Here is a 54,832-nt window from a genome sequence, read left to right as displayed (position 1 = left end):
GTGGTGATCCGGGCGATCAGCAGCACCGCGCCGAAGATCGGATAGAGGACCGCGTACGAGACCGGATCCGAACCCACCGGGGCGAACGCGGGCGCCGGCACCTCGATGCCCAGCAGCGCACCCACCCACGCGTGAACCACCGATGACCCCGCGCCGGTGAACGTGAACAACACCACCGTGACGAGGAAAGCCACCCACCGGCGCAACGCCTGATCGAGCGTGTCGTAGACGTAGCCGCGGAAGACCAGCTCCTCCGGGAACGCCTCGAGCGCGACGGCGATCAGCGCGTTGACGACGACGAACTCGACGAGTCTCGCCGCGTCGAGCGGTCCCCACGCCAGCCACCCCGCCCACGTGCCGGCACCGAGCAGCGCGGCCGCCGAACCGCCCGTGACCAGCACCCCGAGCCCGAACGACCGCAGGCCCGCCGCGGGGCCGGTGAGGCCGAGCCCGGACATCGGCCGGTGGTCCACCCCGCGGCGGAGTAGCACGATCAGCGACACGGCGAGCACGAGGCAGATCACCGCGGCCAGTGCCTGCCGGGGGACGCCGTCCAGGCCGGTGCGGCTGTGCACCGCTTGCGCGATCGCGCCCGCGGTGCCGAGCGCCCCGGCCATCACGCACGTCCCCGCCAGCGCCATCACCAACGCTCGTGCCACGACCCGGGCCCGAGTCGCTCGCTCTGGTGCCCCGTTCGCCCCCGTCCGCGTGCCCACCGTGTCCCCCTCCGCCATCGGTTTTATTTCGGTCGACTGTACAGAAACAAGCCCTCGGGTAGAAATGTCGGATGAGGAGGAGTCGTGCCGAAGATCGTTGACCACGAGCAGCGCCGCTGGGAGCTGGTGCGAGCGGTGTGGCGGGTCATCCGCGAGCGAGGCGTGCAGGGCGCGTCGATCCGCTCGATCGCCCATGCGGCCGGGTGGTCCCCGAGCTTGGTCCAGTACTACTTCTCCACCCAGGCCGAGCTGTTGCTGTTCGCCCTGCGTGCGATCTCCGAGGAGACCGAACGCCGCCTGACCGAGCTGGAGTCGCCCCCCGACCCCCGCGACCGGGCGCTGACCCAGCTCGAACGACTGCTCCCGATGGACCCGGACTCCTACGTGGCGACCGAGATCTGGGTGGCGTTCCTGTCCCTGGTGCTGGTCGACACCGAAGCCAGAGCCTTGCACGAGGAAGCTCACCACCGGTTGGCCTGCCTGTGCCGCGAACTGCTCGACGGGATGTCCGCGACCGGGCAGCTCGCCCCGGACGTCGATCTCGACCTCGAAGCCGGCCTGCTCCACGCGCTGTTCGACGGCCTCGCCGTGCACGCGGTCACCGTTCCGGACCAGATGCCCGCCACCCGAATCCGGCACCTGCTCGAACGCCACCTCGACCGCCTCCGCGGATGAGCACCCGGACGGCGGCAACGGGGTGATGGTTGATCGGAGCAGGCAATCGGCACGAGGTGACGGCTGTGCGCACATGAATCAGCCCCTACCGCGTTCCCGCTGGTAGGGGCTGGCTTCGAGGGGGTGCCCTCGGCAGGATTCGAACCTGCGACACCTGCCTCCGGAGGGCAGTGCTCTATCCCCTGAGCTACGAGGGCCCATCGCTGGGCGACGTGACACAGCCTAGCGCACCGGTGTTTTCGCCCCGTGAGTGGCTACCCCTTTGTGGGGAGCGGCAGGGGTGCCGCTCGGTTAGGCTGCTCGAAGAAGGGTAGCCTTACCTGCTTTTGCACACATGCGCATATCACTATATATTCCGGCTGCGGGACAGAGGAGGACACCAGCGCATGGGACACGGCCACGGACACGGGCACCAACCACCCGGTAGCGCGTCCGCTCGCTATCTGCCCCGGCTCGCCGCGGCGCTCGGGATCGGGGTCGCCTTCCTGGTGCTCGAGGCGGTCGTCGGGGTGGTCACCGGGTCGCTGGCGTTGATCTCCGACGCCGGGCACATGCTCACCGACGTCCTCGGGCTCGCGATGGCCCTCACGGCGATCGTCCTGGCGCGGCGGTCCGGGCCGACCTACCGGCGGACCTTCGGGCTCTACCGGGCCGAGGTGCTCGCCGCGCTGGCCAACGCCGTCCTGCTCTTCGGGGTGGCCGGTTACGTGATCTACGAGGCGGTCGAGCGGCTCGCGAACCCGCCCGAGGTGCCCGGCCTGCCCGTGCTGCTCGTGGCGGTCGGTGGTCTCGCCGCGAACGTCGTGGCCTTCGCGCTGCTCCGCGACGGCTCCAAGGAGAGCCTCAACCTGCGTGGCGCGTACCTGGAAGTCCTCGCGGACATGATCGGCTCGATCGGCGTCCTCGTCAGCGGCGTGATCACCCTGACGACCGGCTGGCGCTACGCGGACGCCCTCATCGGTGTCGCGATCGGACTGTTCGTGCTGCCGCGCACGTTCACCCTCGCCCGGCGCGCGCTGCGCATCCTGTTCCAGCACGCCCCTGCCGACGTGGACGTCGAACGGATCTCCGCGGATCTGACGGCGCTGGCCGGCGTGTGCGACGTGCACGACCTGCACGTGTGGACGCTCACCTCGGGCATGGAGGTCGCCTCGGCGCACCTCACGCTGGAGCACGAAGCCGAACCGGCCGAGGTGCTCGCCGCCGCGCAGACGCTCCTCAAGGACGACTACTCGATCGAGCACGCCACCCTGCAGTGCGAACCGCGCGAGTCGGCGTCCCGCTGCCAGGAACTCAGCTGGTGATCACGCGAACGCGGAACTCGCGCACCTGACCGTGGGGCTCGCGGGCCTGAGCGTGGGGCTCGCGGGCCTGAGCGTGGGGCTCGCGGGCCTGAGCGTGGGGCTCGCGGGCCTGAGCGTGGGGCTCGCGGGCCTGAGCGTGGGGCTCGCGGGCCTGAGCGTGGGGCTCGCGGGCCTGAGCGTGGGGCTCGCGAGCCTGAACGTGGAACTCGCGTACCCGAGCGTGGGACTCGCCCGCTGGAACGTGGGACTCGCGAACCTGAGCGGGGGACTCGCGGCTGGTTACGGGAACGGCAGCGGCTGCGCGCCCCGCGCGGTGAGCATGTCCCGCATCACCGTCATCTCCGCGCCCTGCGACGTCAGGATGCTCTGCGTCAGCGCCTTCACCGCCGGCACGGTCGTGTGATCGTGCGCGTACTGCGCCATCTCCGTACCACCCTGGTGGTGCCGCAGCATCAACTGCAGGAAATAGACGTCCAGCTCGGTCCCGGACAGCGACCGCAGCTTCGCCAGCTCGTCGTTGGTCGCCATGCCGGGCATCGGCGCCCCGGCCGCCGCGGCTGACGACGGCGGCGCCATCGCCGCGTGGCCGTGCCCCGCGTCGGACGTCATCCACGTCATGTACTCGCCGGTGGCCTGCTCCGGCTGACCCCACAGCATCAGCCAGCCCTTCATCCGGCCGACCTGCTCCCGCTGCGTGGACTCGATGTCGAAAGCCAGCTGCTCCAGCTGCGGATCGCTGGTGTGGCCCCGCTCCCAGCTCGCCATCGTCACGGCCTGCAGGTGGTGCACCGACATGTCCTGCGCGAACCCGACCTCGACCGAGCCCGCGCCGGGCGTGGCGGCGGACTCCGGACGCAGCGCGGTCTGCGTCAGGAACATCCCGAGCACCACGCCGACCAGCAGCACCACGATCACCGACGCGCCGATGACGACCGGCCGGGATCCCGGCCGGTCCGCCACCGGAGCTTCGTCGTCCGCCATCAGGATCAGGACGTCGGGGCGGAGCTGGGCATCCCGGTGTCCTGCTGCGTGCCGGCCGAGCCCTGGTAGTCCATCGGCTTCGCGTCCGGGCCGGGCGGCGTCGGGTCGAACGGCGGCGGGTTGTCCGGGTCGAAGGCGCCCGCGCCCAGCGCGTCGCACGAGGCGCCGACCTCCGGGTAGGTGTTCTGGTTGGTCCGCAGCGCGGTGATGAACTGGTCGATCCGCTCGTCGGTGGCCGAGTCGAGCTTCAGCTGGTGACCCCACGACTGCAGCGAGACCGGCTTGTCCAGGCCGGGGTAGGGCGACATCATCGTGTACGGCTTGCCCTCGACCTTGGACTTGAGCGTGTTCAGCGCGTCACCGGTCACCTGGTCGGGGTTGTAGGCGATCCACACCGCACCGTGTTCGAGCGAGTGCACCATGTTCTCGGTGCGCACCGCGACCGGGTACACGACGCCGTTGCACGCCGCCCAGTAGCCGTCGTGCGGGCCGCCGTAGGGCGGGGTGTGGTCGTAGGCCACCCGCTCGGTCGGCAGGACGTGCACGCTGGCCTGGTACTGGCCGGTGACGATGCCCGGGATGCTCAGCGACGGGTCCGGCTTGTCCGCCGTGGGCGCCCAGCTGGCCAGCGCGCGCTTGGGCGCCGACTGGACCAGGTAGTACCCGACCACCACGGCGGCGAGCGCGACCACCGCGACCACCGAGACGATCGTGCCCCAGGGCACACCCTTCTTGGACACCACCGAGCCGCGGGCCGCCTTCACGCTGCCCTTCTTCGGTGCGCCCTTCTTCTTCGTGCCGCTGGCCATGGCTCCCGCGTCTCCCGTCAAGTGGATATACCCGGGTAGAGTTTAGGGACCCCGTGTTCGGTCCCTGTCAACGGCCGAGGTCGTGGCCCTTACACTCGGCTGGTGACTCCCGAGGCCCTAGCTGACCTGGTCCGTACGTCCGCCGCGCAGGTGCTTTCCGCCCGAGGCGCCGACACCGCCGTGCTCCCCGCCGCGGTGACGGTCGAGCGCCCGCGCAACCCGGAACACGGAGACTACGCCACCAACGTCGCGTTGCAGGTGGCGAAGAAGGCCGGCCTGGCCCCGCGCGACTTCGCCCAGGACCTGGCCGACGCGCTCGCGGCCGCCGACGGCATCGCCTCCGCGGAGATCGCCGGCCCCGGTTTCGTGAACCTCCGGCTGGCCGCCGACGCCCAGGGTGAGCAGATCCGCCAGGTGCTCACCCTCGGCGACGCCTACGGCCGCGGTGACGCGCTGGCCGGACGCAAGATCAACCTGGAGTTCGTCTCGGCCAACCCGACCGGCCCGGTCCACCTGGGCGGCACCCGCTGGGCGGCGGTGGGCGACGCGCTCGGCCGCGTCCTGGAGTCGCAGGGCGCCGAGGTTACCCGCGAGTACTACTTCAACGACGCCGGCGCGCAGATCGACCGGTTCGTCCGGTCCCTGATCGCGGCCGCGAAGGGCGAGCCCGCGCCGGAGGACGGCTACGCCGGCGCCTACATCACCGACATCGCCGCCGAGGTGCTGCGCCAGGAGCCCAGCGCGCTGTCGCTGCCCGAGACCGAGCGCCACGAGACCTTCCGGCGCGTGGGCGTCGAGCTGATGTTCGGCGAGATCAAGAAGAGCCTGCACGAGTTCGGCACGGACTTCGACGTCTACTTCCACGAGGACTCGCTCCACCAGTCCGGCGCGGTGGAGAAGGCGGTCGAGGGCCTGAAGGAGAACGGCCGCCTCTACCACGCCGACGGCGCCTGGTGGCTGCGCTCCACCGAGTTCGGTGACGACAAGGACCGCGTGGTCATCAAGAGCGACGGCGCCCCCGCCTACATCGCCGGTGACATCGCCTACCTGCAGGACAAGATCGGCCGCGGCTTCGACCTGTGCATCTACATGCTCGGCGCGGACCACCACGGCTACATCGCCCGGCTCAAGGCCGCCGCGTCCGCGATGGGCCACGACCCGGCCGTCGTCGAGGTGCTGATCGGCCAGCTGGTGAACCTGGTCAGCGAGGGCAAGCCGGTCCGGATGAGCAAGCGCGCCGGCACGGTGATCACCATGGAGGACCTGGTCGAGGCCGTGGGCGTGGACGCCGCCCGCTACGAGCTGACCCGCTACTCGGTCGACTCCAGCATCGACATCGACCTCGACCTGCTGCGCAAGAGCAGCGACGAGAACCCGGTGTACTACGTGCAGTACGCGCACGCCCGGCTCGCCTCGCTCCAGCGCCACGCCGCCGACCTCGGACTGAAGTTCGACAACGACGCAGACTTCGGGCTGCTCACCCTCGACCGCGAGGGTGACCTCATCCGCACGATCGGGGAGTTCCCGACGGTCGTGCAGCGCGCCGCCGAGCTGCGTGAACCGCACCGCGTGGCGCGCTACCTGGAAAGCCTCGCCGGCGCGTTCCACAAGTTCTACGCCGTCGCGCAGGTCCTGCCCAAGGGCGACGAGGAGGCCACCCCGCTCACCTACGCCCGGCTCGCTCTGTGCGAGGCGGCGCGCCAGGTGTTCGCCAACGGCCTCGCCCTGCTCGGTGTCTCCGCTCCGGAACGGATGTAACCCCTCATGGCTCACCCCGCCGGCCCGCGGCACGCGGAGGTCTACCCGCACGCCGACAACTCCGGTTTCCCCCCGTCCAGTTCCGCCGAGCTCGACCGGCTCTACCCGAAGGTCTGGCCGCGCAACGCCTACCGCGCCCCGGACGGCGTCGTGCGCATCGCCGGCGTCGACGTGCGCGAGCTGGCCGAGACCTACGGCACGCCGCTGTTCGTCGTCGACGAGGCCGATTTCAAGTCGCGCTGCGCCGAGTACGCCGAGGCGTTCGACGACCCGTCGCTGGTGCACTACGCGGCCAAGGCGTTCCTGTGCACCGAGGTGGCCCGCTGGGTCGCCGCGCAGGGCCTGAGCCTGGACGTGGCCAGCGGCGGCGAGCTGGCCGTCGCGCTGCGCGCCGGGTTCCCGGCCGAGCGGATCACCTTCCACGGCAACAACAAGTCGGTCGCCGAGCTGGAGACCGCGGTCGGTGCCGGCGTCGGCACGGTCGTGCTGGACTCCTACTACGAGATCGCGCGGCTGGCCGACGTCGCCGCGCGGCTCGACGTCGAGCAGAAGGTGCTGATCCGCGTCACGGTCGGTGTCGAGGCGCACACGCACGAGTTCATCGCGACCGCCCACGAGGACCAGAAGTTCGGCTTCTCGCTGGCCGCGGGCGACGCCGCGGAGGCGGTGCGCCGGGTGCTCAACGCGCCGTCGCTGCGCCTGGTCGGGCTGCACAGCCACATCGGGTCGCAGATCTTCGACGCGGACGGCTTCGAGGTCGCCGCGCGCCGGGTCATCGGGCTGATGGCCGAGCTGGTCAAGGAGCACGGCGAGCAGCTGCTGGAGCAGCTGTCGCTGGTGGACCTCGGCGGTGGTTTCGGCATCGCCTACACCGACAAGGACAACCCGCCGCCGCCGGCGCAGATGATCACGCAGATCCGCGAGATCGTCCGCAAGGAGTGCGAGTTCGCCGGGCTGCCGGTGCCGCGCATCGCGGGCGAGCCGGGCCGCGCCATCGCCGGTCCGGGCACCGTCACGCTGTACGAGGTGGGCACCATCAAGGACGTGTCGCTGGGGGACAACGAGTCCCGGCGCTACGTCAGCGTGGACGGCGGCATGAGCGACAACATCCGCACGCCGCTCTACGACGCGGTGTACGACGTCCGGCTGGTGTCGCGCGCGAGTGACGACGGGGCCACCGACCAGGTCGGCGCGGCGCTGAGCCGCGTCGTGGGCAAGCACTGCGAGTCCGGCGACATCGTCGTGCGGGACTGCTGGCTGCCCGACACCCTCGCCCCGGGCGACCAGCTCGCCGTCGCCGCGACGGGCGCCTACTGCTACTCCATGGCCAGCAACTACAACCGGCAGCCGCGCCCGGCGGTCGTCGCGGTCCGCAACGGCAGCGCGCGGCTGCTGCTGCGCCGCGAGACGATCGACGACATGCTGCAGCTGGAGGTGTCGTGACTGAAATGTCCACTGTAGACGGCAAGACGGTGCGCGTGGCGCTGCTCGGCTGCGGCACGGTCGGCACCGAGGTCGCGCGCCTGCTCACCGAGCACGCCGACGAGCTGGCCGCCCGCGCCGGGGCTCCGGTCGAGCTGGCCGGCATCGCGGTGCGCCGCCCGGACAAGCACCCCGAGCTGCCGCAGCACCTGCTGACCAACGACGCCGCCGCGCTGGTGGAGTCCGATGTGGACGTCGTGGTCGAGCTGATCGGCGGCATCGACCCGGTGCGCGAATGGCTGCTCACCGCGCTGCGCAAGGGGAAGTCGGTCGTCACCGCGAACAAGGCGCTGCTGGCCGAGTACTCCGCGGAGCTGTTCGAGGCGGCCGACGCCAGCGGCGCCGACCTCTACTTCGAGGCCGCGGTGGCCGGGGCGATCCCGCTGCTGCGCCCGCTGCGCGAGTCGCTGGCCGGTGACCGCATCACCAAGGTGATGGGCATCGTCAACGGCACCACCAACTTCATCCTGTCCGCGATGGACTCCACGGGCGCCGGTTACGCCGAGACCCTGGACGAGGCCAGCCGCCTCGGCTACGCGGAGGCGGACCCGACCGCGGACGTGGACGGCTACGACGCCGCGTCCAAGGCGGCCATCCTCGCCTCGCTGGCCTTCCACACCCGCGTCACCGCGTCCGACGTGCACCGCGAGGGCATCTCGAACGTGTCGGCCTCCGACATCGCGGCGGCGAAGGCACTGGGCCGCACGGTGAAGCTGCTCTCGATCTGCGAACGCGTCGAGGGCGAGGACGGCACCGAGTCGGTGTCGGTGCGCGTGCACCCGGTGATGATCCCGCGCACCCACCCGCTGGCGAACGTGGGCGGCGCGTTCAACGCGGTGTTCGTCGAGGCCGACGCGGCGGGCAGCCTGATGTTCTACGGCCAGGGTGCCGGTGGCGCGCCGACGGCCAGCGCGGTGCTCGGCGACCTGGTCGCGGTGGCCCGCAACCGGGTGGTCGGCGGCCGCGGCCCGCGCGAGTCGGCGCACGCCCAGCTGCCGGTGCGGCCGATGGGCCAGACCCCGACGCGCTACCACGTCAGCCTCGACGTCGCCGACAAGCCGGGTGTCCTCGCCCAGGTCGCGCAGGTGTTCGCGGCGCACGAGGTGAGCATCGCCGCGGTCCGGCAGCGTGACCGGCACGACACGGCCAGCCTGGTCATCGTGACGCACCTCGCACCGGACGCGGCGCTGGAGGCGACCGTCGAGGCCATCGGGAAAATGGACGTCGTCAACGAGGTCGTGAGCGTGATGCGGGTGGAAGGCGAGGATTCATGACTGCGAAGGCCGGCTGGCCCGGGATCATCGAGGCGTACGCCGACCGGGTACCGGTGCCGGCCGGGGCGGAGGTCATCACCCTCGGCGAGGGCAACACGCCGCTGATGCCCGCCCCGCACCTGTCCGAGCTGACCGGCTCGACGGTCTACCTCAAGGTCGAGGGCGCCAACCCCACCGGGTCGTTCAAGGACCGCGGCATGACGGTGGCGATCACCCACGCCAAGGCCAGCGGCCTGCAGGCGGTCATCTGCGCCTCCACCGGCAACACCTCGGCCTCGGCCGCGGCCTACGCCGCGCGCGCCGGCCTGACCTGCGCGGTCCTCATCCCGCAGGGCAAGATCGCGATGGGCAAGCTCGCGCAGGCCATCCTGCACGGCGCCCGCATCCTGCAGATCGACGGCAACTTCGACGACTGCCTGGAGCTGGCCCGCAAGACCGCGATCGACCACCCGGTCACGCTGGTCAACTCGGTCAACCCGGTGCGGCTGATCGGTCAGAAGACCGCCGCCTGGGAGATCTGCGACGTGCTCGGCGAGGCGCCGGACATCCACTGCCTGCCGGTGGGCAACGCGGGCAACATCACCGCCTACTGGGCCGGGTACTCCGAGTACGCCGCCGACGGTGTGGTGAAGAACACCCCGCGCATGTTCGGGTTCCAGGCGGCCGGCGCCGCGCCGCTGGTCAAGGGTGAGCCGGTGCCCGAGCCGGAGACCATCGCGACCGCGATCCGCGTCGGCAGCCCGGCCTCGTGGGAGGGCGCGGTCAAGGCGAAGAACGCCTCCGGCGGCCTGTTCGAGGCGGTGACCGACGAGCAGATCCTCGCCGCGTACCGGCTGCTGGCCAGCAAGGAGGGCGTGTTCGTCGAGCCGGCGTCGGCGACCAGCTTCGCGGGCCTGCTCGCCACCGCCGCCGACGGCCGTCTGCCGAAGGGGTCGACCGTGGTGTGCACCGTCACCGGCCACGGCCTCAAGGACCCGGGCACCGCGCTGGAGGGCAACGTCGAGGTCGAGCCGCTGGCGGTGGACCCGCGGGCGGTGGCCGCCGCGCTGGAGCTGACGTGACCGCGTTGAAGGTGACCGTCCCGGCGTCGAGCGCGAACCTCGGCCCGGGCTTCGACGCGCTCGGGCTGGCGCTCGCGCTGCACGACGTCGTCGAGGTGCAGGTCACCGACGCCGGTCTCAAGGTCGAGGTGTTCGACGCCGGGGCCGGCGGGGTCGAGGACGTGCCGACCGACGAGACGCACCTGGTGGTGCGGGCGCTGCGGCGCGCGTGCGAGCACCTCGGCGTCACGCCGCCGGGGCTGCATCTGCGGTGCTTCAACAAGATCCCGCACGCGCGCGGGCTCGGGTCGTCGGCCGCGGCGGTGGTCTCCGGGATCGCCGCCGGGTACGCCCTGGCGGGCCGGTCCCTGGACGGCGACGCGGTCCAGCTGGCCGCCGAGTTCGAGGGGCACGCGGACAACGCCGCCGCCAGCCTGCTGGGTGGTTTCGTCCTGGCGTGGTGTGAGAAGGGCCGCTTCCACGCCGAACGGCTGACGCCGCACCCGTCGATCCGCCCGGTCGTGGCCGTGCCGTCGGTGAAGTCGTCGACCGAGGCGACGCGCGGGCTGCTGCCGGCGCAGGTGCCGCATCCCGACGCCGCGTTCTCCGCCGGCCGCGCGGCGCTGGCGGTGCACGCCCTGACCAGCGACCCGTCGCTGCTGCTGCCGGCCACCGAGGACCGCCTGCACCAGGACTACCGCGCCCCCGCCTACCCGGCGACCGGGCGCCTGGTGCGCGAGCTGCGGGCCGCCGGGGTCGCGGCGACGGTGTCCGGCGCCGGCCCGACCGTGCTGGCGCTCACGGTCGACGGAATAATTCCGGCCGCCGTGGACGTTGCAGGGTTCGAAGTCATCGAGCTGCCGGTCGACCAGACCGGGGTTCAGGTCACGGGCCGGTAGATTCCGTGCGGAGATTCGCGGCACGCCGGGGGGTGGTTGTTGCACCTCGTGCCCGGTCGGTCTACCCTCGGGGGCGTTCGATCACCGCGCGCAATCCGCACCCGGTGTCGGTCCCGGGGGTTCCATCCCGGATCGTATTCTCTCGTTGAGTCGATAATTCCGCATAGCTGGTGCAGGGATTGACCTAGGCGGGTTTCCGGTAGCTACGGTGACACGAATTCGGCGCGTTCCACCAGGAACACGCGAGAACCCCGTGTGGCGGCCCGGCCGCTGTGACCCGCGTGTCCCGGCCGGGGAAGCCACACCGGGCAGGAGCAGACCGTTCCGCGATCGGACGCGGGCGGTAGTCCGCTGATCCACCTGGAGGCGTGGATCGGTCAGGAAGGACATGTGTGAGCAACACCGATCTTTTGAGCGGCGACGTGGCGGCCGCCGCGACGAACGCTGAGCCAGGGGAGAGCAACGGCACCGCCGCGCCGAAGCGCCGCAGTGGCGGCCTGTCCGGCATGGTGATCGCCGACCTGCGGGAACTCGCCACCCAGCTGGGCATCGGCGACACGAAGGGGATGCGCAAGGGCGACCTGATCGCCGCGATCCGCGAGCGCCAGGGCAAGGCCCCGCGCAAGCGCGCCGCCGACGAGACCCTGCCCCTCGACGGCATCGCCGCGAAGGTGGAGGCTCCTGCCCAGGCCGAGTCTGCCCAGACCGAGTCTGCGCAGACCAAGCCCGCCGAGAAGGCGCCCCGGCAGGCCGAGGCGCCGGCCGAGAAGCCCGCTCCGGTGGTGGAGAAGGCCGACAAGCCCGCTCCGGCCGACAAGCCCGGGAACGGCGCCGAGGCGCCCCAGCAGGCCGAGGACGGCCCGCGGCGCGAGGGCGGCGCCCGCCGTCGCCGTGGCGCGAACCGCGCCGCAGGCAGCCCGGACAACCGCGGCGGCAACGACAACCGCGGCGGCAACGACAACCGCGGCGGCGGCGACCAGCGCGAGCAGCGCGGCGGCAACGACCCGCAGCGCGGTGGCGACCAGTCCCAGCAGGGCGGTGGCGACCAGCGCAGGCAGAACAACCGGGACTCCGGCTCCGGTGGCGGCCAGTCCAAGCAGAACGCGGGCGGCGGCCAGAACTCCGGTGGCGGCCAGAACAACGCGGACGACGACGAGGGCGGCCGTCGCGGCCGCCGGTTCCGGGACCGCCGCCGCCGTGGTGGCAACCGGGGTGAGGGCGGCGCGGACACCGAGATCCGCGAGGACGACGTGCTGCTGCCGGTCGCCGGCATCCTCGACGTCCTGGACAACTACGCGTTCGTGCGCACCTCGGGCTACCTGCCCGGGCCGAACGACGTGTACGTGTCGCTGTCGCTGGTCCGCAAGCACGGCCTGCGCCGCGGTGACGCCATCACCGGTGTGGTCAAGCAGCCGCGCGAGGGCGAGCAGCAGCGCCAGAAGTTCAACCCGCTGGTGCGCGTCGACAGCGTCAACGGCCTGGACCCGGAGGAGGCCAAGCGCCGCCCCGAGTTCACCAAGCTGACCCCGCTCTACCCCAACGAGCGGCTGCGCCTGGAGACCGAACCGCACAAGCTGACCACCCGCGTGATCGACCTGGTCATGCCGGTCGGCAAGGGGCAGCGCGCCCTGATCGTGTCGCCGCCGAAGGCGGGCAAGACCACGATCATGCAGGACATCGCGAACGCGATCACCACGAACAACCCCGAGTGCCACCTGATGGTCGTTCTCGTCGACGAGCGTCCGGAAGAGGTCACCGACATGCAGCGGTCGGTGAAGGGCGAGGTCATCGCCTCGACCTTCGACCGCCCGCCGTCGGACCACACCTCGGTGGCCGAGCTGTCCATCGAGCGCGCCAAGCGCCTGGTGGAGATGGGCATGGACGTGGTGGTCCTGCTCGACTCGATCACCCGTCTGGGCCGCGCCTACAACCTGGCGGCCCCGGCGTCCGGCCGAATCCTTTCCGGTGGTGTCGACTCGACCGCGTTGTTCCCGCCGAAGCGCTTCCTCGGCGCGGCGCGCAACATCGAGAACGGCGGCTCGCTGACGATCTTCGCCACGGCGATGGTCGAGACCGGGTCCACCGGTGACACGGTGATCTTCGAGGAGTTCAAGGGCACCGGCAACGCCGAGCTCAAGCTCGACCGCAAGATCGCCGAGCGGCGCGTCTTCCCGGCGGTGGACGTCAACCCGTCCGGCACCCGCAAGGAGGAGCTGCTGCTCTCGCCGGACGAGCTGGCGGTCACGCACAAGCTGCACCGGGTCCTGCACGCGCTGGACTCGCAGCAGGCCATCGACCTGCTGCTGTCCCGCCTGCGCAAGACCAAGACCAACATCGAGTTCCTGATGCAGGTCAGCAAGACGGCTCTGGCGTCCGACGACGACTGATCGTTCGTAGCCGGCGAAACGGCCACCCTCCCCGCCGGGAAGGGTGGCCGTTTTCGCGTCGTCCTAGCGGTGCGGGACCGCCGCCGGGGTCCAGCCGCGGTAGTTGCTGTAGTAGCTGTAGCCGCCTTGGGCCTTGGTGACGTGCCCGATCTTGCCGCCGACGCTGGTCGCGTAGAAGCCGCCGGCGCCGTCGGAGATGCCGACGTGCCCGTAGGGCGAGGCGATGTTCCAGTACACGAACGCGCCCAGCGGCGGGTTGCGGTCACCGGCGTGCTTGGGGCTGGCACCGTTCCAGTGCGCGTTGGCCGAGGCCCACACCCCGGTGGTGCCGTAGGCGTTCTCCACGGCCTTCTCGCAGTAGCCCTGGTAGGCGGTGCTGCCGATGCGGGCCTTGAACCAGGCGACCGCGCCGGACGGGGTGCCGTCACCCGCGGCGAGGATCGAAACGTCGCTGCTGGGGGCTTCGGCGAGGGTGGCGGCCTGGCTCGTGAGCGGGACCACCGTGAGCGCGGCGGCCGCGAGGGCGGCGACGGCGACGGATTTGATGCTGCGGGACATCGGCTCCTCCTCACCCGGCGGGTCCGGGTCTCGGGCGAGAGCCTCCCGCGCGCCCGTACAAAACCCGTACACGTCCCGTACCCGGAATATGCGCCGCCCGGGGGGCGTTGACCTGCATGTCAGCGCGTCTGGCAGAATCAATCCGCTAACGTCCGGCTCCGGTTCACCCCACGTGTCGAAGAACGCCGCGGGGACCCGGCGGCCACCGAGAGAGGACTCCATGAAGAGCGGTATCCACCCCGAGTACGTGCCCACCACGGTCACCTGTGGTTGCGGCAACACCTTCACCACCCGCAGCACCAAGACCTCCGGTGCCATCACGGTCGAAATCTGCTCGAACTGCCACCCCTTCTACACCGGCAAGCAGAAGATCATGGACACCGGCGGCCGGGTGGCGCGCTTCGAGGCGCGCTACGGCAAGCGGGCCGGCAAGAAGGCCGACGCCAAGTAGCTTCACCACCGGCGCCCACTCCCGACCACCGGGGGTGGGCGCCGCTTTTGTGTCACCGGAACGAGAGGAAGGTGCGGTCGTGGATTCGTCCTCCCTGCACGTGCTGCTCGACGAGTACGCCGAGCTGGAGAAGCAGCTGGCGGATCCGGCCGTGCACGCCGACCAGGGCCGGGCGCGCAAACTCGGCCGCCGCTACGCCGAGCTGAGCCCGATCGTCAAGGTCATCAACGAGCTGGACCAGGCCCGGGACGACCTCGGCACGGCGCGCGAGCTGGCCGACGAGGACTCCACGTTCGCCGCCGAGGCCGAGGAGATCGCCGCGCGCATCCCGCAGCTGGAGTCCCGGCTGACGGAGCTGCTGCTGCCGCGCGACCCGTACGACGGCTCGGACGTGCTGATGGAGATCAAGTCCGGTGAGGGCGGCGAGGAGTCCGCCCTGTTCGCCGGCGACCTGCTGCGCATGTACCTGCGCTACGCGGAGCGGCACGGCTGGAAGGCCGAGGTGCTCGACGCGGTGCACTCCGACCTGGGCGGCTACAAGGACGTCACAGTCGCGGTGAAGAGCAAGGGAACGGATGCCGACGGGGTCTGGGCGCGGCTGAAGTTCGAGGGTGGCGTGCACCGCGTGCAGCGCGTCCCGGCGACCGAGTCACAGGGCCGGATCCACACCTCCGCCGCGGGCGTCCTGATCTACCCGGAGCCGGAGGAGGTCGAGGTCGAGATCGACCCGAACGACCTGCGCATCGACGTGTTCCGGTCGTCCGGCCCCGGCGGGCAGAGCGTCAACACCACCGACTCGGCCGTGCGGGTGACCCACCTGCCCACCGGGATCGTCGTGTCCTGCCAGAACGAGAAGTCGCAGATCCAGAACCGCGCGCGCGCCATCCAGGTGCTGCAGGCGCGGCTGCAGGCCATGGCGGAGGAAGAGGCCGCCGCCAAGGCCGCCGACGCCCGCAAGTCGCAGGTCCGCACGGTCGACCGCTCCGAGCGGGTGCGCACCTACAACTTCCCGGAGAACCGGATCTCCGACCACCGGGTGAACTACAAGGCGTACAACCTGGACCAGGTCCTCGACGGCGACCTCGACGCCGTGCTGGACGCGCTGGCCGCCGCCGACCGCGAGGAGCGGCTGGCCTCGGCCGGTCAGTGACGGAACTCCCGGATCCGGGCGAGCCACTCGTCGCGGGCCTCGGCCTGCATCGAGTGGCCGCTCGCGATCTCCAGGTACTCGGCCCCGGGGATCCCCTCGGCGAGGTCGCGCTGCACGTCGATCGGCACCAGGACGTCCTGGCGGGTGCCGATGACGCGTGTCGGCACGGTGACGCGGCCCAGCTCGGCGGTGGTGTCCACCGAGGCCACGAGGTCGACCAGCTCCGCCGTGCCATCCGGCACGACCACGCCGGCCACCGCTTCCTCGAGTTCGCGCGGCGTCAGGGCGTTCAGGAACTGCCCGCCGACCCCGGCGAAGGTCACGTACTTCGCCAGCAGCTCCTCGTTCCCGAGGTCGAGCAGCTCGCGCCACACCGCGAGGGCGAGCCGCATCTGGTTGGACGGCCGGGCGAACCCGGCGGTCAGCACCAGCCCGGTCACCCGCTCCGGGTGACGCGTGACGGCGCGCACCGCGACGGCCGTGCCCAGCGAGTAGCCGAGGATCGTGAAGCGCTCCACGCCGGCGTCCACCGCCGTCTGCACCAGGGCATCGGCCAGTCCGTCCAGCGACGGCCGGTCCGCCACCGGGTAGTCCCGGCCGACCACGGTGTGCGTCTGGGCGAGGTCGTCCAGGATGGGCCCGAAGTTCGCCTGGACGCTGCCGCCGGCGCCGTGGGCGAGCAGCAGGCCGGGACCGGATCCGCGGACGACGGGTGCGAAATGTTCGGTCATGCCGCGACGTTAGGTTTTGACATCGGTGTGAAGGTCAACGTCGAGTGAGCGAGGTCGCATGCGGATCGGGGAGTTGTCCGTTCGGACCGGCGTGAGCCAGCGGTTGCTGCGGTACTACGAGGAGCAGGGGCTGCTGAGCACGCAGCGGGACACCAACGGCTACCGCGTCTACGACGACGACGCGGTGATCACCGTGCGGCAGATCCGCGCCTTGCTGGCCGCGGGGTTGTCGACGTGCGTGATCCGGAAGCTGCTGCCGTGCGCGCGGGGGGAGAAGCCGGAACTGGACATGTGCCCCGAAGTGGTGAGCACGCTCCGTGAGCAGCTGGACGCCCTGGACGAGCGCATCGACGATCTGCGTCAGACGCGCGGTGCGCTCGCGGCATACGTCCCCACCGCCGGCTGACGGCTGTGGAAAAGTTGGGAGCGTGAAGCGGCAACCGTTGCGACTGGCGATCCTCGAGGCGATGCGCATCCTGGAGGAGGCGGGCGTGGCGTCTCCGCGCGCCGACGCCGAGCTGATCGCCGCCCACGTGCTGGGTGTCGAGCGCGGTCGCCTGCCGCTGGTGCCGCTCGTCGACCCGCCGGTGGTGGAGGCGATCGGCAAGCTGGTCGCCCAGCGCGCGAAGCGGGTGCCGCTGCAGCACCTCACCGGGTGGGCCGGGTTCGCCGGGATCACGCTGGACGTCGGCCCCGGGGTGTTCATCCCGCGGCCGGAGACGGAGCTGCTGGTCGAGTGGGGGTTGCGGCACATCCACGGGCGCGAGTACCCGGTGGTGGTGGACCTGTGCACCGGGTCGGGGGCGCTGGCGCTGGCGATCGCGCACGAGCGGCCGGACGCGGTGGTGTACGCCGTGGACATCGACCCGAACGCGCTGGCGTGGGCGCGGCACAACGCGGACAAGCAGGCGGCGGCGGGGGACACCCCGATCCGCCTGTACTCCGGGGACGTCGGCGACAACACCATCTTCGCGGAGCTGGACGGCCTGGTGGACCTGGTGGTGTGCAACCCGCCGTACGTCCCCCCGGGCGGCGACCTGCCGCCCGAGGTGGTCGACTTCGACCCGCCGCAAGCGGTCTTCGCCCCCGACGGCGGCCTGGCGGTGGTCCGGCAAGCCGTGGCGACCGCCTGCAGGCTCCTCAAGCCCGGCGGCGGACTGGCCATCGAACACGACGACACCCACGGCTCGGCCGCCCCGGCGCTGGTGGCGTCGCGGAAGGTGCTGACGGAGGTCCAGGACCACCGCGACCTCGCCGGACGCCCCCGTTTCGTGACAGCACTACGCGGCTGAACCCCAGCGCGGCCCCCTCCTGACTCGGGTCGTCCTCACTGCGCCACGACGGCCGGAGCGTGACCGCCACCCGCAACCGAGCCGTTACACGCTTCGGAATAGTCTTCACCCCATGAGCGCGGTGTACGACTGCAGCCGTCCGGAGACGCGGGCCGAGGGGCTGGCCGCGGCGGCGAGCGCGGTCCGTTCGGGGCGGCTGGTCGTGCTGCCCACGGACACGGTGTACGGCATCGGGGCGGACGCGTTCGACTCGGCCGCCGTGCGCGCGCTGCTGCGGGCGAAGAACCGCGGTCCCGACCTGCCCGTCGGCGTCCTGGTCGGTTCCTGGTCCACAATAGACGGTCTGGTCCTCGGGGTGCCGCCGCAGGCACGCGCCCTCATCGAGGCCTTCTGGCCCGGTGATCTGTCCATTGTGCTCTCGCACGCGCCGAGCCTGCGCTGGGACCTGGGCACCACCCGCGGCACCGTCATGCTGCGGATGCCGCTGCACCCGGTCGCGCTGGAGCTGCTGCGCGAGGTCGGCCCGATGGCCGTCTCCAGCGCCAACGTCGCCGGACGGCCCGCCGCGGCCGACGCGGAGGAGGCGCGGGAACAGCTCGGCGAGTCCGTGTCGGTCTACCTCGACGCCGGGCCCAGCCGGGAGGCGCTGCCCTCGTCCGTCGTCGACCTGACCGGGGACGAGCCCGTCCTGCTGCGGGCCGGCGCAGTGAGCGCCGAAGCGGTGAGCGAGGTGCTCGGCGCACCGGTGAAGACCGCGGCCTGATGACCCCCGTAACCACCGCCGGCCTCCCGATCCGGGAGTACATCCTCGTCGGCCTGATCGCCGCGACCCTGACGTTCCTGCTCACCGGCGTCATCCGGCGCCTGGCGATCCGCCTCGGCGCGATCGCCAACCCGCGCGCCCGCGACGTGCACGTCATCCCGATCCCGCGGATGGGTGGCGTCGGCATGTACCTGGGCGTCGTCGGCGGCATGGCGATGGCCCACCAGCTGCCGGTGCTGCGCCGCGCGTTCGACTTCTCCCTCGACCCGGTCGGCGTCCTCATCGGCGGCGGCGTCATCGTGCTCATCGGCGCGCTGGACGACCGCTTCGAGATCGACGCCTGGACCAAGCTCGCCGGCCAGGTCATGTGCGCCGGCATCCTGGTCATCTTCGGCGTGCAGTGGAACGTCTTCTGGGTGCCCTGGGGCGGCAACGGCGACGCGCTCGGCTCGGTCGTCACCCTGGACAACAACCAGGGCGGGCTGCTGATGGTGCTGCTCGTGGTGGTGCTGGTCAACGCGCTGAACTTCGTCGACGGGCTGGACGGCCTGGCCGCCGGGCTGGGCTTCATCGCCGCGGCCGCGACCTGTGCGTTCTCGCTCGGCCTGCTCAACTCGCAGGGCGGCGACGTCGGCGTCTACCCGCCCGCGCTGATCGCCGCCACGCTGGCCGGCGCGTGCCTGGGCTTCCTGCCGCACAACTTCCAGCCCGCGAAGATCTTCATGGGCGACTCCGGTTCGATGATGATCGGCCTGATGCTGGCCGGCGCTACCACCTCGGCCTCCGGGAAGATCAACTACACCCGGTTCGGCGGCTCCGACGCGCTGGCGCTGCTGTCGCCGCTGCTGGTCGTCGTCGCGGTGCTGTTCCTGCCGGTCCTCGACCTGCTGATGGCCGTCATCCGGCGCACCCGGCGCGGCGAGAGCCCGTTCGCGGCGGACAAGATGCACCTGCACCACCGCCTGCTGGAGATCGGCCACTCGCAGCGCCGCGCGGTGCTGCTGATCTACCTGTGGGCGGGCCTGCTCGGCTTCGGCGCGGTCTCGGTGACGCTGTTCGACACGACGGCGGTACTCTGGATTGTCGGCGCGGGCCTCGTCCTCGCCGCGATCGTGTCCGTCATTCCGCGTCTGAGGTCGCGGAACCAGGGAGTGTCATGACCGACAAGACCGAGAACCCGCACGCGCAGTCGGTGCTCAAGCTGGCCGACGCGATGCTGCGCTTCGCGCTGTGGCCGGCGCTGGCCACGGTGGTGATCGGCGTGGTCGTCTCGACGATCCTGTCCGGGGTCCCCGGCCTGCTCGGCTCGCTGGTCGGCGGTGTCATCGCCTTCGCGTCGTCCCTGGTCACGCTGTTCATGATGCGCAAGTCCGCCGCGCTCGACCCGTTCATGGTGATGGCCGTGGCGATCGGCGGCTACATCCTCAAGGTGCTGGTCCTGTTCGGCGTCATGACCGCCCTCAGGGGCGTGGACTCCTTCAACCGCTACGCGCTCGCGTTCACCACGCTGGCGGTCATCCTGGTGTGGGCCGCGGCGGAGTTCCTGGCGTTCCGCAAGACCAAGATCCCGACGATCATCCCGGGCTGACCTCCCGCAGGTCAGCGCCGGATTCCGGCGATCACGCGGCGGGTGGGGACTCAATTAGGAGTACGCCCGTACGGTGTCGATTTACCGGCTGGTATCGTCCGGATCGTGGAGGTGGGCTCCGGGCCGCGCTCCCGATGTGGAACCCCGACCGGCAACGTGGCGATCGAGACGGATGGCCCCTGAGCCGGGTGGGCCGATTCTGCCGTCGGAGATCGTAGTACCGAAACCCCCAAGTGGCTGAAAGTACACGCGGTGTTCACTCAGGGGATCCGCCTCCAACCACCCGAAACGTATCGGGTACGTTAAGTCCAGATCGTGACGATTCCCCCGGCGGAGTGAACGCCGGCCGGGAGAACCGGAAGGAGCCCAGTTGGGCGCGCTGGTATTGGCCGAGGGCGACACGTTCGCGCCCCCGGGTGCCGGAGACTTCGACCTGCCGCCGATCTTCCTCGGCGTCTCCAAGCCGATGATCCTCGTCGTGCTGTCGGTGATCATCATCGCGGCTTTCTTCCTGCTGACCTCGCGCAAGCTGAAGGTCGTGCCGGGCAAGGCGCAGTTCGCCGCGGAGTACGTCTACGACTTCGCGCGCAACGGCATCGCGCGTGAGCAGATCGGGTCGAAGGACTTCAAGCCGTTCATCCCGCTGGTGCTGACGCTGTTCAGCTTCGTGCTGATCAACAACCTGTTCGGGATCATCCCGATCGTCCAGTTCCCGACGTTCTCGCACATCGGTTTCCCGATCGCGCTGTCGCTGCTGGTGGTCTACCCGGTGTACCACTACGTCGGGTTCAAGCGGCACGGCTTCGTGGGCTACCTCAAGCACGCGACCGTCCCGCCGGGTGCGCCCGGCCCGATCTACATCCTGCTGACGCCGATCGAGTTCCTGCAGAAGTTCGTCCTCAACCCGCTCACGCTGGCGGTCCGGGTGTTCGCCGCGATGTTCGCCGGCCACCTGATCCTGCTGGTGTTCACGCTCGCGGGTGAGTTCCTGCTGCTCCACGCGGGCGGGGTCTTCAAGCCCATCTCGCTGGTCTCGTGGGCGTTCGCCATCCTGATGACCTTCGTGGAAGCGCTGATCCAGGTGATCCAGGCGTATGTGTTCGCCGTTCTCTCGGCGAACTACATCGGCGCCGCGCTCGCCGAAGACCACTAGAAGAAAACGAACCGAAAAGCCCCCGATCCGCGTGGTAGCGGACCGAGTGAAAGGGAAACGCAAGTGAGCAACATCGTTCTTGCCCAGGCCGCTGAGACCGCTGTCAACCTCAACCCGGGTCTCGCCGCCATCGGCTACGGTCTGGGCGCGATCGGCCCGGGCATCGGTGTGGGTCTGATCTGGGCCGCCGTCATCAACGGCACCGCCCGTCAGCCGGAGGCCCAGGGCAAGCTCATGGGTATCGCCTGGACCACCTTCGTGCTTACCGAGGTGCTCGCCCTGATCGGTCTGGTCGTCTACTTCATCGCCTCCGCCGCCTGAGTTAACCGCTCACCGCTGAAGGAGTCGTTGTGGTGAAGACCCAGATCGTGCTGGCTGCGGAAGCGCCGAACCCGGTGCTGCCGCACCTCAGCGAGATCATCCTCGGCCTGGTGGCCTTCCTGATCCTGCTGTGGCTGCTCAAGAAGTTCGCCGTGCCCCGCTTCGAGAAGATGTACGAGGAGCGCACGGCGGCCATCGAGGGTGGCATCGCCAAGGCGGAGAAGGCGCAGGCCGAAGCCGAAGAGGCGCTCGCGAAGTACCAGGCACAGCTCAAGGACGCCTACTCCGAGGCCGCCAAGATCCGCGACGACGCTCGCCTCGAGGCGGAGCGGATCAAGGAGGAGCTGCGGGCCGAGGCCCAGGACGAGGCCGCCCGGATCATCGCCCAGGGCCACGCCGCGCTGCAGGCCCAGAAGGCACAGATCGTCACGGAGCTGCGCAACGAGCTGGGCCGCAACTCGATCGAGCTGGCGAGCCGGATCGTCGGGGAGCACCTCGAGGACGAGGTCCGTCGCCGTGGCACGGTCGACCGGTTCCTCGCCGAGCTCGGCAGCAGCGCCGGTAACGGAGCAGGAAAGTAGCCCAGATGACGCTGACGCTGCACGCCGCGAGCCGCGAAGCGCTCGCCTCCGCCGAGACCCGGCTCGCCGAGGTCACCGGCGAGGCCGGCGCCGACCCGGCCGCTCTCGGCAATGAACTGCTGGCCGTGGTCGACCTGCTCGGCAGGGAGATCGGCCTGCGCCGTGCGGTCGCCGACGCCTCGTCCGACCCGGGCGCCCGCACCCGGCTGGTCCGCTCGGTGCTGGCCGGCAAGGTGTCCGAGCAGACCCTGCGCGTGCTCGACGCCGTGGTCGCGGCACGCTGGTCCAGCCCGCGGGAACTGCTCGACGGGACGGAGTCGCTCGGCCGGCACGCGCTGCTGACCAGTGCGGAAAAGGCCGGGAAGCTGGACGCCGTCGAGGACCAGTTGTTCCGGATCGCCCGTATCGTGGGAAGCAACCCGGAGCTGGAGCAGACGCTGTCCGACCAGACGGCACCCGGTGACGCGAAGCGCAGGCTGCTGCGCGACCTGCTGCAGGGCAAGGTGGACGACATCACCCTGGCCCTGGCCGAGCAGGTCGTCGGCCGGTCGGCGGGTCGCAGCGTCGGGATCAAGCTGGACGAGCTGGTCCAGCTGGCCGCGGAGCGCCGCGAGCGCTCGGTCGCGTACGTCACGAGCGCGAGCGAGCTGTCCGCGGAGCAGCGGGAGCGGCTGGCCGAGCAGCTGCGCCGGATCTACGGGCGGCCGATCGGGCTGCACGTCGAGATCGACGCCCGCCTCGGTGGCGGGCTCGTCGTCCGGGTGGGCGACGAGGTCATCGACGGCAGCACCGCCGGCCGGATCGCCGAGCTGCGCAGGCAGCTGGCCTGACACCACACAAGACTTTGCACACCTGCAGGAACGAGAGAGCGGGAACGACATGGCGGAGCTGACGATCTCCTCGGACGAGATCCGTAGCGCGATCGAGAACTACGTCTCGAGTTACTCACCCGAAGTCAACCGGGAAGAGGTCGGCGTCGTCGTGGACACCGGCGACGGCGTTGCCCACGTCGAGGGTCTGCCCTCGACCATGGCCAACGAGCTGCTGGAGTTCCCCGGCGGCATCCTCGGTGTGGCGCAGAACCTGGAGCCGCGCCGGATCGGTGTCGTCATCCTCGGTAACTACGAGAAGATCGAAGAGGGTCAGGAGGTCAAGCGCACCGGCCAGATCCTCTCGATCCCGGTCGGCGAGGCCTTCCTGGGCCGCGTCATCGACCCGCTCGGCAAGCCGATCGACGGCCTCGGCGACATCGTGGCCGAGGACCGGCGCGCGCTGGAGCTGCAGGCCGCCTCGGTCGTGCAGCGCCAGCCGGTGTCCGAGCCGCTGCAGACCGGCATCACCGCGATCGACGCGATGACCCCGATCGGCCGCGGCCAGCGCCAGCTGATCATCGGTGACCGCAAGACCGGCAAGACCGCGGTCTGCGTCGACACGATCATCAACCAGAAGGCCAACTGGGCGACCGGCGACCCGAACAAGCAGGTCCGCTGCATCTACGTCGCGATCGGCCAGAAGGGCTCCACCATCGCCGGTGTCCGCAAGTCCCTCGAGGACGCGGGCGCGCTGGAGTACACCACCATCGTCGCGGCCCCCGCGTCGGACTCCGCCGGCTTCAAGTGGCTGGCCCCCTACACCGGGTCGGCGCTCGGCCAGCACTGGATGTACCAGGGCAAGCACGTCCTGATCGTGTTCGACGACCTGTCCAAGCAGGCCGACGCCTACCGCGCGCTCTCGCTGCTGCTGCGCCGCCCGCCGGGCCGCGAGGCGTTCCCCGGCGACGTCTTCTACTTGCACTCCCGGCTGCTCGAGCGCTGCGCGAAGCTGTCGGACGAGCTGGGTGGCGGCTCGCTGACCGGTCTGCCGGTCATCGAGACCAAGGCCAACGACATCTCGGCCTACATCCCCACCAACGTCATCTCGATCACCGACGGGCAGTGCTTCTTCCAGTCCGACCTGTTCAACTCGGGTCAGCGCCCCGCGGTCGACGTGACCACCTCGGTTTCCCGGGTCGGTGGTGACGCGCAGATCAAGGCGATGAAGACGGTGTCCGGTTCGCTGCGGATCGACCTGTCCCAGTACCAGGAGCTGCAGGCGTTCGCCGCCTTCGCCTCCGACCTGGACCCGACCTCGCGTGCCCAGCTGGACCGCGGTGCCCGCCTGTACGAGGTGCTCAAGCAGCCCCAGTACTCGCCGATCCCGGTCGAGCAGCAGGTCATCACCGTGTACCTGGGCACCAAGGGTCACTTCGACGACGTGCCGGTGGAGGACGTGGCCCGGTTCAACTCCGAGCTGCTGGAGAACATCCGCCACAAGCACGACGACATCCTCGCCGAGATCCGCGACAAGGGTAAGTGGACCGACGAGCTCGCCGAGCGCGTCGCCGCCGCCACCGCCGAGTTCAAGAAGGGCTTCACCACCTCTTCGGGTGAGCAGCTCGTGAACGAGGCCGAGGCCGAGGCGATGGACGCCGACAAGGTCGGGCAGGAGACCGTCAAGGTCAACAAGCCCGCCCCGACGAAGTGACCGGATAGCTCATGGCGCAACTTCGCGAGCTCCGGGCAAAGATCCGGGCGACGAAATCGATCGGCAAGATCACCAAGGCGATGGAACTGATCGCCACCTCGCGGATCGGCCGTGCCCAGGCACGGGTCGAGGCTTCGCGCCCGTACGCCGAGGAGATCACCAAGGTGCTCTCCGCCCTGGCGAGCGGGGCCGCGAGCCTCGACGACCCGTTCCTCGTCGAGCGGCCCAACCCGAAGCGGGCGGCCGTGCTGGTGGTGACCAGTGACAAGGGCCTGTGCGGTGGTTACAACACCAACGTGCTGCGGGCCACCGAGGAGCTGCTCTCGCTGCTGCGCTCGGAGGGCAAGGAGCCCCAGGTCTACGTCATCGGCGGCAAGGGCCTGAACTACTACCGGTTCCGCAACCGCGAGGTCGTCGACAGCTGGACCGGGTTCTCCGACCAGCCGCACTACGAGAACGCCGCCGCCGCGGGCGAGACGCTGACCAAGGCGTTCCTCGCCGGCGCGGACGACGACGCGAACGGCCCGGGCGAGGACGGCATCCTGGGCGTGGACGAGGTGCACATCGTGTACACCGAGTTCAAGTCGATGCTGACCCAGACCCCGGTCGCCAGGCGGATGGCGCCGCTCGAGGTCGAGTACGTGGAAGACGGCGCGGAGGGCACCGCTCAGTCCGGCGAGATCCTCCCGGCGTACGAGTTCGAGCCCAGCGCGGACCGGCTGCTGTCGGCCCTGCTGCCGAAGTACATCAACACGCGGATCTTTTCGGCTCTGCTCGAGTCGGCCGCTTCCGAGCTGGCCGCCCGGCGCACCGCCATGAAGTCGGCGTCGGACAACGCCAGCGAGCTGGTGGAGACCTACACCCGGCTGGCCAACCAGGCGCGACAGGCCCAGATCACGCAGGAGATCAGCGAAATCGTCGGTGGGGCCGATGCGCTCGCCGCTGTAGGAAGTGATGAGTAGATGACCACCACTGAAACCCGGACCAAGGGCCGGATCGTCTCGGTGACCGGCCCGGTCGTCGACGTGGAGTTCCCGCGCGGCGCCGTGCCCGAGCTGTTCAACGCGCTGAAGGTCGAGGTCGAGTTCGAGCAGCTGCGCAAGACGGTCACCCTCGAGGTCGCGCAGCACCTCGGCGACAACCTCGTTCGCACGATCTCGCTCGCCCCGCAGGACGGTCTCGTCCGCGGCGCCGAGGTGATCAACACCGGCGCGCCGATCTCGGTGCCGGTCGGCGACGAGGTCAAGGGCCACGTCTACAACGCGCTGGGCGACTGCCTCGACCAGCCGGGCTACGGCGCGGACCTGGAGCGCTGGAGCATCCACCGCAAGCCGCCGGCGTTCGACCAGCTCGAGGGCAAGACCCAGATGCTGGAGACCGGCCTCAAGGTCATCGACCTGCTCACCCCGTACGTGCAGGGTGGCAAGATCGGCCTGTTCGGCGGCGCCGGCGTGGGCAAGACGGTGCTGATCAAGGAAATGATCACCCGTGTCGCCAAGAACTTCGGTGGCACCTCGGTGTTCGCCGGCGTCGGCGAGCGCACCCGTGAGGGCACCGACCTGTTCCTGGAGATGAGCGAGGACGGCGTCATCAACGACACCGCGCTCGTCTTCGGCCAGATGGACGAGCCGCCGGGCACCCGTATGCGGGTCGCGCTGTCCGCGCTGACGATGGCGGAGTACTTCCGCGACGTCAAGAACCAGGACGTGCTGCTGTTCATCGACAACATCTTCCGGTTCACCCAGGCCGGTTCCGAGGTGTCGACCCTGCTGGGCCGCATGCCCTCGGCCGTGGGTTACCAGCCGACGCTGGCCGACGAGATGGGTGAGCTGCAGGAGCGGATCACCTCGACCAAGGGCCGTTCGATCACCTCGATGCAGGCGATCTACGTGCCGGCGGACGACTACACCGACCCGGCCCCGGCCACCACGTTCGCCCACCTGGACGCCACCACCGAGCTGTCGCGGTCGGTGTTCCAGAAGGGCATCTTCCCGGCCGTGGACCCGCTGGCCTCCACCTCGACGATCCTCGACCCGGCCATCGTCGGCGAGGACCACTACCGGGTGGCGTCCGAGGTCATCCGGATCCTGCAGAAGTACAAGGAGCTGCAGGACATCATCGCCATCCTCGGTATGGACGAGCTGTCCGAAGAGGACAAGCTGACCGTGCAGCGGGCCCGCCGCATCGAGCGGTTCCTGTCGCAGAACATGCTGGTCGCCGAGACCTTCACCGGCCAGCCGGGCTCGACCGTGCCGCGCGCGGAGACCGTCGAGGCGTTCGACAAGATCACCAAGGGTGAGTTCGACCACTACCCGGAGCAGGCGTTCCTGGGCATCGGTGGCCTCGAGGACCTCGAGAAGAAGTACAAGGAACTCACCGGCAAGTGATGTCGGGACGACGGCGGGGCGGGTGTCCTTTAAGGACTCTCACCCCGCCGTTGTCGTAACCGGTCGCGAACCTATTAGACTGCGCTCATCGGCGCGGGAACGAAGGAGAACCACGTGGCTGAGATGACCGTCGAGCTTGTCGCCGTCGAGCGCCGTCTCTGGTCCGGCCAGGCGACGTTCGTGGTCGCGCAGACCACTGAGGGTGAGATCGGCCTGATGCCGGGTCACGAACCGGTACTCGGTCAGCTCGTCGAGGGTGGGGTCGTCAAGGTGACGACCACGGACGGTGAGACCGTCCGCGCCGCGGTCCACGGTGGCTTCCTGTCCGTGACCGCCGAGCGGGTGAGCGTGCTCGCCGAGACCGCGGAGCTGGCCGACGAGATCGACGTCGAGGCCGCCCGGTCCGCGCTGAGCGCCGAGGACGAGGCGGAGCGCGCCAGAGCGACCGCCCGGCTCCGCGCGGCCGGTCAGTCGGTCTGATCCGGCGACGAGCAGGAGCCGGCCGTGGAAATCACCCTCGTTGTCCTGGTCGTCCTGCTCGGTCTTGCCGTCGTCGCGTTCTGGTACAGCTTCCGCTGGGGGCGGATGCGTCGCCAGGGCGGGGTGAGCGTCGCGTTGCGGTGGGATCCGGACAACGCGCGCGCCGGCTGGCACCTGGGCCTGGGGCGTTACGAGGGTGAGGTGTTCGCCTGGTACCGGGTGTGGAGCCTGCGCACCGGCCCGGACCGGGTGTTCGAACGCGAGACGTTGATGATCGCCGACCGCCGCGATCCGATCGGCACCGAGGCCTACGCGGTGCCCTCGGACGCGACGGTCCTGCGCTGCGAGTCGGCGGTCCAGGAGCCCATCGAGATCGCGATGGGGCCGGACGCGCTGACCGGTTTCCTGTCCTGGCTGGAGTCCGCTCCGCCGGGACGCCAGGTGCCGAGAGCTTCCTGATTCAGCCTGGGGTGAACCGGCGCACCCAGCGGCGTTGCCCCGGCGTTTCGACCGCCCGGGGGTGGTGGTGCTGCCGTGTCCAGGCGACGGCCTCGGCGGGGTCGACGCCGCTCAGAACGGCGAGGCAGGCGATGACCGTGCCGGTCCGCCCGACCCCGCCGGCACAGGCGACCTCGACGGCTTCGCCCGCGCGCGCCCGCTCGTGCAGGGCGCGGATTTCCCGGACGGCGGCGTTCTCGTCGCGGGGCAGCCGGAAGTCCGGCCAGTCCAGCCAGGTGTGCGGCCACCCGAGGCCGGCGTCGTGCTCGCGACGCAGCCGCGCGGAGCCCAGGTAGAGGCCGAATCGGGGCGCGGGGCCGGTGGGCTGGGGGCGGCGCAGGCCGCGCCCGCGGACCCAGGACCCGTCCGGCAGCCGGATGCTTCCCGGCAGCGGTGTGTTGTCGCTCATGGCACGAACCTAGATCGCCGCGCGGGTGGCGGGTATGAGGATGTCCGCATGCCGGCCCGGGGTGAACCGATCAGGCCTCGCCGCCGGGTTTCCACAGCACGTCGCCCTCGGGGTTGGCCAGGCGGGCCAGGATGAAGAGCAGGTCGGACAGCCGGTTGAGGTACTTGACCGCCAGCGTGTTCGTCCGGTCCGGGTCGGCCTCCACCAGCGCCCACCCCGCCCGCTCGGCCCGGCGGCTCACCGTGCGCGCCTGGTGCAGGAACGCCGCGCCCGGGGTGCCGCCCGGCAGGATGAACGACGTCAGCTTCGGCAGGCGCTCGTTGAACGCATCGCACCAGCCCTCCAGCCGTTCGATGTAGGCCTCGGTGATGCGCAGCGGGGGGAACTCCGGATCGGGCACCACCGGCGAGCACAGGTCCGCCCCGACGTCGAACAGGTCGTTCTGCACGCGGCGCAGCACCACCGCGATCTCCTCGTCGAGACCGCCCATCGCGAGCGCCAGCCCGACCACCGAGTTCGTCTCGTCGACGTCGGCGTAGGCGGCCAGCCGCGGGTCGGTCTTCGGCACGCGTGAGCCGTCCCCGAGCGCGGTCGTGCCGTTGTCGCCGACCCTGGTGTACACGCGGTTGATCCGTACCGGCATACCGAGCACCTTACGACTGCTCGAACAGCCGCATGGCCTCCGGAGCCTCGAAACACACCCCGGAATCGATTCGCGCCCGCAGGTCCCGCACCAGCGCCCGGCCGCCGCGCCAGTCGCCGGGGCGCACGGTGATCGCCCCGCCGTGCGTGCCGAACAGGTGCAGGATCGGCAGCTGCCCGTCGGTGTGCTCGATGCCGACCCCGGCGAGGTCGTCGAACCGCACGACGGCCGCGGGCGACGGGTTCTGCCCGAAGTACGTGGACAGACCCTCCTCGCCCACCACGAGCCGGTAGCCGCGCGGCGCGGTCGACCCGACCAGCGCCCGCTTCATCTCCCGCCCCGGCGGCGCGGGCAGCGGGCTGCCGGGCAGTTCCGGCAGGTCCCGCGGCACGTGCTGCTCCGGCGCGCACAGCACCAGCCGCCCGGCCAGGTCCCGCGCGGCCGCCGCGACCGCCGCCGGATCGAGCCCGGCCAGCACCCGCTGCTGGTGCTCGGCCGCCGACGGCCACCCGGTCAGCTCGCTCATCGCCGCGTCGAACGCCCGGTAGACGGCGAAGTCCCGCTCGGCGACCTCCTCGGCGAGCCCGGCCCGGTCGACCGCCAGCTCCTCCTCGGTCGGTCCGCCGCGGCCCAGCTCGGCCAGCTCGGTGCGGATCGCGTCGACGACCCGGGCGGCCTGCTTGTCCGGCACGTCGGTGCCGAACCCCAGGACGGCGCGTCGGGCGTCCACCATCTGGTGGTCGAAGGCGATGTCGTAGACCAGGCCCTCGAGGTGCCGCAGCCGGTCGGTGAGCCGGTGGATGAGGACCCCGGCCGCGCACGCGGTCTCCGCGGTCCAGTCGACCAGCGCGCAGCCCACCACGCCGTTGGGGATGCTCGTCTGCGCGGGGGTGGGCAGGTCGAACGGCGCGGCGGTCACCGGCTGCCGCGGCGGGCCGTCGGGCAGGGGGAGCGTCAGACCGGCCGGGGGAGGGCCGGACAGCACGAGCGCGGCGTTGCCGCGGTGGAACCAGCGCGCGCACCACTCACGCGCCTGCTGCGGACCGGCGTGGACGGCGGCGAGCTGGACGTTGCCGGCCAGGCCGAACGCGCGGTTGCCGAACCACAGCCCGGACGGCAGCCACGCGGTCACGCCGGGACCCTCGTTGCCGCGCTCCTCGGCCAGCAGCACGCCCCGCTCCAGCCGCAGCGGCCCGGTGTCCAGGTCCGCCAGGGACTCGCACACGCGCCGCAGGTGCTCCGCGACGGTCTCCGGGGTGCTGGTGACGTCGAAACTGGTGTGCAGGACCTCGGTCGAGGCGTTGTTCTCGTAGCGGCTCGTGCGCACCCGCCGCATGGCCAGGTGCTCGACGAGGTGCGTGATCCCCGTCTCCAGGAACGACTCGTGGGCGAGGCCGACCCCGAACAGCAGGCTCGCGCTGAGCCGGCCGGGCTGGTCGGTCCAGAAGACCGGCACGCCGTCGATCTCCGCCCGCTGCACCTCGGGCAGGGACGGCGGCGCCGGTGGGGTCAACATTTCGCTCAAGGTACCCCCAGTCAGTGGGCCATCCGGGCGCGTAATCGCCGTGAGAGGCCACAGTGTTTCACACGATAGTGCGAAGTCGGTCGCCCTCTGTTATGTCCCGCCCCTCCGTTCGGGTGCCCGAACCGGAAGGCATGATGACGGCCATGAGCGAGCACTTCGACGTGCACGGTGGTGCGCGGCTGGTGGGCGAGGTCGAGGTCGTCGGAGCCAAGAACAGTGTTCTGAAGCTGATGGCGGCCGCGCTCCTCGCCGAGGGCACCACCACGATCACCAACTGCCCGCAGATCCTGGACGTCCCGCTGATGGCGGACGTGCTGCGCAGCGTCGGGTGCGAGGTGGTCCTGGACGGCGACACCGCGAAGATCACGACCCCGTCCGAGCTGTCCCACCGGGCCGACTCGCCCGCGATGGGCAAGCTGCGCGCGTCCGTGTGCGTGCTCGGGCCGCTGGTCGGGCGGCTCAAGCGGGCCGTCGTCGCGCTGCCGGGCGGGGACGCGATCGGTTCCCGGCCGCTGGACATGCACCAGAACGGGCTGCGCGCGCTCGGCGCGACGAGCACCATCGAGCACGGCTGCGTCGTCGCCAAGGCCGATCACCTCAAGGGCGCGCAGATCTGGCTGGACTTCCCGAGCGTCGGCGCGACCGAGAACATCCTGATGGCCGCGGTCCTGGCCGAGGGCACGACCGTGATCGACAACGCCGCGCGCGAGCCGGAGATCGTCGACATCTGCGTGATGCTGAACCAGATGGGCGCGCAGATCGAGGGCGCCGGCACGTCGACGCTGACCGTGCAGGGCGTGACCGAGCTCCACCCGACCGAGCACCGCGTGATCGGCGACCGGATCGTGGGGGCGACGTGGGCGTTCGCGGCGGCGATGACCCGCGGTGACCTGACGGTCAAGGGCGTCAACCCGCACCACCTGGACCTGGTGCTGGAGAAGCTGCGGATGGCCGGAGCCGAGATCACGACGTTCGACGAGAGCGGTTTCCGGGTGGTGCAGAACGACCGGCCCAAGGCGGTCGACTTCGTGACGCTGCCCTACCCGGGGTTCGCCACGGACCTGCAGCCGTTCGCCGTTGCGCTGTCCGCGGTGTCCGAGGGCACGTCGATGATCACGGAGAACGTGTACGAGGCGCGGTTCCGGTTCATCGAGGAGATGGTCCGCCTGGGCGCCGACGCCCGCACCGACGGCCACCACGCGGTGGTCCGCGGGGTCGAGAAGCTGTCCTCCGCGCCGGTCTGGGCATCCGACATCCGCGCCGGCGCGGGCCTGGTGCTGGGCGGGCTGCGCGCGGACGGGGTCACCGAGATCTGGGACGTGTTCCACATCGACCGCGGATACCCGTACTTCGTGGAGAATCTGAATCGGCTGGGCGCGCGCGTGGAGCGGGTCATCGGCGCGGCGGAGCGCGCCTGACCGCGCCTTTACTTCCAACGGTGTTGGAAGTCAAGTAGCCTCGAACTCAGGAACTCACAGAGGTTGGGGGTCGGATGACGGCGCTGCCCGAGTGGATGGTGCTCCCGCCCGACGGGTTGACGGCGGCAGACTACGAAGCCCTTCCGGAGGAAGTGTGCCGCAGTCTGGAAATCGTCGATGGAGCCATTGTCGTGAATCCGGCCCCCCGCAGGGTGCATCAGCGAATCATCCGCAACCTGTCCTACCTCCTCGCCGAGGCGAGCGGCCCGGGCTATGAGGCCGATTTCGATGTCGATCTGCGGCTCCGCGACGTGCCGCTGCTCAACCGCAGACCGGATCTCGTGGTGTACGACTCGTCGCTGGACGAGGACGCGGTGCTCCGTCCGGAGCACTGCCTTCTCGTGGTCGAAGTCATGTCGCCCGGGTCGATGACGGCGGACCGGATCGACAAGCCGGGTGAGTACGCCGACGCGCGAATCCCGCACTTCTGGCGGGTTGAGAACCCGAACGACGACCCGCGGCTGATCCAGCTCTTCCGCTACCGGCTCGACCCCACCACTCGCGTCTACGCCTCCGCGGGTGTGGACACCGGCAAGGTCAGCCTGCACGACCCGTTCCCCGTCACGCTGGACCTCGCCGCGCTGCTCTGACTCACTCCACCGCCAGCCCGACGCCGAAGCCGATCAGCGCGGTGCCGGTGACCGCGTCCATCGTGCGGCGGACGCGGCGCCGGTTCAGCCAGGTCTTCGCCCAGCGCACCAGGAACAACAGCGTCAGCTGCCACACCGTGCCCACCACCAGCACCGTGTAGGCCAGCAGCAGCGCCTCGGCCGCCCCGGTCGTCGCCGGGTCGAGGAACTGCGGCAGCACCGACAGGTAGAAGGCCATCACCTTCGGGTTGGTGATGTTGGACAGGAACCCCTCGCGGAACCGCCGCAGCCCGTTGCCGCGCCGCCGGTCCAGCCCGGCGAGCGCCTCGTAGTTCCCGCGCCACGCGCCGCGCAGCGCCTGGAACCCCAGCCAGCACAGGTAGGCCACGCCGGCCCAGCGCACGGTCTCGAACAGCGGCCGCACCTGCACGATCAGCGTGCCCAGCCCGAGCCCGACCGCCGTCGCCTGCACGAAGTTGCCCAGCGCGATGCCCGAACACGTGAACAACCCGCCGCGTGCGCCGCCGGCCAGGGCGTTCTTCAGCACCACCATCGTGTCCGGCCCCGGCACCACGGCGATCAGCAGGGCGAACACCAGGTAACTCGCGTACAGGCTCCACGTCACACCCGACAGGCTAACCCGGGCGTCATCATGGGGTCAGGCCGATTTCGCACCCAGTGACGTGCGTCCTTGCGGGGCTGCGCGCGAAGTTACCGGCGAGTACGCTCTGTGTGTCGTTCATCTGGAGGTGCACCGATGCCCTACCCCACGGATCGCGAGCGGGACCGCCCCTGGGTCATGCGCACCTACGCGGGGCATTCGTCGGCGGCGGCCTCCAACGAGCTGTACCGCCGCAACCTCGCCAAGGGCCAGACCGGCCTCTCGGTGGCCTTCGACCTGCCCACCCAGACCGGCTACGACCCCGACCACCCGCTGGCCAAGGGCGAGGTCGGCAAGGTCGGCGTGCCCGTCTCCCACATCGGTGACATGCGCCGCCTGTTCACCGGCATCCCGCTGGCCGAGGCCAACACCTCGATGACGATCAACGCGCCGGCCATGTGGCTGCTCGCGCTCTACGTGACCGTCGCCCGGGAACAGGCCGACGCCGAGGGCCGCGACCGCGACGAGGTGCTCGCCAAGCTCACCGGCACCACCCAGAACGACATCATCAAGGAGTACCTCTCCCGCGGGACCTACATCTTCCCGCCCGCGCCGAGCCTGCGCCTGATCACCGACGTGATCGCCTGGACGGTGCACCACATCCCGAAGTGGAACCCGATCAACATCTGCAGCTACCACCTGCAGGAGGCCGGCGCGACGCCGACGCAGGAGGTCGCCTACGCGTTGTCCACCGCGATCGCCGTGCTGGACGCCGTCCGCGACTCCGGCCAGGTCGAGCAGGCCGACATGGCCAAGGTCGTCGGCCGGATCTCGTTCTTCGTCAACGCCGGCGTGCGGTTCGTCGAAGAGATGTGCAAGATGCGCGCGTTCGCCCGGCTCTGGGACGAGATCACGCGCGAGCGCTACGGCGTCGAGGACCCGAAGGCGCGCCGCCTGCGCTACGGCGTCCAGGTCAACTCGCTCGGCCTGACCGAGGCCCAGCCGGAGAACAACGTCCAGCGGATCGTGCTGGAGATGCTCGGCGTCGCGCTGTCGCGGGACGCCCGGGCCCGCGCGATCCAGCTGCCGGCCTGGAACGAGGCGCTCGGTCTGCCGCGGCCGTGGGACCAGCAGTGGGCGCTGCGCATGCAGCAGGTGCTGGCCTACGAGACCGATCTGCTGGAGTACGAGGACATCTTCGCCGGGTCGCACGTGATCGAGTCCAAAGTGGAGGAGATCGTGTCCGGCGCCCGCGCGGAGATCGAGCAGGTGGCCGATCTCGGCGGTGCGGTGGCCGCGGTGGAAAGCGGGTACATGAAGTCGCAGCTGGTCGCCTCGCTCGCCGAATACCGGCGCGAGGTCGAGGCCGGCGAGCGGATCATCGTCGGCGTCAACAGGTTCGAGACCACCGAGCCGAGCCCGCTGCAGGCCGAGGGCGCCAAGGCGATCGAGACCGTCGACCCGGCGGTGGAGAAGCAGGCAGTCACCGCGCTGGCGGAGTGGCGCCGGCAGCGCGACCAGACGGCGGTCGACGAGGCGCTGGCGCGGCTGCGCGAGGTCGCGAAGACCTCGGAGAACCTGTTCGACGCCACGCTGGCGTGCGCGGCGGCCGGGGTGACCACCGGGGAGTGGGCCGGCGCGCTGCGCGAGGTGTTCGGCGAGTACCGGGCGCCGACCGGGGTGTCCGCGGCGGCCATGTCGGGGGACGCGGCCGAGCTGTCCCGCGTGCGCGACCGGGTGCGCTCGACCGGCGAGGAACTGGGCGAGAAGCTGCGGATCCTGGTCGGCAAGCCGGGCCTGGACGGGCACTCCAACGGCGCCGAGCAGGTCGCCGTGCGGGCTCGCGACGTCGGGTTCGAGGTCATTTACCAGGGCATCCGCCTCACGCCCGAGCAGATCGTGGCGGCCGCGGTGCAGGAGGGCGTGCACGTCGTCGGCCTGTCGGTGCTCTCCGGCTCGCACCTCGAGGTCGTGCCGCAGGTGGTCGACGGGCTCCGCGCGGCCGGTGCCGGGGACATCCCGGTGATCGTCGGCGGCATCATCCCGCCCGAGGACGCGCGGCTGCTCGTCGAGCGCGGCATCGCGCGCGTCTTCACGCCGAAGGACTACGAGCTGACCGGGATCATGGACGAGATCGTTTCGGTGGTGCGGGAACGTCACGGATTGCCCCAGGGCTGAGCCAGTTCTGTCACGTTCCGTGCGCATTGTCCACACGCAACGTTGATCTCTTTCCGATAACAGCGAGTGGCGATCTCGTTGCATCTTTTGACCCCATCGGACGCACCGCCTACGTTCGGTGAACCGGCTGAACCGAATAAGGGGTGCGACGAAGATGACGCACGGTCAGTGGACGCGACGGGACTTCTTCCGGCGATCGGCGGTCGTGGGCGCCGCGGCGGTGGCGGGGCCGACCCTGTTGGCGGCCTGCCAGAGCACCGAGAGCGGGAACACCCTCGACGCGGCGAGAAGTTCCAAGACGATCCGGATCGGCATCGCCAACGAGGCGCCCTACGGGTTCGCCGACGCCTCGGGCAACACGACCGGTGAAGCGCCGGAGGTGGCGCGCGCGGTGTGCAAGGGGCTCGGGATCGACACCGTGCAGGCCAGCGTGGTGCCGTTCGACCAGTTGATTCCCGCGCTGAACGCGAAGCAGTTCGACATCGTCGCCGCGGGCATGAACATCACGCCGGTGCGCTGCAACGCGGCGCTGTTCTCCGATCCGGACTACTCGGCGCTGACCGCGTTGCTGGTCCCCAGCGGGAACCCGCAGGGCATCAACACCCTCGCCGACGTCGCCGCCAAGAAGGTCAAGGTCGCGGTGCTCTCCGCCGCGGTGGAGAAGGGTTTCGCCACCGCCGCCGGGGTGGCCGAGGACCAGATCGAAACCCTGGACACGCAGGACAACATGCTGCGCGCGGTGACCGCCGGGCGCGTGTACTGCGCCGCGCTCACCGACATCTCGCTGAAGTGGCTGGTGAAGCAGAACCCGAACTCCGGGGTCGAGGTCACGCCCGGCTTCCAGCCGACGGAGAACGGCCAGCCGGTGCAGACCGCGGGCGGTTTCGTGTTCCGCAAGGAGGACACGTCCCTGCGCGACGCCTTCAACCAGCAGCTGAAGACGTTGCACGACAACGGGGAATGGCTGCGGATCGCGTCGCCGTTCGGGTTCGACCAGAGCAACCTGCCCACAGCCGACCTGACCACCGACAAACTCTGCGCGGCCTGACGCTCGAGCCCGGGGACGCGTCGTGTCCGACTCGACATCCAACATCATCTCGACCATCCTCAGTGGACTCGGCGCGACGGTGGCCGCGGCCGCCGGCGGCATCGCGCTGACGATCGTGCTGGCGTTCGTCGCCGGGCTCGCGATGCTGTCGCGCTCCCGTGCGGTGCGGTTCGTCAGCCGGGTCTACGTCGAGGGCTTCCGCGGCACGTCGGAGGTCGTGCAGCTGTTCTGGCTGTACTTCGTGCTCCCGGCGATGGTCGGGTTCAAACTGGTCCCGTTGTTCGCCGGCATCATCGTGCTCGGGCTCAACCACGGCGCCTACGGTGCCGAAATCGTGCGCGGCGCGGTGCAGTCGGTGCCGCGGGCGCAGCGCGAGGGCGCGGTGGCGTTGTCGTTCAGCCCGGCGCAGCGGATGTTCCGGGTGATCCTGCCGCAGGCGGTGGTGGAGATGCTGCCACCGTTCAACAACCTCTTCATCCAGCTGATGAAGAGCACGGCGCTGCTGTACTTCATCTCGGCCGGCGAGATCACCGAAAAGGGCGAGCTGCTGCGGCCGCTCTACGGCAGCCAGCTGGTGCTGATCTACGGCGTCGAGCTGTTGTGCTACCTGGCGATCGCGGTGGTCATCACCACGGTCATGCGCCTGCTGGAACGGGTGCTCGCCAAGCGGCTCGGGCGTGAGCCACCGTCCCGGGAGAAGGCGTTCGCCAAGGCGGGGGTGATCACCTGATGGACTGGGACTGGGACTACTTCTGGGACTCCGTTCCGGTACTGCTGGAGGGGTTGCTGGTCACCGTCGAGCTGACGGTGCTCGGCTCGCTCGTCGCCTACCTGCTGGGCCTGGTGTTCGCCCTGGTGCGGCGGGCGCGGATCCCGGTGCTGAGCCAGGCGATGTACCTGTTCATCGAGCTGGTGCGCAGCACGCCGCTGCTGATCCAGGTGTTCATCGTCTTCTACCTGCTGTGGCCGGCACTGGACATCCGGCCGTCGGCGTTCCTCACCGGCGTGATCGCGCTGGGCATCCACTACGCGACCTACACCTCCGAGGTGTACCGCGCGGGCATCGACGCCGTCCCGAAAGGACAGTGGGAGGCCGCGACGGCGCTGAGCATCCCGCGGACGCGCGTGTGGACCGGGATCGTCCTGCCGCAGGCGGTGCCGCGGGTGCTGCCCGCGCTCGGCAACTACATGATCTCGATGTTCAAGGAAACACCGCTGCTGATCAGCATAGGTATTTTCGAGGTGCTGAACCAGGCGAAGGAGCAGGGCGCGGAGACCTTCCGGGTGATCGAGCCCTACACCCTGGCCGGCATCCTTTTCCTGCTGGTCAGTTACCCGTCGTCGATCCTGGTGCGAAGGTTGGAACGCCGTGTCGGACAGCTCTGAGATGATCCGGTTCGAGGGGGTCGTGAAGAAGTTCGGCGACCACGTGGTGTTGCGGGAGCTGGACTTCTCGGTCCGGCCGGGCGAGTTCGTGACCCTGATCGGGCCCAGCGGTTCGGGCAAGACCACGATCCTGCGGTTGCTGATGACGCTGGAGCAGGTGAACGAGGGACGGATCTTCGTCGGCGGCGAGTGCCTCTCGCACGTGGAGAAGAACGGGAAGTTCGTGCCGGCGGGCGAGAAGCACCAGCGGCGCATGCGCAGGCGGATCGGGATGGTGTTCCAGCAGTTCAACCTGTTCCCGAACATGAAGGTGCTGCAGAACGTCACCGAGGCGCCGATCCGGGCGCTGGGGCTGTCCCGCCAGGAGGCCGAGCAGCGCGGCCGGGAGCTGCTGGAGATGGTCGGGCTGAGCGAGAAGGCCGACGCCCACCCGTCCCAGCTGTCCGGCGGACAGCAGCAGCGCGTGGCGATCGCGCGGGCGCTCGCGATGCGGCCGGAGGTGCTGCTGCTGGACGAGGTCACCTCCGCGCTGGACCCGGAACTGGTGGCCGGTGTGCTGAAGGTGCTCAAGGACATCGCGTCGACCACGGACATCACGTTCCTCTGCGTGACGCACGAGATGCAGTTCGCGCGGGACGTCTCGGACCGGGTCCTGATGTTCGACCACGGGCAGATCATCGAGGACGCGCCGCCGGAGAAGCTGTTCACGAACCCGGACCACGAACGAACGCGGGAGTTCCTGCAGGCCGTGCTCGACCGGGGCTGACCCCGCGGAACGCCGTCGAGCGCGCGACGAGCGCGGCCGCCTGGACCAGCGTCGCGGACGCGATCCAGTCGACGAGCGCCGGCGAGTAGTACGCGACCTGTTCGAACGTCAGGTCCCGCCCGCCGCCGACGACCGCACCCAGCAGGCCCGGCAGAGTCACGAGCACCACGACCGTCACCAGTCCCGGCGCCAGCCGGAGAACCACGCGCCACCACGGCCGCCCCGCCATCCGCGTCGCCCAGTGGCGAGCGCGTGCCACACCCCGGATTCCGAGCGCCAGAACGGCGAGTGTCAGCACACCCAGCACCAGGTCGATGACCAGCCGCAGGGTGGTCGTGGTCGTGGCGCGCATCCCGGCAGGCCCGGACACGTGCCGTCGCGGGTGTTCGTCGAACGGCTTCCCGGAGGCCGGCGTGCCCTGCCGTGCCCGCCTCCACCTGCTGCATCACCGCCAGCGCGAGGTGGACGATCCGGTGGATGTCCCGGCGAGCAGGACCCGAACGGCAGCGCACCACCCCGACCCTCGTCAGGGGGAGCACAACACGGCCGCCAAGAGGTAGCGTCGGAGTATGGCCGAGTACGAGCACATCCTGGTCAAGCGCGACGACGCGACGGTGACGATCACGATGAACCGCGCCGCGCGCCGCAACTCACTCTCCGAAGCCCACCTGGCCGAGCTGCTGGCGGCGTTCGAGGAGGCGGCGGCGACCGACGCGACGGGCATCGTGCTGGCGGGGGCTGGCCCGGTGTTCTCGGCGGGCCACGACTTCGGCGACGTGGCCGCGCGGGACCTGGACGGGGTGCGGCGCCTGCTCACCCTGTGCACGCGGCTGATGCGGACGATGGAGTCGGTGCCGCAGGTGGTGATCGCGCGGGTGCACGGGCTGGCCACGGCGGCGGGGTGCCAGCTGGTGGCGTCGTGTGACCTGGCGGTCGCGGCCGAGTCGGCGGGCTTCGCGCTGCCCGGCGGCAAGGGCGGCTGGTTCTGCCACACGCCGGCGGTGCCGGTCGCGCGGTCGATCGGGCGCAAGCGGCTGATGGAGCTGGCGCTGACCGGAGACGTCATCGACGCGGCGACGGCGCTGGAGTGGGGCCTGGTGAACCGGGTGGTGCCGGACGCGGACCTGGACACCGCGGTGGCCGAGCTGCTGGGCCGGGCCACGCGCGGCAGCCGGGCCAGCAAGGCGCTCGGGAAGCAGACCCTGTACACCCAGCTGGACCGCCCGGAGGCCGACGCGTACGCGATCGCGGTCGAGGTGATGGCGGCGGCGTCGCAGACCCCCGCGGCGCGGGAGGGGATGGCGTCGTTCCTGGAGAAGCGGAAGCCGGAGTGGCCCGCCTGAGCCGTGGTTTTCGCTGCGCCGTTCGGGTGAACTGAAAGTTCAGCCACTGAGTTCCGTCGTGGCCGGAACGGTGATCGTCCGTGCAGCTCAGTGCCACTGTGGACGGTCCCGGTCAAGATCCACTTCTGCCGGCTGGTCCGCTTGAACGCTGTTACAAGCGCGAGCGCGCGGCGATTGACGGTGTGACGCAGCGGGACGGCCCGCTGCGCGTGCCCGTCAAGGAACACTCGTGACTCATCCGCCCTACGCCTCGCCCGCGCCCACTCCCGCGCCGCCGAAGAACGGCCTCGGAACCGCGGGTTTCGTCCTCGGCCTCGTCGGCCTCGTGTTCGCCTTCATCCCGCTCGTCGGCGTCGTGGCGTGGCCGCTGGTCATCATCGGCCTGATCCTGTCGCTGGTCGGCCTGTCCCGCGCCACCAAGGGCGCCGCGACGAACAAGGGGCTCGCCATCGCCGGTGTCGTGTGCTCCGCGGTCGGCCTGGTGGTCTGCATCCTGTGGGCCGCCGTCTTCGGCGCCGCGGTCGACGAGGTCAACGACTCGACCCCGACCAGTGGCGACCCGGCCGCCGCAGCGCACCAGATCCTGCTCGAGGTGACCACTGGCCAGCGGAGCAACCTCAACTGGACCAGCGGGCTCAGCGTGAACAACCAGGAGATCGTCGAGGCCGGGCAGACCTGGTCCAGGGCCCTGGGCGTCGAGGACCTCGGCTTCACGTCGATCACGGTCACCCCGGTGACCACCGACATCGACGCCCAGCCGAACAGCTGCAAGATCACCGTGGACGGCAAGCCGGTCGCCGAGAACTCGAACATCGTCGCCGCGATCTGCTCCTACCCGGGCGGCTGACCTGACGGGCGCGGCGGCGCGGAAAACGCCCTCGCCGCCGGCCCCGCTGCCGCGCGCGGCGCAGCTAGCGTTCGTGCAGCAGCAGGAGTCCGTACGCGGCGATCGACTGGGCGTCCGTGATCTCCCCGCGCGTGATCATCTTCTCGAACTCGTCCCGGCCGAACCACGCCGTGCGCATGTCCTGTTCCTCGTGCTCGCGCTCGTGCGGCCCCTCGGCCAGCTCCGTCGCCAGGTAGACCCGGCCGCGCTGGCTCGACATGCCCGGCGCGACGTCGAGCAGCCCGAGGTCGGTCAGCGAACCGGCCACCAGCCCGGTCTCCTCCCGCAGCTCCCGCGCCGCCAGCTCGAGCGGGTCCAGCTCGGCCAGCCCGGGCGCGGTGCCCTGCGGGAACTCCCACCGCCGCAGGCCCAGCGGGTACCGGTACTGCTCGACCAGGTGCAGCCGGTCGCCGTCGAGCGGGATCACCAGCGCGTAGGCGGGCTTGTCGACCACGCCGTAGATGCCGGGCGAGCCGTCCGGGCGGCGGATGGCGTCCTCGCGCACCGTCATCCAGTCGTTCCGGTACACCTCGCGCGAGCCGAGCCGTTCGATGGGATCCACGCGACCAGTCTGCCGAAGCATCTTCTACCCTCGCCGGGTGCGTCTCGTGATCGCTCGTTGCCAAGTGGACTACGCCGGCCGCCTGACGGCCCACCTCCCGATGGCCACCCGGTTGCTGCTCATCAAGGCCGACGGCTCGGTGTCGGTGCACTCCGACGACCGCGCCTACAAGCCGCTGAACTGGATGAGCCCACCGTGCTGGCTGATCGAGGACGATGACATCTGGACGGTGCAGAACAAGGCAGGCGAGAAGCTCGTCATCACGATCGAGGAGCGGATCGACGAGATCAGCCACGACCTCGGCGCCGAGCCGGGCCTGCAGAAGGACGGCGTCGAGGCGCACCTGCAGGAGCTGCTGGCCGAGCACATCACCACGCTCGGCGAGGGGTACACGCTGGTCCGCCGCGAGTACCCGACGGCGATCGGGCCGGTCGACATCCTCGCCCGCGACGCCGACGGCGGTTCGGTGGCGGTCGAGATCAAGCGCCGCGGCGAGATCGACGGCGTCGAGCAGCTGACCCGCTACCTGGAGCTGCTCAACCGCGACCCGCTGCTGGCGCCGGTGCAGGGCGTGTTCGCCGCGCAGCTGATCAAGCCGCAGGCCCGCACGCTCGCCGAGGACCGCGGCATCCGCTGCCTCACGCTGGACTACGACGCCCTGCGCGGCACCGAATCGGACGACCTCCGCCTGTTCTGACCTGCGATCGACGGCCCCCGCGCGGCGACCACGAGCCGTGCGGGGGCCGTCGTGCGTCCGGGGGTCCGAGTTGCGCCGTGTGACGCTGCGCTGTTGGGTTGTCACCGGTTTGATCTCGACACGGTCAAGGCGTGCCTGCTGGCGTGCACAGCCGGGATACCGCGTAGTAATGTGCGCTCGTCACTCGATCGTGGTGATTTTTGTTCGGAGATGTTGGACTCCCGGAGGTGCATCGGTGCATGTCCTAGCCGCAGCGAACCTGCGACTTGATGCGCACGCGATCGACTACGTGTTGCTCGCGTTCTACTTCGTGCTGGTGCTCGGCATCGGCTACCTGGCCCGGAAACAGGTGTCGAGCAGCATCGACTTCTTCCTGTCCGGCCGTTCCCTGCCGGCCTGGGTCACCGGGCTCGCCTTCATCTCCGCCAACCTCGGCGCCATCGAAGTGATGGGGATGTCGGCCAACGGCGCGCAGTACGGCCTGCCGACCGCCCACTACTTCTGGATCGGCGCGATCCCCGCGATGCTGTTCCTCGGCATCGTGATGATGCCGTTCTACTACGGGTCGAAGGTCCGCAGCGTGCCGGAGTTCATGCGGCGCCGCTTCGGCACCGGCGCCCACCTGACCAACGGCATCAGCTTCGCCCTGGCGCAGATCCTCATCGCCGGGGCGAACCTGTACCTGCTGGCCAGCGTGGTGAACCTGCTGCTGGGCTGGCCGATCTGGTTCTCGATCGTCATCGCCGCGGTCATCGTGCTCGCCTACACCGCGCTCGGCGGCCTGTCCGCCGCCATCTACAACGAGGTGCTGCAGTTCTTCGTCATCGTCGCCGCGCTGGTGCCGCTGACGATCGTCGGCCTCTACAAGGTCGGCGGCTGGAACGGCCTGGTCGACAAGGTCACGAACAGCCCCGGCGGCGCGGAGCAGCTGAGCTCCTGGCCGGGCAACCAGCTGACCGGGTTCGGCAGCAACTTCCTGTCGGTGCTGGGCCTGGTGTTCGGTCTCGGCTTCGTGCTGTCCTTCGGCTACTGGACCACGAACTTCGTCGAGGTCCAGCGCGCTATGGCGTCGAAGAGCATGTCCGCGGCCCGCCGCACGCCGATCATCGGCGCGTTCCCGAAGATGCTGGTCCCGTTCATCGTGATCATCCCCGGCATGATCGCCGCGGTCACGGTCACCGAGCTGCAGGGCCAGAACAAGCAGGCCCTGCTCGACGGCGGGTCCGCCCCCAGCGGCGCGACCTTCAACGACGCGCTGCTGCTGCTCATGCGCGACCTGCTGCCCAACGGTGTGCTGGGTGTCGCGATCGCCGGTCTGCTGGCCTCGTTCATGGCCGGTATGGCGGCGAACCTGAGCTCGTTCAACACCGTGTTCACGTACGACATCTGGCAGGCCTACATCAAGAAGGACAAGCCGGACTCGTACTACCTGAACATGGGCCGCTGGGTCACCGCGGGCGCCACGATCCTCGCCATCGGCACGGCCGGGATCGCCTCGCAGTACTCGAACCTGATGGACTACCTGCAGCAGCTGTTCTCGTTCTTCAACGCGCCGCTGTTCGCCACGTTCATCCTGGGCATGTTCTGGAAGCGGATGACGCCCGCGGCGGCCTGGATCGGCCTGCTGTCCGGTACCGCGTCGGCGATCGTGGTGTTCCTGCTCGCCGAGACCGGGGTGTGGGACCTGCCCGGCCAGGGCGCCAGCTTCATCGGCGCCGGTGCGGCGTTCGTGGTCGACATCGTGGTCAGCGTCGCCGTGTCCTCGGTGACGCGGCCGCGCGAGGCTTCGGAGCTGACCGGGCTGGTCTACTCGCTGACCCCCAAGGAGTCGCGCCAGCACTCCACGACCGGCGAGGACGCGGGCTGGTACCGCAACCCGGGCCTGCTCGCGGGCATCGTCCTGGTCATCACGATCGCGCTGAACATCGCCTTCTAGGAGGTTGGCAGACATGGCTAGCGAAACCCCCGCCGGCACGCGCCGGGCAGGCGCGTTCGACATCCGGCTGATCATCGCGCTGCTGACCGGTGTCTACGGCGTGGTCCTGACGATCATGGGAATCGCGTTCACCGACGAGGCCGAGCTGCAGAAGGCGGCGGGGGTGAACATCAACCTGTGGGCCGGCATCGGCCTGCTGGTGTTCACCGCGCTGTTCGTGCTGTGGGCGCTCGTGCGGCCGATCCGGGTCCCGGTGTCGGAGGACGGCGAGACCCCGGCCGAATAGGAAGGTTCGGAACATCCCGGCGAGGCCGGGCGGCTACGGTGCTCTGCGTGCTCCGTGTCGCCCGGCCTCGCCGTTTCGTCCCCGTGGTCCTGCTCGCCCTGGCCGTTTCCGCGTGCGGCGGGCCCGATCTGGGCAAGCAGAACTTCCCGCGCACCACCGTCACGCAGACCAGCGCGGCGGCGGTCCCGGTCGACGACCCGGAGGTCGCGCTGGACGTGCAGCGCACCGTCGACCCGTGCGGCCTGCTGCGGGGTGACACCGTCAGCGGCGTCGGCACGCCGGTCGAGGACAGCCCCTACTCCAGCGACCTGGACAGCTGCAGCGTCGAGGTGACCGACGCCGGCGGCAAGCAGGCCCGGCTGAGCCTCACGATGGGCGACAGCATTCCCCTGTCCATCGCGCCCGAGGCCGGCGTCGTGGAAGGCCTGCCGGTCGTCGAGAACGACCTGGACAACCCGGACACCGCCGAGAACGAGGGCTGCGTCGTCTCGGCGGTCACCCACCGGACGTCCTCGCTGGGCATCTCCGTCCAGGTCACCTACGAGGGTGGGGACGCCTGCGGCGCCGGGATGACGGTGATCCGCGAGGTCGTGGCCAGGATGCACGCCGGGCCGCCCCGGCTCAGCCGTCCGGCGAACTCGGCGGTGCCGCTGGACCCGTGCGCGCTCGCCGACGACGCCGTGGTGGCCGAGGTCCTCGGCCGGGGCACCGAGAAGGGTGCCAGCGGTCTGCACGACTGCCACTGGTCCGGCGGCAACGCCGACGGGTACCTGCGGATCTCCGAGACCGTCGAGCCGTCCGAGGGCGACAACGGCACCCGCGTCGACCTCGGCGGCGGCGTCACCGGCTACCAGGAGAAACGGACCAACGCGGGCAACAGCTGCGTCATCGCCTGGACCCACCTGAAGACCGGCGACGGCGAGGGCGAGATCGTCAAGTTCACCTACGACAACTTCCACGACGACGCCGCCGGGGACGACTCGTGCGGAAAGGCCCGGCGCATCGTCGGCACGATCCTGCCGAAGCTGCCCAAGTCCTGATAGGAAGGGGCGACGACGGAGTCAGGAGGCGGGCATGAAGAAGATCATCAACGACCCGGCGGACGTGGTCACCGAGTCGCTGCGCGGGCTGGCCGCCGCGCACGCGGACATCCTGCGTGTCCAGGAGGACCCGAACGTGGTGGTGCGCGCCGACGCGCCGGTGGCTGGCAAGGTCGCGGTGATCTCCGGCGGCGGGTCCGGGCACGAGCCGCTGCACGGCGGGTTCGTCGGGCTCGGCATGCTCGACGCGGCGGTGCCGGGCGCGGTGTTCACCTCGCCGACGCCGGACGCCGTGCAGGCCGCGATCAGCGCGACCACCGGCGAGGCCGGGGCGCTGCTGATCGTCAAGAACTACACCGGTGACGTGCTGAACTTCGAGACCGCGGGCGAGCTGGCCGCGGCCGAGGACCTGGACGTGCGCAGCGTGGTGATCGACGACGACGTCGCGGTCGCCGATTCGACCTACACGGCCGGGCGCCGGGGCGTCGGCGGCACGGTGCTGCTGGAGAAGATCGCCGGTGCCGCCGCCGAGCGGGGCGACTCGCTGGACGCGGTGGAGGCGCTGGCGCGCAAGGTCATCGGCCAGGTCCGCTCGATCGGGGTCGCGCTCACCGCGCCGACCGTGCCGCACGTCGGCGAGCCCAGCTTCGACCTGGGCGCCGACGAGATCGAGTTCGGCATCGGCATCCACGGCGAGCCGGGCCGGGAGCGGATCCCGGCCGAGCCGGCCGATGCGCTGGTGGCGCGCATGGTCGGGGCGATCGTGGAGGACCTGCCGTTCGGCGAGGGTGACCGGGTGCTGCTGTTCACCAACTCGATGGGCGCCACCCCGCTGGTCGAGCTGTACCTCGCGCACGGCATCGCCGAGCGGCTGCTGGCCGATCGCGGCATCATGGTCGAACGCCGGCTGGTGGGTCCCTACATCACCAGCCTGGAGATGCAGGGCATCAGCCTGACCCTGCTCAAGCTCGACGACGAGCTGACGGAACTGTGGGACGCGCCGGTGAACACCGCCGCACTGCGCTGGAAGGCCTGAGGACATGGGATGCACGCCGGAGGGCGTCGCGAACGCGTTGCGGGGTGCCGCGGCCGTGATCGCCGAGCACCGCGCCGAGCTGATCGAACTCGACCGGGCGATCGGGGACGGGGACCACGGGGAGAACATGAACCGCGGTTTCCAGGCCGTCGTGGCCGCGCTGGACGGCGCCGTGCCGGACACGCCGGGCGCGGTGCTCAAGCTCGCGGCGACGACGCTCATTTCGAAGGTCGGCGGCGCGGCGGGGCCGTTGTACGGCACGGCTTTCCTGCGGGCGTCGACGGTGGTGTCGAACCAGCCGGAGCTGGGCGCGGCGGAGGTCGTGGCCGCGCTGCGGGCGGGGCTGGAGGGCGTGCAGGCCCGCGGCAAGGCGGTGGAGGGCGACAAGACGATGGTCGACGCCCTGCTGCCCGCGGTCGCGGCGGCGGAGAAGGCGGGCGGCGCGGACGTCGCGGCGGTCCTGGCCGCGGCCGCGGAGGGCGCGGCGAGCGGTGCGCAGTCCACTGTGGACCTGGTCGCGCGGAAGGGCCGGGCGTCCTACCTGGGGGAGCGCAGCGCGGGACACCTCGACCCGGGTGCGCGATCGACGGCGCTGCTGCTCGAGGCGTTCGCGAAGGCGGCGCGATGAGCGTCGGACTGGTGCTGGTGTCGCACAGCGCGAAGCTCGCCGAAGGGGTCGCCGAGGTCGCCGCGCAGATGGCGCCCGACGTGACGATCGTGCCCGCGGGCGGGCTGCCCGACGGTGGAATCGGGACGGACTACGACTCGGTGGTCGCGGCCGTCCAGCGCGCCGATTCCGGGTCCGGCGTCGTGCTGCTCTACGACCTGGGCAGCGCGCAGATGACGGCGGAGCTGGCGGTCGAGTCGCTGGCCGACCCGGAGGCGGTCGTCGTCGCGGACGCGCCGCTGGTGGAGGGCACGATCGCGGCGGCGGTCGCGGCGCAGAACGGGGCGGACCGGGCGGGGGTCCTGGAGGCGGCGGCCGCGGCGGGCGCACCCCCGGAACTGGGCGCGGCGACCGAGCCGGCGGGGGACTCGGTGGAGCTGACGCTGACCAACGAGGTCGGCCTGCACGCCCGCCCCGCGGCGGTGCTGGCGCGCAGCCTGGCCGCGATCGAGGCCGAGGTGAGTGTGCGGTTGGGCGACCAGGAGGCGGACGCGCACAGCGTGCTGGCGCTGATGGCGCTGGGCGCGCGCAAGGGCGACCGGATCCAGGTGCGCGCGGGAGGCCCCCAGGCGGCCGAGGCGCTGCGCGTGGTGCAGGAGCTGGTGGAAGACAACTTCGGCGAACCCGCCTGAGCCCCACACCCCGGTACCCGCGAGCCCACTCGGCGCTGCGAGTCCCACGTTGCGGTGCCGCGAGTCCCACGTTCGGGCGGGCGAGTCCCACCTCCCGACGCGCGAGTCCCACGTTCGCCCGTGCGAGTTCCACGTTCCGGCGCGCGAGTTCCACGTTCGGGCGGGCGAGTCCCACCTCCCGGCGCGCGAGTTCCACGCTCCAGCCCGCGAGTCCCACGTTTCGGCCCGCGAGTCTCACGTTTCGGCCCGCGAGTCTCACGTTCGGGCGGGCGAGTTCCACGTTGCGTTGCCGCGAGTCCCACACTCGGTGCCGCGAGTTCCGCGCTCCTGCCGCTACTCCCACATTCGCGCGCGAGTTCCGCGCTCCCGCGCCGTGAATCCGCGCGCTAGCCCGCGAGTTCCACACCGCGCGAGCCCGTCGCGCGCCGAACGACTGACGGGGCAGGGCTTCGCGGACTACACCACTCAGTGACCGCAGCCGCAGGCGCCGCAGCAGCAGCCGCCGCCCGCGGGCGCGCCGGCGGCCGACCCGGTGAGCGCGACGGTCGTGAGCAGCTTGACCGTGTCCGTGTGTCCCTCGGGGCAGGTCGCGGGCGCGCTCGACTCGCTCATCGGCCGGTTCACCTCGAAGGTGCCGGTGCATTCGCGACAGCGGTAGGCGTAGGTCGGCATGTCGTCATTATCCGGCACGGCGTGCGTCCGGAGCCACCTTCCTGCCAAGCTGGTGCCGTGGAGCTGCCGACGCTGTCCGGCCAGGGGCATCTTGCCGACGTGGTGCCTTCCGTCCTCGCGACCTTGGGTGTGCGCGGGTGTGTCAACACGCTCGACCTGCCCGAGTCCGCGGGCGCCTGCGTCCTGCTGATCGACGGTCTGGGCGCCGAGCTGTTGCGTGACCACGCCGCCGACGCGCCGGTGCTCGCCGAGCTCGCGCGGGCGACGCTGACCGTGGGCTGCCCGTCGACGACGGTCGCCGGGCTGGCCGCGATCGGGACCGGGCTGGCGTCCGGTGAGCACGGCATGGCGGGGTACACGTTCGAGGTGCCGGGCTGCGGGGTGCTCAACGCCTTGCGGTGGCGCGAGCATCCGGGCGGTGGCGAGCTGGACCTGCGGCCGGAGGACGTGCAGCCGCTGCCCACGACCTTCGAGCGCGCGGCCGCGGCGGGCGTCGAGGCGGTGGTGGTGTCCGACGCCAAGTTCGCGAAGTCGCCACTGACCAGGGCGGTGCAGCGGGGCGGGACCTACCGCGGCGTGTACGCGATGGGCGACCTGGCCGCGGAGACGCTGCGGACCCTGCGCGAGTCGCCTGGTTTCTGCTACGCCTACCACAGCCAGCTCGACGAGCTCGGTCACCGCTACGGGCCGGGCTCGCCGGCGTGGGTGATGCAGCTGCGGCAGGTCGACCGGCTCGTCGAGTCGCTTGTGGACGGTCTGCCGCCCGGACGGCTGCTGGCGGTGGTGGCCGACCACGGGATGGTCGCGCTGGACGAGAACGTGATCGACTTCGACGCGACGCCCGAGTTGCAGGCGGGGGTGCGTGCGCTGGGCGGGGACCCGCGGGTGCGGAACGTGTACACCGAGCCCGGCGCGACGGAGGACGTGCTGGCTGCCTGGTGCGCGGTGCTGGGGGAGCGGGCCTGGGTGGCCCGCCGCGACGAGGCGATCGCCGCGGGCTGGCTGGGCCCACGCGTGAGCGACCGGGTGCGCCCCCGTTTCGGCGACGTGATCGCCGCCGCCCGGGACGACTTCGGGATGCTGCGCCGGACCGCCGAGCCGCTGGAGTCCGCGCTGATCGGCCAGCACGGCTCCCTGACACCGGCCGAGCAGCTGGTCCCACTCGCGATCGCGCACCGCTGAGGTGCGTTGTGCTCGTCGTGGTGCGGTGGTGAGGCTGGGCCTGCTCGCGGTGGTGGGGTTTGGGCCCGGTGACGATCGCGCATTGCTGAGGTGGTCGGGCTCGTGGTGGCGCGGTGGTGAGGTCGGGCTTGGCCGCGGTCCTGCAGCGGAGGGGTTCGGGCCTGGTCGCGGTCCTGCGTGTGGGCTGGCCCGATCGCGGTGATGTGGTGGTGAAGTTGGTGCGGTCGCGGAGCGGTGGGATTGGCCGTGCTCGCGGCCGCACAGTGGCGCGGTTCGGCCCGGTCGCGATCGTGCGCCGCCGGCTCAGGTTTTCGGCTGCCGGAGGCCGTCCAGCATCACCGTGAGCAGGCGCTCCGCCGTTTCGTCGTTGCCCTCCGCCGCTATGGACACCCCGTGGCCGAGCAGCAGCAGGTCTCGCGGCCGCACGTCCGCGCGCACGGCGCCCGTCTCCTGCGCCGGCTTGAGCACTGCCGCCGCGGCCTCGTTCATCATCGCCTTGCACAGGGCGAACGTGTCCGAATCCCGGTCCATCGCGGCCTTCAGCGTGGCTGCCAGCCCGCGCTTGTGCAGCACGAAGGCGACCTGCTCGCGCATCCACCGGTTCAGCGCTTCCGACGGCTCGTACTCCGCCAGCAACCGGTGCGCGGCCGCGCTGAGCCGCTCGATGTCGTCGCGGTAGACGGCCTCGACCAGTGTCTCCCGAGTCGGGAAGTGCCGGTAGAGGGTGCCCGCCCCGACGCCCGCCCGCCGCGCGATGTCGTCCAGCGGGGCGTCCGGCCCGTGCTCCAGGAACGCCTCGCGTGCGGTGTTCAGGATCCGCTCGTAGTTGCGCCGTGCGTCAGCCCGCATCGGCCGCGGTGCTGTCATGCGCCTCACCTCAAAACCGGACACATTCTCCGGATACTCTTGCGCAACCGGAGACCTTCTCCATATGCTAGCTCCATCGAAGCGGAGAGCTTGTCCGTTTTTTTCGCCCTCTTCCGATGGAGTCTTCTTGCCTGAGACAACGCTGCCCGCGTCCGGCACGGCTGTCGCCGCGACCGCGGCGCGGCCACGCCCCGGCGTGGTGCTGGCAACCCTGCTCACCTGCCAGCTGATGATCGTCCTCGACATCACCGTCATGAACGTCGCGCTGCCCCGCATCCAGGCGGACCTCGGGTTCACCGCGGCCTCGCTGAGCTGGGTGATGTCGAGCTACACCCTCGTCTTCGGTGGTCTGCTGCTGCTCGGCGGACGCGCCGGCGACCTGTTCGGCCGCAAACGGATGTTCATCGGCGGTGTGCTGCTGTTCACCGCCGCCTCGCTCGCCGGCGGTCTGGCCGGTTCGGCCGAATGGCTGATCGTCGCCCGGGTCGCGCAGGGCCTCGGCGCCGCCGCCGCGGGGCCGAGCACGCTGGCCCTGCTCACCACGACCATCACCGAACCCCGGGCCCGGGTGCGGGCGCTGGCCCTGTTCTCCGGCATGTCCAGCGCCGGGTTCGCGGTCGGTCTCATCCTCGGCGGGCTGCTCACCGAGTGGCTGTCGTGGCGGGCCGTGCTGTTCATCAACGTGCCGTTCGGGCTGGTCGTGGCCGCTCTGGCCGCCCGGTTCGTGGTGGAACCACCCCGGCAGCGACCACGGCTCGACCTGCCCGGCGCGGTGACCGGGACGGCCGGGGTCGCGGCACTGGTCTACGGATTCATCCGCGCCGCCGAATCGGGCTGGACGGGCACGCTGACGATGGTCTCGCTGATCACCGGTGTGGTCCTGATCGGCGTGTTCCTCGCCGTCGAGGCCCGCACCGCCGAGCCGTTGCTGCCGCTGCGGCTGTTCGCCGACCGCAACCGCGCCGCCGCCTACGCCAACTTCTTCCTCGGGCCGATGGCCGGCATGTCGATGTTCTTCTTCATGACCCAGTACCTGCAGGACGTGCGGGGGATGAACGCGCTCGGCACGGGCTTTGCGTTCCTGCCGATGGCGGTGCTGGTGTTCGCGCTGAGCCGGGCCATCCCGCGGCTGCTGCCCCGGTTCGGGCCCAAGCCCGTCGCGATCGCCGGGACCCTGTCGATGATCGCCGGGATGGCGTGGCTGACGCAGCTCGCCACCGGCACCACGTACCTGCCCGGCCTGCTCGGCCCCACGATCCTGATGGGACTGGGCATGGGGCTGGCGTTCTCACCGCTCAACGTGATCATCATGAGCAGCGTCCCGGCGCGGGACGCCGGTGCGGCGGGCGGTGTGCTGCAGACGATGCAGCAGACCGGCTCGACGCTCGGCCTGGCCATCGTGGTCACCATCTTCGGCACCGCGACGCGCACCGCGACCGGCTCGCCGCACGAGGTGCTCGTCACCGGGATGACCGCCGCCTTCACCGGCTCGATGGTGATCGCGTGCCTGGCCTTCGTGGTGGCACTCACCTTCCGCCGCAAGGCCGACGGCACCGCGTAGGCGATACCGTGGCCGGGTGCCGCGCCGCAACCGACAACACCGTGGCCGCCCCGACGCCGACCGCGCCGGGGCGGCTTCCGGTTGGGCGCGCGCCGAGTCCGGTCCGGACGGTGACTGGCTCGTGCGCAGCGTGCCGGGCAGCCACGCGACCAAGGTGTACCGCTGCCCGGGCTGCGACCACGAGATCCAGCCCGGCGTCCCGCACGTGGTGGCCTGGCCCGCCGGCGAACTGGGTTCGATCACCGACCGCAGGCACTGGCACCGTGCCTGCTGGCAGGCCCGCGACCGCCGCGGCCCGACGCGGAAGCGGTTCTAGAGCTTCCGGAAGTGGCGGGACACCGCGCCGTCGTAGAACGTCTCGGTGTAGGCGGTGAACCCGAGCCGCTCGGCGACCCGCAGCGACGGCTCGTTCGCGATGTTCACGCTGATCTGCACCGGGAGTTCGGGCAGCTCCCGCTCGGCCCAGTCGATCACCGCCCGGGCCATCTCCGTCGCGTACCCGCGGCCCCACGCCTCGGGCCGGAACCGGTAGTAGAGGTTCAGCAGCCGGGCGCCGCCGAACTCCAGGTGCTGCAGCCCGCCGATGCCCGCCACTTCACCGGTGTCGAGCGGCACCACCGCCAGGTAGCCGAACCCGTGAGCCTTCCAGTGCTCGAGCCAGGCCGTGAGCTTGACCTCGGTCTCCTCCGGGCCGGGCGGCGCGGGGTGGTAGCGGTTGGTCCGCGGATCGGTCTGGATCTCGACGACGTCGTCCCGGTCCTGCGGGCCCAACGGCCGCAGCAAGAGGCGGTCCGTGCGGATCTCCCGCCACTCGACGCTCACCTGGCGACGGTATCGCGCTGGTCCAGCACAATCTCGGGTATGGCTGATCTTCCCCTGGTTCTCCTCCACGCCTTCCCGGTGGACGCGCGCATGTGGAACCCCATGCGTGACGGACTCACCACGCGGCACCGCCTGATCACGCCCGACCAGCGGGGCCTCGGACGGACGCCGCTGCCCGGCACCAGCCGCGAACCCGGTCTGGAGGACGCGGCCCGGGACGTGATCGCCCTGCTGGACAAGCTCGACCTGGAGCAGGTCGTGCTCGGCGGCTGCTCCATGGGCGGCTACGTGACCATGGCCGTGCTGCGCGCCGCGCCCGAGCGCGTCGCCGGCCTGGTCCTCATCGACACGAAGGCGACCGCGGACTCGCCCGAGGCGGCCCAGGCCCGGCGGGACCTGGCGAAGCGCGCGGAGTCCGAGGGCGTCACCGGCTGGCTCGCCGAGTCGATGCTGCCGAACCTGCTCAGCGCCGAAACCCGCGAGACGCGCCCCGACGTGGTGGAGACGGTGCGCGACCTCGTCGACAGCCAACAGGCGGCGGGCGTGGCGTGGGCCGCCCGCGCGATGGCCAACCGCCCGGATGCCACCGAGCTGCTGGCCGCCGTCGCCGCGGCCGCGCTGGTCGTGGTGGGCGAGCAGGACGGCCTCACCCCACCGGATGCCGCCCAGGCCATGGCCGAGTCCCTGCCCAAGGGCGAGCTGGTGGTCGTGCCCCAGTCCGGGCACCTGACGCCGTTGGAGGCGCCGGCGATGGTGACCGAGGCGATCCTGGGGTGGTGGCCGTTCGCGTAGGCGCCGCTCGGCCCGGCGGGGTTGCTTCCGCCCCGGCTGGGGCGGGCCGCCGGCCTCACCGGTATCCGGACGCGCTGAGAAGCACACGGCACCGATGGGTGCCGCGCCGGCAGGGGAGCCGAGCTTCCCGGGGCGGCCCGGCGGAGGTCCCGGCTGGGCCGGGTCTGCTGTGGCGGGCAGCGCAGCGGCCATCGCCGGGCGGTGCTGGCTGACCAGGGGCGCCGGGTGGCCAGCGGTGCCAGCCCGGCCAGCCGTGCCGACCGGCCACCCATGCCGGCCGACCGCGTGCGGTCGCGCAGTTGTACCCAGCGGGCTGGCCCCGGCTGAGCCGAGCCCGCTGTGGCGGGCAGCGCAGCCCCCGGCCATCGCGGAACGGTGCCGGCCGGCCACCCGTGCCAGCCAGCCACTGGTGCCAGCCGGCCACCCGTACCGGCCGCCCTCCCGGGCCAGCCAACCACCCGTGCCAGCCGACGCGTGCAGTCGCGCAGCCGCAGTCGCCGGGGCGCCCGGCGACGTGCGCGCCAGGCCGAGCGAAGCCGGGCGCGCCCCCTTGCGCACGCCGGCTCGTCGCGGCAGCTTCGCTAATTCAGTTGAGAAACATCGACGAACTCCTCCAGCGCCCCGGCGTCACCGAGTACCTCGACGTCTTCGGGGCCCTTCCGGCGCCACAGCAGGAGCAGCAGGTCCGACGCCGTGCCGCGCACCGCCGTCGTGGCCTTCGTGTGCTCGCTCGTCACCGACCAGCCCGCGCCGGACGGCCGGACCAGCCACTCGCCCGGACCGTCCGTCGCGTGCAGGTGCACGTCGGTCAAGCCGGCCGGCGGGGCGTCCGGGAGGACGAACCGGAGGAACTCGTCGATCCCGTCCACCGCGAGCTCCCGCTCGACCGGTTCGTCCCGCCCCGCCGCCGACAGCGCGTCCCAGCAGTGCACCGCCGTCTCCAGGGCCATCCGCCGCTGGATGAACCCGGCGTCCGGCCGGCCCCACGTCCACCTGGGCTCGGCCGGATCGAGCGCCGACAGGGTGCCCGCCAGCACCTCGACGCCCTCGGCGAACCAGGCCACCAGCTCGCCCTCCGCCGGCCGCGGCGGCTCCCGGTAGTCGTCCGGACCGGAAACCGCCCCGGACGCGATCCGCTGCCAGAACCAGTGGACCTCGCCGGTGTGCCAGACCAGCTCGGCCACGTCCCAGCCCGGGCACGCCGGCACCGGCGCACGCAGGTCTCGCACCGCTTCCGCCAAGCGGCCGCCGTCCCTGCGCAACGCGGTCAGGTACCCGAGCTCTGCCATGCCCGAAAAGCTAGCTGTATGAGGCCGTGACATTGGTGACGCCGGTGTGGAGCCGGGTCGCGGGTGGCTGATCTCCGGCAGCAGTGTGTGGTCGATGGTAGTTGTAGTGGATGTTCCAGATCGCTAACGCCTCGGTG

Annotated in this window: 59 protein-coding genes, 1 tRNA gene and 1 pseudogene (1 of these 61 cut by a window edge); 44 read left to right on the top strand and 17 right to left on the bottom strand. The window is 70.9% G+C overall.

The genetic code is table 11. From position 1 onward, the window contains the following. A protein-coding gene (locus tag D0D15_RS35880) for a CPBP family intramembrane glutamic endopeptidase (RefSeq protein ID WP_158224449.1) crosses the window boundary here: on the bottom strand, positions 1-659 show its 5' portion. Its footprint begins 223 nt before the window's first position; 659 of the gene's 882 nt are visible here — the first part of the coding sequence; its start codon is at positions 657-659; its stop codon lies beyond the left edge, outside the window. Positions 660-800: 141 nt separating this feature from the next. Here D0D15_RS35880 and D0D15_RS35875 point away from each other — a divergent pair, with 141 nt between their 5' ends. After that, positions 801-1,391: a TetR/AcrR family transcriptional regulator gene (locus D0D15_RS35875; protein ID WP_143266215.1), complete on the top strand. Its 591-nt coding sequence runs from the start codon at positions 801-803 to the stop codon at positions 1,389-1,391. Positions 1,392-1,515: 124 nt separating this feature from the next. Here D0D15_RS35875 and D0D15_RS07845 read toward each other — a convergent pair. Beyond that, a tRNA-Arg gene (locus tag D0D15_RS07845) sits at positions 1,516-1,588 on the bottom strand. 189 nt (positions 1,589-1,777) lie between these two features. Between D0D15_RS07845 and D0D15_RS07840 the strand changes: the two genes are divergently transcribed. Further along, entirely contained in the window at positions 1,778-2,695 is a 918-nt protein-coding gene (locus D0D15_RS07840) for a cation diffusion facilitator family transporter (protein ID WP_094006600.1), read from the top strand. A gap of 279 nt (positions 2,696-2,974) precedes the next feature. Here D0D15_RS07840 and D0D15_RS07835 read toward each other — a convergent pair whose 3' ends face one another. Beyond that, positions 2,975-3,676 carry a DUF305 domain-containing protein gene (locus D0D15_RS07835; RefSeq protein ID WP_094006599.1) on the bottom strand — a complete coding sequence of 234 codons (702 nt, stop codon included), beginning with the start codon at positions 3,674-3,676 and terminating at the stop codon, positions 2,975-2,977. Between the two features lie 5 nt (positions 3,677-3,681). Then, entirely contained in the window at positions 3,682-4,485 is an 804-nt protein-coding gene (locus D0D15_RS07830; protein WP_162830524.1) for a DUF3105 domain-containing protein, read from the bottom strand. Between the two features lie 102 nt (positions 4,486-4,587). Here D0D15_RS07830 and argS point away from each other — a divergent pair, with 102 nt between their 5' ends. The 6 genes from argS to rho all read left to right on the top strand — a co-directional run bounded on the left by argS (position 4,588) and on the right by rho (position 13,325). Continuing rightward, positions 4,588-6,243, top strand: coding sequence for an arginine--tRNA ligase (gene argS / locus D0D15_RS07825; RefSeq protein ID WP_094006598.1), 1,656 nt, complete (start codon positions 4,588-4,590; stop codon positions 6,241-6,243). Between the two features lie 6 nt (positions 6,244-6,249). After that, positions 6,250-7,686, top strand: coding sequence for a diaminopimelate decarboxylase (gene lysA, locus D0D15_RS07820; RefSeq protein WP_115944333.1), 1,437 nt, complete (start codon positions 6,250-6,252; stop codon positions 7,684-7,686). 5 nt (positions 7,687-7,691) lie between these two features. Next, the gene (locus D0D15_RS07815) at positions 7,692-8,999 is read left to right on the top strand and encodes a homoserine dehydrogenase (protein WP_094006596.1); all 1,308 of its coding nucleotides are present in this window, start codon (positions 7,692-7,694) and stop codon (positions 8,997-8,999) included. Continuing rightward, positions 8,996-10,060, top strand: coding sequence for a threonine synthase (gene thrC, locus D0D15_RS07810; RefSeq protein ID WP_115944332.1), 1,065 nt, complete (start codon positions 8,996-8,998; stop codon positions 10,058-10,060). Before D0D15_RS07815 ends, thrC begins: the two co-directional genes overlap by 4 nt. Further along, entirely contained in the window at positions 10,057-10,938 is an 882-nt protein-coding gene (gene thrB, locus D0D15_RS07805) for a homoserine kinase (RefSeq protein ID WP_094006594.1), read from the top strand. The genes thrC and thrB overlap by 4 nt, the downstream gene beginning before the upstream one ends. Positions 10,939-11,330: 392 nt before the next feature. Continuing rightward, complete coding sequence (rho, locus tag D0D15_RS07800) at positions 11,331-13,325, top strand: transcription termination factor Rho (protein WP_094006593.1); 1,995 nt, start codon at positions 11,331-11,333, stop codon at positions 13,323-13,325. A gap of 63 nt (positions 13,326-13,388) precedes the next feature. Here the strand turns inward: rho and D0D15_RS07795 are convergent, their stop codons facing one another. Then, complete coding sequence (locus tag D0D15_RS07795; RefSeq protein ID WP_094006592.1) at positions 13,389-13,883, bottom strand: CHAP domain-containing protein; 495 nt, start codon at positions 13,881-13,883, stop codon at positions 13,389-13,391. Between the two features lie 220 nt (positions 13,884-14,103). On the opposite strand from D0D15_RS07795, the gene rpmE reads away from it, so the two are divergent. Together rpmE and prfA are read left to right on the top strand one after the other, a co-directional pair. Next, positions 14,104-14,334 (top strand): 50S ribosomal protein L31, encoded by a 231-nt coding sequence (gene rpmE, locus D0D15_RS07790; RefSeq protein ID WP_017987296.1) that lies wholly within the window; start codon positions 14,104-14,106, stop codon positions 14,332-14,334. Between the two features lie 79 nt (positions 14,335-14,413). Beyond that, positions 14,414-15,484, top strand: a complete 1,071-nt coding sequence (gene prfA, locus D0D15_RS07785; protein ID WP_094006591.1) for a peptide chain release factor 1 — start codon at positions 14,414-14,416, stop codon at positions 15,482-15,484. Here prfA and D0D15_RS07780 read toward each other — a convergent pair. Then, positions 15,478-16,215, bottom strand: coding sequence for an alpha/beta fold hydrolase (locus tag D0D15_RS07780; RefSeq protein WP_094006590.1), 738 nt, complete (start codon positions 16,213-16,215; stop codon positions 15,478-15,480). The genes prfA and D0D15_RS07780 overlap by 7 nt on opposite strands. Before the next feature lie 58 nt (positions 16,216-16,273). On the opposite strand from D0D15_RS07780, the gene D0D15_RS07775 reads away from it, so the two are divergent. The 14 genes from D0D15_RS07775 (at position 16,274) to D0D15_RS07710 (ending at position 27,762) form a co-directional block, all read left to right on the top strand. Then, positions 16,274-16,621: a MerR family transcriptional regulator gene (locus D0D15_RS07775; RefSeq protein WP_094006589.1), complete on the top strand. Its 348-nt coding sequence runs from the start codon at positions 16,274-16,276 to the stop codon at positions 16,619-16,621. Positions 16,622-16,643: 22 nt separating this feature from the next. Continuing rightward, the gene (prmC, locus tag D0D15_RS07770) at positions 16,644-17,507 is read left to right on the top strand and encodes a peptide chain release factor N(5)-glutamine methyltransferase (protein ID WP_094006588.1); all 864 of its coding nucleotides are present in this window, start codon (positions 16,644-16,646) and stop codon (positions 17,505-17,507) included. A gap of 112 nt (positions 17,508-17,619) precedes the next feature. Continuing rightward, positions 17,620-18,270 carry an L-threonylcarbamoyladenylate synthase gene (locus tag D0D15_RS07765; RefSeq protein ID WP_115944331.1) on the top strand — a complete coding sequence of 217 codons (651 nt, stop codon included), beginning with the start codon at positions 17,620-17,622 and terminating at the stop codon, positions 18,268-18,270. After that, positions 18,270-19,430, top strand: coding sequence for a glycosyltransferase family 4 protein (locus tag D0D15_RS07760; protein ID WP_094006586.1), 1,161 nt, complete (start codon positions 18,270-18,272; stop codon positions 19,428-19,430). Before D0D15_RS07765 ends, D0D15_RS07760 begins: the two co-directional genes overlap by 1 nt. Further along, positions 19,427-19,858, top strand: coding sequence for a Cg1360 family ATP-synthase-associated protein (locus tag D0D15_RS07755; RefSeq protein ID WP_094006585.1), 432 nt, complete (start codon positions 19,427-19,429; stop codon positions 19,856-19,858). The genes D0D15_RS07760 and D0D15_RS07755 overlap by 4 nt, the downstream gene beginning before the upstream one ends. Positions 19,859-20,228: 370 nt before the next feature. Next, positions 20,229-21,011 (top strand): F0F1 ATP synthase subunit A, encoded by a 783-nt coding sequence (gene atpB, locus D0D15_RS07750; RefSeq protein ID WP_167481469.1) that lies wholly within the window; start codon positions 20,229-20,231, stop codon positions 21,009-21,011. 63 nt (positions 21,012-21,074) lie between these two features. Beyond that, positions 21,075-21,332, top strand: coding sequence for an ATP synthase subunit c family protein (locus D0D15_RS07745; RefSeq protein ID WP_020417788.1), 258 nt, complete (start codon positions 21,075-21,077; stop codon positions 21,330-21,332). Positions 21,333-21,361: 29 nt separating this feature from the next. Next, positions 21,362-21,913, top strand: coding sequence for a F0F1 ATP synthase subunit B (locus tag D0D15_RS07740; RefSeq protein ID WP_094006583.1), 552 nt, complete (start codon positions 21,362-21,364; stop codon positions 21,911-21,913). A gap of 11 nt (positions 21,914-21,924) precedes the next feature. Further along, positions 21,925-22,743, top strand: coding sequence for a F0F1 ATP synthase subunit delta (locus D0D15_RS07735; RefSeq protein ID WP_167481472.1), 819 nt, complete (start codon positions 21,925-21,927; stop codon positions 22,741-22,743). A gap of 49 nt (positions 22,744-22,792) precedes the next feature. Further along, the gene (gene atpA, locus D0D15_RS07730; RefSeq protein WP_094006581.1) at positions 22,793-24,436 is read left to right on the top strand and encodes a F0F1 ATP synthase subunit alpha; all 1,644 of its coding nucleotides are present in this window, start codon (positions 22,793-22,795) and stop codon (positions 24,434-24,436) included. Between the two features lie 11 nt (positions 24,437-24,447). Continuing rightward, the gene (locus D0D15_RS07725; RefSeq protein ID WP_094006580.1) at positions 24,448-25,398 is read left to right on the top strand and encodes a F0F1 ATP synthase subunit gamma; all 951 of its coding nucleotides are present in this window, start codon (positions 24,448-24,450) and stop codon (positions 25,396-25,398) included. After that, complete coding sequence (gene atpD, locus D0D15_RS07720; RefSeq protein ID WP_094006579.1) at positions 25,399-26,823, top strand: F0F1 ATP synthase subunit beta; 1,425 nt, start codon at positions 25,399-25,401, stop codon at positions 26,821-26,823. 114 nt (positions 26,824-26,937) lie between these two features. After that, complete coding sequence (locus D0D15_RS07715; RefSeq protein ID WP_094006578.1) at positions 26,938-27,303, top strand: F0F1 ATP synthase subunit epsilon; 366 nt, start codon at positions 26,938-26,940, stop codon at positions 27,301-27,303. Positions 27,304-27,327: 24 nt separating this feature from the next. After that, positions 27,328-27,762, top strand: a complete 435-nt coding sequence (locus tag D0D15_RS07710; protein WP_094006577.1) for a DUF2550 domain-containing protein — start codon at positions 27,328-27,330, stop codon at positions 27,760-27,762. A 1-nt stretch (position 27,763) separates the two neighbouring features. Here the strand turns inward: D0D15_RS07710 and D0D15_RS07705 are convergent, their stop codons facing one another. The 3 genes from D0D15_RS07705 to D0D15_RS07695 all read right to left on the bottom strand — a co-directional run bounded on the left by D0D15_RS07705 (position 27,764) and on the right by D0D15_RS07695 (position 30,369). After that, positions 27,764-28,210 carry a protein-tyrosine phosphatase family protein gene (locus D0D15_RS07705; RefSeq protein WP_094006576.1) on the bottom strand — a complete coding sequence of 149 codons (447 nt, stop codon included), beginning with the start codon at positions 28,208-28,210 and terminating at the stop codon, positions 27,764-27,766. 70 nt (positions 28,211-28,280) lie between these two features. Next, the gene (locus tag D0D15_RS07700) at positions 28,281-28,853 is read right to left on the bottom strand and encodes a cob(I)yrinic acid a,c-diamide adenosyltransferase (RefSeq protein ID WP_094006575.1); all 573 of its coding nucleotides are present in this window, start codon (positions 28,851-28,853) and stop codon (positions 28,281-28,283) included. 10 nt (positions 28,854-28,863) lie between these two features. Continuing rightward, positions 28,864-30,369: an insulinase family protein gene (locus D0D15_RS07695; RefSeq protein WP_115944330.1), complete on the bottom strand. Its 1,506-nt coding sequence runs from the start codon at positions 30,367-30,369 to the stop codon at positions 28,864-28,866. 152 nt (positions 30,370-30,521) lie between these two features. Here D0D15_RS07695 and murA point away from each other — a divergent pair, with 152 nt between their 5' ends. Continuing rightward, a complete protein-coding gene (gene murA / locus D0D15_RS07690; RefSeq protein WP_115944343.1) occupies positions 30,522-31,796 on the top strand; it encodes a UDP-N-acetylglucosamine 1-carboxyvinyltransferase in 1,275 nt (424 codons plus the stop codon). A 74-nt stretch (positions 31,797-31,870) separates the two neighbouring features. Next, positions 31,871-32,446, top strand: coding sequence for a Uma2 family endonuclease (locus D0D15_RS07685; protein ID WP_094006573.1), 576 nt, complete (start codon positions 31,871-31,873; stop codon positions 32,444-32,446). A 1-nt stretch (position 32,447) separates the two neighbouring features. Here D0D15_RS07685 and D0D15_RS07680 read toward each other — a convergent pair whose 3' ends face one another. Next, the gene (locus D0D15_RS07680) at positions 32,448-33,071 is read right to left on the bottom strand and encodes a LysE family translocator (protein ID WP_167481468.1); all 624 of its coding nucleotides are present in this window, start codon (positions 33,069-33,071) and stop codon (positions 32,448-32,450) included. A 132-nt stretch (positions 33,072-33,203) separates the two neighbouring features. Between D0D15_RS07680 and D0D15_RS07675 the strand changes: the two genes are divergently transcribed. From D0D15_RS07675 to ehuA, 5 genes are all read left to right on the top strand, one after another. Then, positions 33,204-35,225 (top strand): protein meaA, encoded by a 2,022-nt coding sequence (locus D0D15_RS07675; RefSeq protein ID WP_094006571.1) that lies wholly within the window; start codon positions 33,204-33,206, stop codon positions 35,223-35,225. A 154-nt stretch (positions 35,226-35,379) separates the two neighbouring features. Continuing rightward, positions 35,380-36,273: an ectoine/hydroxyectoine ABC transporter substrate-binding protein EhuB gene (gene ehuB, locus D0D15_RS07670; RefSeq protein ID WP_094006570.1), complete on the top strand. Its 894-nt coding sequence runs from the start codon at positions 35,380-35,382 to the stop codon at positions 36,271-36,273. Positions 36,274-36,295: 22 nt separating this feature from the next. Beyond that, on the top strand, positions 36,296-37,003 hold the full coding sequence (gene ehuC / locus D0D15_RS07665) for an ectoine/hydroxyectoine ABC transporter permease subunit EhuC (protein ID WP_094006569.1): 708 nt from the start codon (positions 36,296-36,298) through the stop codon (positions 37,001-37,003). Further along, positions 37,003-37,659: an ectoine/hydroxyectoine ABC transporter permease subunit EhuD gene (gene ehuD / locus D0D15_RS07660; RefSeq protein WP_094006568.1), complete on the top strand. Its 657-nt coding sequence runs from the start codon at positions 37,003-37,005 to the stop codon at positions 37,657-37,659. The genes ehuC and ehuD overlap by 1 nt, the downstream gene beginning before the upstream one ends. 1 nt (position 37,660) lies before the next feature. Beyond that, a complete protein-coding gene (ehuA, locus tag D0D15_RS07655) occupies positions 37,661-38,425 on the top strand; it encodes an ectoine/hydroxyectoine ABC transporter ATP-binding protein EhuA (protein WP_094006567.1) in 765 nt (254 codons plus the stop codon). Here the strand turns inward: ehuA and D0D15_RS07650 are convergent. Next, entirely contained in the window at positions 38,364-38,777 is a 414-nt protein-coding gene (locus tag D0D15_RS07650) for a hypothetical protein (protein WP_094006566.1), read from the bottom strand. The genes ehuA and D0D15_RS07650 overlap by 62 nt on opposite strands. 217 nt (positions 38,778-38,994) lie before the next feature. Between D0D15_RS07650 and D0D15_RS07645 the strand changes: the two genes are divergently transcribed. Together D0D15_RS07645 and D0D15_RS07640 are read left to right on the top strand one after the other, a co-directional pair. Then, positions 38,995-39,768 carry an enoyl-CoA hydratase-related protein gene (locus tag D0D15_RS07645; RefSeq protein WP_094006565.1) on the top strand — a complete coding sequence of 258 codons (774 nt, stop codon included), beginning with the start codon at positions 38,995-38,997 and terminating at the stop codon, positions 39,766-39,768. Positions 39,769-39,997: 229 nt separating this feature from the next. Further along, entirely contained in the window at positions 39,998-40,615 is a 618-nt protein-coding gene (locus D0D15_RS07640) for a DUF4190 domain-containing protein (protein WP_094006564.1), read from the top strand. 64 nt (positions 40,616-40,679) lie between these two features. Here the strand turns inward: D0D15_RS07640 and D0D15_RS07635 are convergent, their stop codons facing one another. Further along, positions 40,680-41,216 carry an NUDIX domain-containing protein gene (locus D0D15_RS07635; RefSeq protein WP_094006563.1) on the bottom strand — a complete coding sequence of 179 codons (537 nt, stop codon included), beginning with the start codon at positions 41,214-41,216 and terminating at the stop codon, positions 40,680-40,682. 37 nt (positions 41,217-41,253) lie between these two features. On the opposite strand from D0D15_RS07635, the gene nucS reads away from it, so the two are divergent. From nucS to dhaM, 7 genes are all read left to right on the top strand, one after another. Further along, positions 41,254-41,913, top strand: coding sequence for an endonuclease NucS (gene nucS / locus D0D15_RS07630; RefSeq protein ID WP_162830523.1), 660 nt, complete (start codon positions 41,254-41,256; stop codon positions 41,911-41,913). 235 nt (positions 41,914-42,148) lie between these two features. Next, on the top strand, positions 42,149-43,849 hold the full coding sequence (locus D0D15_RS07625) for a sodium:solute symporter family protein (protein ID WP_094006561.1): 1,701 nt from the start codon (positions 42,149-42,151) through the stop codon (positions 43,847-43,849). A gap of 13 nt (positions 43,850-43,862) precedes the next feature. Further along, entirely contained in the window at positions 43,863-44,135 is a 273-nt protein-coding gene (locus tag D0D15_RS07620) for a hypothetical protein (protein WP_094006560.1), read from the top strand. A gap of 47 nt (positions 44,136-44,182) precedes the next feature. Beyond that, a complete protein-coding gene (locus D0D15_RS07615; RefSeq protein ID WP_233157353.1) occupies positions 44,183-45,175 on the top strand; it encodes a DUF3558 domain-containing protein in 993 nt (330 codons plus the stop codon). Between the two features lie 34 nt (positions 45,176-45,209). After that, positions 45,210-46,211, top strand: coding sequence for a dihydroxyacetone kinase subunit DhaK (dhaK, locus tag D0D15_RS07610; protein ID WP_094006558.1), 1,002 nt, complete (start codon positions 45,210-45,212; stop codon positions 46,209-46,211). A gap of 4 nt (positions 46,212-46,215) precedes the next feature. Next, entirely contained in the window at positions 46,216-46,839 is a 624-nt protein-coding gene (dhaL, locus tag D0D15_RS07605) for a dihydroxyacetone kinase subunit DhaL (protein WP_094006557.1), read from the top strand. Beyond that, a complete protein-coding gene (dhaM, locus tag D0D15_RS07600) occupies positions 46,836-47,510 on the top strand; it encodes a dihydroxyacetone kinase phosphoryl donor subunit DhaM (RefSeq protein WP_094006556.1) in 675 nt (224 codons plus the stop codon). The genes dhaL and dhaM overlap by 4 nt, the downstream gene beginning before the upstream one ends. Positions 47,511-47,975: 465 nt before the next feature. Here dhaM and D0D15_RS07590 read toward each other — a convergent pair whose 3' ends face one another. Further along, positions 47,976-48,182 carry an FmdB family zinc ribbon protein gene (locus D0D15_RS07590; RefSeq protein WP_115944329.1) on the bottom strand — a complete coding sequence of 69 codons (207 nt, stop codon included), beginning with the start codon at positions 48,180-48,182 and terminating at the stop codon, positions 47,976-47,978. Between the two features lie 57 nt (positions 48,183-48,239). Between D0D15_RS07590 and D0D15_RS07585 the strand changes: the two genes are divergently transcribed. Further along, on the top strand, positions 48,240-49,364 hold the full coding sequence (locus D0D15_RS07585) for an alkaline phosphatase family protein (RefSeq protein ID WP_094006555.1): 1,125 nt from the start codon (positions 48,240-48,242) through the stop codon (positions 49,362-49,364). Positions 49,365-49,667: 303 nt separating this feature from the next. Here the strand turns inward: D0D15_RS07585 and D0D15_RS07580 are convergent, their stop codons facing one another. After that, positions 49,668-50,231: a TetR/AcrR family transcriptional regulator gene (locus D0D15_RS07580; RefSeq protein WP_094006554.1), complete on the bottom strand. Its 564-nt coding sequence runs from the start codon at positions 50,229-50,231 to the stop codon at positions 49,668-49,670. A gap of 127 nt (positions 50,232-50,358) precedes the next feature. Here D0D15_RS07580 and D0D15_RS07575 point away from each other — a divergent pair, with 127 nt between their 5' ends. Together D0D15_RS07575 and D0D15_RS07570 are read left to right on the top strand one after the other, a co-directional pair. Further along, positions 50,359-51,792: an MFS transporter gene (locus D0D15_RS07575; RefSeq protein ID WP_233157352.1), complete on the top strand. Its 1,434-nt coding sequence runs from the start codon at positions 50,359-50,361 to the stop codon at positions 51,790-51,792. A gap of 16 nt (positions 51,793-51,808) precedes the next feature. Further along, complete coding sequence (locus D0D15_RS07570) at positions 51,809-52,108, top strand: hypothetical protein (RefSeq protein ID WP_094006552.1); 300 nt, start codon at positions 51,809-51,811, stop codon at positions 52,106-52,108. Here the strand turns inward: D0D15_RS07570 and D0D15_RS07565 are convergent. After that, complete coding sequence (locus D0D15_RS07565) at positions 52,105-52,614, bottom strand: GNAT family N-acetyltransferase (RefSeq protein WP_094006551.1); 510 nt, start codon at positions 52,612-52,614, stop codon at positions 52,105-52,107. The genes D0D15_RS07570 and D0D15_RS07565 overlap by 4 nt on opposite strands. A gap of 39 nt (positions 52,615-52,653) precedes the next feature. Between D0D15_RS07565 and D0D15_RS07560 the strand changes: the two genes are divergently transcribed. Continuing rightward, complete coding sequence (locus D0D15_RS07560; protein WP_115944328.1) at positions 52,654-53,406, top strand: alpha/beta fold hydrolase; 753 nt, start codon at positions 52,654-52,656, stop codon at positions 53,404-53,406. Positions 53,407-53,987: 581 nt separating this feature from the next. On the opposite strand, the gene D0D15_RS07555 is transcribed toward D0D15_RS07560, so the two are convergent. Further along, positions 53,988-54,695 carry a maleylpyruvate isomerase family mycothiol-dependent enzyme gene (locus tag D0D15_RS07555; protein WP_094006549.1) on the bottom strand — a complete coding sequence of 236 codons (708 nt, stop codon included), beginning with the start codon at positions 54,693-54,695 and terminating at the stop codon, positions 53,988-53,990. 10 nt (positions 54,696-54,705) lie between these two features. Continuing rightward, positions 54,706-54,832 (bottom strand): annotated as a pseudogene (locus D0D15_RS07550) (IS481 family transposase); the annotation flags it as partial.

Source organism: Amycolatopsis thermalba, assembly GCF_003385215.1.
GTDB lineage: Bacteria > Actinomycetota > Actinomycetes > Mycobacteriales > Pseudonocardiaceae > Amycolatopsis_E > Amycolatopsis_E thermalba.
Note: the sequence above shows the minus strand (reverse complement) of the source record. Positions and strands in the feature narration are given on the sequence as shown.

Excerpts from the sequence above, each read along its gene's own strand:
- D0D15_RS07840 (WP_094006600.1), top strand. The coding sequence starts at position 1,778 with ATGGGACACGGCCACGGACACGGGCACCAACCACCCGGTAGCGCGTCC.
- D0D15_RS07835 (WP_094006599.1), bottom strand. The coding sequence starts at position 3,676 with ATGGCGGACGACGAAGCTCCGGTGGCGGACCGGCCGGGATCCCGGCCG.
- D0D15_RS07830 (WP_162830524.1), bottom strand. The coding sequence starts at position 4,485 with ATGGCCAGCGGCACGAAGAAGAAGGGCGCACCGAAGAAGGGCAGCGTG.
- lysA (WP_115944333.1), top strand. The coding sequence starts at position 6,250 with ATGGCTCACCCCGCCGGCCCGCGGCACGCGGAGGTCTACCCGCACGCC.
- D0D15_RS07815 (WP_094006596.1), top strand. The coding sequence starts at position 7,692 with ATGTCCACTGTAGACGGCAAGACGGTGCGCGTGGCGCTGCTCGGCTGC.
- thrC (WP_115944332.1), top strand. The coding sequence starts at position 8,996 with ATGACTGCGAAGGCCGGCTGGCCCGGGATCATCGAGGCGTACGCCGAC.
- D0D15_RS07795 (WP_094006592.1), bottom strand. The coding sequence starts at position 13,883 with ATGTCCCGCAGCATCAAATCCGTCGCCGTCGCCGCCCTCGCGGCCGCC.
- rpmE (WP_017987296.1), top strand. The coding sequence starts at position 14,104 with ATGAAGAGCGGTATCCACCCCGAGTACGTGCCCACCACGGTCACCTGT.
- D0D15_RS07780 (WP_094006590.1), bottom strand. The coding sequence starts at position 16,215 with ATGACCGAACATTTCGCACCCGTCGTCCGCGGATCCGGTCCCGGCCTG.
- D0D15_RS07775 (WP_094006589.1), top strand. The coding sequence starts at position 16,274 with ATGCGGATCGGGGAGTTGTCCGTTCGGACCGGCGTGAGCCAGCGGTTG.
- D0D15_RS07765 (WP_115944331.1), top strand. The coding sequence starts at position 17,620 with ATGAGCGCGGTGTACGACTGCAGCCGTCCGGAGACGCGGGCCGAGGGG.
- D0D15_RS07760 (WP_094006586.1), top strand. The coding sequence starts at position 18,270 with ATGACCCCCGTAACCACCGCCGGCCTCCCGATCCGGGAGTACATCCTC.
- D0D15_RS07755 (WP_094006585.1), top strand. The coding sequence starts at position 19,427 with ATGACCGACAAGACCGAGAACCCGCACGCGCAGTCGGTGCTCAAGCTG.
- atpA (WP_094006581.1), top strand. The coding sequence starts at position 22,793 with ATGGCGGAGCTGACGATCTCCTCGGACGAGATCCGTAGCGCGATCGAG.
- D0D15_RS07725 (WP_094006580.1), top strand. The coding sequence starts at position 24,448 with ATGGCGCAACTTCGCGAGCTCCGGGCAAAGATCCGGGCGACGAAATCG.
- atpD (WP_094006579.1), top strand. The coding sequence starts at position 25,399 with ATGACCACCACTGAAACCCGGACCAAGGGCCGGATCGTCTCGGTGACC.
- D0D15_RS07705 (WP_094006576.1), bottom strand. The coding sequence starts at position 28,210 with ATGAGCGACAACACACCGCTGCCGGGAAGCATCCGGCTGCCGGACGGG.
- D0D15_RS07700 (WP_094006575.1), bottom strand. The coding sequence starts at position 28,853 with ATGCCGGTACGGATCAACCGCGTGTACACCAGGGTCGGCGACAACGGC.
- D0D15_RS07695 (WP_115944330.1), bottom strand. The coding sequence starts at position 30,369 with ATGTTGACCCCACCGGCGCCGCCGTCCCTGCCCGAGGTGCAGCGGGCG.
- murA (WP_115944343.1), top strand. The coding sequence starts at position 30,522 with ATGAGCGAGCACTTCGACGTGCACGGTGGTGCGCGGCTGGTGGGCGAG.
- D0D15_RS07685 (WP_094006573.1), top strand. The coding sequence starts at position 31,871 with ATGACGGCGCTGCCCGAGTGGATGGTGCTCCCGCCCGACGGGTTGACG.
- D0D15_RS07675 (WP_094006571.1), top strand. The coding sequence starts at position 33,204 with ATGCCCTACCCCACGGATCGCGAGCGGGACCGCCCCTGGGTCATGCGC.
- ehuB (WP_094006570.1), top strand. The coding sequence starts at position 35,380 with ATGACGCACGGTCAGTGGACGCGACGGGACTTCTTCCGGCGATCGGCG.
- ehuD (WP_094006568.1), top strand. The coding sequence starts at position 37,003 with ATGGACTGGGACTGGGACTACTTCTGGGACTCCGTTCCGGTACTGCTG.
- ehuA (WP_094006567.1), top strand. The coding sequence starts at position 37,661 with ATGATCCGGTTCGAGGGGGTCGTGAAGAAGTTCGGCGACCACGTGGTG.
- D0D15_RS07650 (WP_094006566.1), bottom strand. The coding sequence starts at position 38,777 with ATGCGCGCCACGACCACGACCACCCTGCGGCTGGTCATCGACCTGGTG.
- D0D15_RS07645 (WP_094006565.1), top strand. The coding sequence starts at position 38,995 with ATGGCCGAGTACGAGCACATCCTGGTCAAGCGCGACGACGCGACGGTG.
- D0D15_RS07620 (WP_094006560.1), top strand. The coding sequence starts at position 43,863 with ATGGCTAGCGAAACCCCCGCCGGCACGCGCCGGGCAGGCGCGTTCGAC.
- dhaK (WP_094006558.1), top strand. The coding sequence starts at position 45,210 with ATGAAGAAGATCATCAACGACCCGGCGGACGTGGTCACCGAGTCGCTG.
- dhaL (WP_094006557.1), top strand. The coding sequence starts at position 46,216 with ATGGGATGCACGCCGGAGGGCGTCGCGAACGCGTTGCGGGGTGCCGCG.
- dhaM (WP_094006556.1), top strand. The coding sequence starts at position 46,836 with ATGAGCGTCGGACTGGTGCTGGTGTCGCACAGCGCGAAGCTCGCCGAA.
- D0D15_RS07590 (WP_115944329.1), bottom strand. The coding sequence starts at position 48,182 with ATGCCGACCTACGCCTACCGCTGTCGCGAATGCACCGGCACCTTCGAG.
- D0D15_RS07580 (WP_094006554.1), bottom strand. The coding sequence starts at position 50,231 with ATGACAGCACCGCGGCCGATGCGGGCTGACGCACGGCGCAACTACGAG.
- D0D15_RS07560 (WP_115944328.1), top strand. The coding sequence starts at position 52,654 with ATGGCTGATCTTCCCCTGGTTCTCCTCCACGCCTTCCCGGTGGACGCG.
- D0D15_RS07555 (WP_094006549.1), bottom strand. The coding sequence starts at position 54,695 with ATGGCAGAGCTCGGGTACCTGACCGCGTTGCGCAGGGACGGCGGCCGC.